Source organism: Stygiolobus sp. CP850M, assembly GCF_037389425.1.
Lineage (GTDB): Archaea > Thermoproteota > Thermoprotei_A > Sulfolobales > Sulfolobaceae > Stygiolobus.
In genome coordinates, this window is sequence record NZ_JBBHKR010000094.1 from 1 (window position 1) to 47,437 (window position 47,437).

Below are 47,437 nucleotides of genomic sequence, written 5' to 3' on the forward strand. Positions count from 1 at the left end.
CTGGTACCGTCATTGTTTTTCCTCCCAGCCCTATAGACCCTCCACAAAGTGCAGATCCAAATGATGATTGTCCGAAGAACGGAATTCCCATACTTATAATACTCTTGAAAGTAGTATATATATTTAGATTCTGTTAATATAAGGCGTTTTTTCTACTATTGTGACAGCTTAAAGAGACTAAGACTCAAGTTACATTAAATAAGACAAGAGGGTGACTTTTAATCACGAGTCGTCTAATTATAGTTTAAAAATTTTCTTTGCGTATAGACTCTTTTCCTTCTCGTCCAACCCATGTAAATTCAATAGTCCTAAGTCAATAGGTGTATAAGGGTAGTTACTGCCGTAAACTCTTTTGCCTTTAAAAACAATGCTTATCTCAGGAGGTACCATAGAGATTTCGAAAAACACTTTTTCTTCTTTCGCTAGTTCCATAGCTTCGTTGATGTAATTAGGATATCCAGAATGTATGAGAATAAGATAAGGTACTCTCGACAAATATGGTTTTAAGTGGGAGGGGTTACCGTAACCTCTCCCCGTATATACGAGAAGGGGTAGGTCTTCCTTTTCCACAATTTTGATTAATTCAAGAACTCTTTCATCTTTTAAGCTAAAGGAGTGGTTTATAGGGTTGAGTATTAAGCCTACGATCCCTTTCTCGATCTGTCTATAAACCTCGACTTGAGGAGGAATTCTGCACCTTACGTTGTAAATTCCTAGCCTAGGTTTGTCAGGATATTTCATATACTGTTGATAGAACCCGTCTACGCAACACTCGCAACCGTATTTATATGCAGGATTTAAGACGAAGTCACGTAAAGGATATTCTGCGCTAGTGGGATAAAGTTTAAGCCCTAGATGTACGTTAATGTCTATTATTTCCACGACTAATACTCTCTTCAAATAGAGTCAATAAGTATTTCAGTGGAAACTGCTCTTCAATATAATTTCATTATAAAGTTAATTTATAGTAACATTTATAAAATCATATTCATCGATATTATCGATGAATAAAAAACGTTAATTGGATTATTAGTTTTAGTAATAATAATAATAGGCGGAGTTCTCGTATTATCGCACTTCAGTAACAATATATCTTCTTCGTTAACTCCAGCGTCAAAGTCGTCTCTCTTACAAAATACTATCCCCGCGGGTACGTTTGTGAAGGTTAATGATCAGGACTATGCACCACCGGGTAAGGTAATTGTTGTTGAACAATCTTGGTATGGTTGCCCAGTAGGAGCTGCTGCATCGTGGGCGATATATAATGTTATTAAGAATTATGGTAATGTGTCGTTCCAATTTCATTATTCAGATCCCGATCATTCTCCTGCTAATATACCCGGTCTGATATTCACCGGATTCAAGTCACAAGGAGAATTAGAGTTTTACATAGCTTATGTTTACAACGAGTATCTTAATGCTTCATACAATGGCACTCCAATTCCTACTGACCAGTTAATACCTGAAGGAGAGCAAATACTGACAGAAGAGTTGGAAACTATGGGTGTTCCTAATGCGACTCAAGTAGCAAGTATTATAATACACTACGAAGTCAACATTACAGTAAGCAATTACGGTAAACCACCAGCATTGTATGTAAAACCCCCTCACCTAAATTTCGCTATCTTGATATCAGGTCCTAACGGGACTTACATCGTAGACACTCCTATAGTAAATCCTACTACTTTAGAAGGCTATTCACCTCAGTACATCTATCAGAATCTTGATAACTTCACTCAGATAATTCAAGCCTCGGACATGATTCAAAACGTAATAGCTATGGAGTATCCAACTGGTTCATGCCCTACCTGATAGCTTTACTGAGAAATTTATCCAGATTATTTTACATCTTATCGACTCAAATTGTTACGACAAAATTAAAATAAAAAGAAGGGAAACTCTTACTATGGGTAAGTTATTCGGTACCGATGGAGTCAGAGGAATAGTTAACAAGGAACTAACACCTGAATTAGTGCTTAAATTAGCTAAGGCTATAGGTACATATTTTGGTAAGGAAAGCAAAATTCTCATAGGAAGGGATGCAAGAGCTGGCGGAGACATGTTAATGAGGGTTGTGGAAGCAGGGTTACTTAGTGTAGGTGTCCAAGTTTATGATGGTGGAATGGCAGCAACTCCTGCGCTACAATACGCTGTTAAGACCTTAGGATACGACGCTGGTGTAATAGTAACTGCGAGCCATAATCCGGCTCCCTATAATGGAATAAAGGTTATAGATCGTGATGGTATTGAAGTAAGAAGAGAGAAGGAGAATGAAATCGAAGAAGTATACTTTAGCGAGAGGTTCAACACGCAAGAATGGAGCGCTTTAACTAACGAGGTTAAGAAGGAGGACAGAGTCATAGATATTTACGTAAAGGGAGTCCTTAGCCATGTTGATGTAGAAAAAGTAGCTAAAAAGCACTACACGGTTCTCATCGACTCTGCTAACAGTGTAGGAGGACTTTCTACTCCTTTAGTTGCCAGAGGATTAGGCTGTAAAATATATACTCTTAACGGTAATGTTGACCCGTTGTTTCCGGCTAGACAACCTGAGCCCACATTTGATTCATTAAAGGAGACGGCAAACGTAGCTAAAACGTTGAAGGCAGACTTAACCGTAACTCATGACGGTGATGCCGATAGGGCTATATTTATTGACTCAGAAGGTAGGATACAGTGGGGAGATAGGAGCGCGGCTCTCCTCTCGTATTGGACTCACGTTAAGAATCCTAGAGCCAGTAATAAGGTAGTTACAGCTGTTTCTAGTTCCAGCCTTGTTGAGGAATACCTATCTAAGTTCGGGATTGAAGTAATATGGACTAAGGTAGGTAGTGTAGATATTGCACATAGAGTCCAGGATGAGAAGGCTTTAGCTGGATTTGAGGAGAACGGCGGCTTTATGTATCCTCCTCATCAGTACGTTAGAGACGGTGCTATGAGTTTCGCGTTAATGCTAGAGCTGATGGCTGAGGAGAACGTTAGTTCAGCCGAACTCTTCGATAGATTGCCTAAGTACTACTTAGTGAAGACTAAAGTGGAGTTAAAGCCTGGATATGATGTTAACGTCCTCTATTCTAAGTTAATCTCGATATATCAGGGAAAAGGAAAGATGTTGACTATTGACGGTGTTAAGGTGATAACAAACGATTATTGGTTCTTAGTAAGGAAGAGCGGTACAGAGCCTATAATAAGGATTCTAGTAGAGGCTAAAGATGAGGAAAAAGCAAATAATATAGCTCAAGAGTTAAAGAGTATTGTTGAAAGCGGATGAAGTATAGGCTGTTAGACCTTTTAGCTTGTCCTATTTGTAAACATTTTCCTCTTACGTACTACGTTTTTTCTGAGAAACAAGTTGAGAGAAATTTAGGAGATGAGAAAAAGCCCTTGTGCGAAATATATTGTGCGTATAAGAAAGTCAACGTTAAGGATGCCAAGGAAGAACTTCCTTGTGAAGAGTGTTTCAAGAGAGAGATCGTTTATGGAATTCTTTATTGTTCTCAGTGTAAGAGATGGTATCCAGTTATTGACGAAATACCGAGGATGTTACCAGATAAGTTAAGAAGAGAAAGTGAAGACGTTGAATTTTTAAAGAAATATAAGGATAAAATTCCTAGAGAAATCTTGTCGGAAGGTCTACCTTATAACATTAAAGAGAGTATTTGACATATGCTTATTAATTTGTAGTAACACAAGTAATATTGGTGTAGCCGTTTGGAAAACGGATATCTCTCAAATCTTGACGAATGGATTAAGATGCAAAAGAATTTATTGAATACTGTGAGAGAAATGGAGAAAAAATATGAGTCAGGTGATATTGACAGACTTGACTTAATATTAGCCACTAGAGTAGCATTCCAGCATATAATGAGGACTATAAAAGCATTCGATCAATGGTTACAAGATCCGCAAATTATTAGGCATATGCCTAAGGAGATGTTAGAGGATGTAATGAAGACTACATGGAAGCTTTTAGAAACACTGCTTGAACTAGACATAAGACATACGAGCGAGTTTAGAGAATTGGTAATCAAGTTAAGCAAAGAAGGAAAGCTAGACCCACTGATATGGAACAGACCACTAAGTGACGAGAACCAACAGCAGACTGGCAGAAGAGGAAGCTTTATGACGATGTGAAGTATCTTTCTATTTTAATATTCTTTACTGTATTCTTTACTACACTATTATAACAACTGTACTATAACAAGATGGATTAAAATCAAAAAAATAAATAAGGTAGAACTTTAGTTTAGTATCTTCTATTATTTCTTCTATTCTTTAATCTATTTTCTTCATCTATCGCCTGAACCTTAAGTTTTACATCATTTATTAATTGGTTAAGGTTATTCTTGAAATCTTCCTCTATAGTTTGAGTGTCTAAAAACTCTAGTCCATTATTGGTGACTTTTAACTTCTTGCTGACTGGATCGTTCTCTACATATCCTAAGTATAATAAAGAAGTAATATCTTCTTTAACCATAGGACTGAAAATGTTTCCGCCAATGATGTTGAACTGATATCCTAAATCTAACCCTTTCTCCTTCATTTCATTTAATGCAGTAACTAGAGCCTTCTCCGATGCACCGCCTAAAACCTTAATTATGTATAATAGTTTGACCTTTCTTTTGTCTTCTTTAAGAACGTCAGGAGTTATTACTTGCTTCGTCACAAGCTTTACGTCCTTAGACTTTGTCTGACCGCCAGGCTGAGACATATAATTCTCCTCTTCTAATACTCTCACTTCTGCCTTATTATCTTAACTATATCTAATGTCACGTCATAAGGATTACTTGCTTTTGTTATTGCTCCGCCTACAACAAAGATGTTAATCGGTAAGTCAAGCAACTCTTGTATCCTCTCCTTATTTAAGCCTCCAGCTACTGAAACTACTACTCCCAGTTCCGATACCTCTTTGATCTCTTTTTTAAGGTCTGAAACGCTAATCCCCCTTTTCTTTTGTACGTCTAAACCAACGTGTAGTCCTATTATATCCACACCTAATTTTTTGAGTTCCTGAGCTCTGTCCCTAACGTTCTTAACGTTTATTAAGTCTGCTTGCACTAAGATACCGTATTCATGAGCTTTCTTCACTGCACTCTCTATTGTAGCATCATCCATAATTCCTAGGACAGTCATTATTTTTGCTCCTCCCAACCTAGCTATTTCAGCTTCAACATCACCAGCATCTGCCGTCTTAGTATCCGCTAGAACGATTTTCCCTTTACCGATCTCATTAAGTTTTTTAAGCGCAGTAATACCTTCAGCCTTTAGTAGTGGAGTACCACACTCTAATATATCTGTCCCCCCTTTTATCGCATCTAATGCTACTTTTAAGGCGTCATCTATTTTTAAAAAATCTAGTGCTACCTGTAAAGATCTAGAATTTTTTAGTTTTTCAAGTAATTCCATATTATTCCCCGTATAGATTACCCATTACAAATAAGACAAATGAGCTTTAAAACTGGTGTTTGTAGAATATTAGCTGTGATTTCCGTTTGACGAAGTTTATTATAGTCACCGGAGGCGTTCTGTCAAGTGTTGGTAAGGGTACGGTGTCAGCCTCTATAGGGCTTCTGCTAAAGGCCAGAGGATATAATGTCACGTTAGTAAAGGTCGATCCATATCTGAATGTAGATGCAGGGACTATGAACCCATATATGCACGGTGAAGTATTCGTAACTGATGATGGAGCAGAGACTGATCTAGATTTAGGGCATTATGAAAGGTTTGTCGGAATAAATATGAGCAAATACAACAACATAACTGCAGGCAAGGTTTATTTCGAGGTAATCAGAAAGGAAAGAGAGGGAAAATACTTAGGTCAGACAGTTCAGATAATCCCGCACGTTACGGACGAGATAAAATCAATGATAAGGAAAGCTGCTGAGAAGGCTAATGCGGAAGTCGTAATAGTTGAGATAGGAGGTACTGTAGGTGATATAGAGAGTTTGCCTTTTCTTGAGGCAGTTAGGCAGTTGAGAATTGAGGAGGCTGAACCTAACGTATTATTTGTACACGTCGCACTCGTAGAATATTTAAAAGCCACCGAGGAAATCAAAACGAAACCGCTTCAGCACAGCGTACAAGAATTACGAAGGATAGGAATACAACCAGATATTATAATTGCAAGGTCTGTAGTACCATTGGATGAAGAAACTAGGAAAAAGATCGCTCTATTTACAAATGTAAGACCAGAAAATATTTTCTCTAACTACGATGTTTCCATGACGTATGAAGTACCCCTAATACTCGAGAATCAAGGAGTACCAAGTAGAATTCTAGAGAAACTTCAGCTTAAAGATAGTCAGCCCAATCTAGAAGATTGGAAGAAGTTCATCTCAGACCTCAAAGAGGGTAAGAGAGAGGTCACAATAGCTCTTGTCGGTAAGTATACGAAATTGAAAGACAGCTACATAAGCATAAAGGAGGCAATATATCACGCTGCGGCTAAACTAAAAGTAAAGCCCGTATTATTATGGATAGAATCGACCGATATCGAAAGTTATCCACAAGAACTGGAGAAACTTAAGAAGGTTAATGGTATAATAGTATTGCCAGGCTTTGGAGCGAGGGGGGTTGAAGGTAAGATATCTGCAATAAGGATTGCAAGAGAGAATAACATTCCGTTTTTGGGAATATGTTATGGGATGCAATTAGCTGTAGTGGAGTTCGCTAGGAATATAATGGGTTTGAAAGGGGCTCACACTACAGAGGTCGATCCTAAAACACCTTATCCGGTGATAACTCTTCTAGATGAACAAAAGAAAGTAGTGCAAGTTGGTGGAACGATGAGATTAGGATTACAGAAGGTTATAATTAAGGAAGGGACGTTAGCCAACAAGATTTACGGTTCAACAGTCGCTTATGAAAGACATAGGCATAGATACGAAGTCAACCCTGAATACGTAGACGAACTCCAAAAGAACGGGATGGTTATTTCGGGAATAAGTGAAAACGGTCTGGTGGAGATGATCGAGCTTAAGGATCACAAGTTCTTCGTCGGACTACAAGGGCATCCTGAATACAGAAGTAGACCGTTAGCACCTTCACCCGTTTTCGTTAGTTTTCTCAAGGCTAGTGCTGGTATCGAGTAAAATTATAGTTATTTTTTGGTATTTAGGTTTCACGATTTTTCTTATTCCTTTAACCCCGTTTTCATATTTAACTTCCACAAGGCCGGCATTTTCTAGTTCAGCAACATGATTACTTATATTCCCCTTACTCATGTGCAGTATTTCGCTTAATTCAGTTATATCTAACGGCTTCTCGCTTGTAAGTTTCAGTATATTTATTCTTGCCATTACGCTTAATGTCTTTGATATCTTTACAATTTCTTCAGGTTCTGAGATTATTAATTCCACGTTGTTTATCTTGACATCATTTCCCTTAAAAAACGTAAGGTAAAAGAGATGAGAACCCTTTTATATTAGCTAGTAACACAATTTCAAATTGAGGAGACTTATCGTGCAAGCGAAGATGGAAAATCCGTTAAAGAGCCTAAAAACAGCTATGAATAAAGTTGTATTAGTGAAATTGAAGAATGGTTCTGAATACATCGGTAGATTGGAACAGAGTGACGGTACCATGAACCTAGTATTAAGGGACTGTATAGAGACTAAAGAAGGTACATCAGACCCTGTTGCAAAATATGGCAGAGTTTTAATCAGAGGTAGTAACATCCTCTTTATCAGTGTTGACTACGAAGTGATAATGGGAAAAGAAAAGTAAATTTATAAGCTATTTGGTGTGAGGATAAGGTATAATGAGGAACATAAACGTTCAATTAAGCCACTGGGCTGATATAGACTCTTTAGATGTAGAATTAGTAGAAAGAAAAGGAGTAGGTCATCCGGACTACATAGCGGATTCGGCATCAGAGGAAGCCAGCAGAAAACTTTCGCTTTATTATCTCAAGAACTACGGAGTAATTTTACATCACAATTTAGATAAGACTTTACTCGTAGGCGGTCAAGCAGCACCTAAGTTCAAGGGCGGAGAAGTTCTTCATCCTATATACATTGTAGTATCAGGTAGAGCAACTACTGAAGTCAAGACAGAGCACGGAACAGAGAGTATACCAGTAGGAACAATTATAATTGAAAGTGTTAAGGAATGGATTAAGGATCACTTCAGATATCTAGACCCAGAAAAACATGTAGTAGTTGATTACAAAATAGGGAAAGGTTCTACGGATCTAGTTGGAATATTTGAAGCTAGTAAGAAAGTACCTTTATCTAATGATACAAGTTTTGGAGTTGGATTTGCACCTTATTCTAAACTGGAAAATCTAGTATTTAATACAGAAAGGCTGTTGAACTCTAAGGAAATTAAAGCTAAGATCCCTGAGATAGGAGAAGACATAAAGGTGATGGGATTAAGAAAAGGCAATAGGATAGAATTAACAGTGGCTATGGCAGTTATAAGCCAGCTTGTAGAAGACGTAAATCAGTATATAAACGTTAAAGAAGAAACTAAGAATCAAATTCTAGATTTAGCAGCAAAATTAGTTCCTAATTATGATGTGAAAGTGAACATAAACACTGGTGATAAGATAGATAGGGGTATAGTATATCTCACCGTGACTGGAACTTCAGCGGAGCACGGAGATGATGGAATGACGGGGAGAGGAAACAGGGCTACCGGACTAATAACGCCCATGCGTCCTATGTCTTTGGAAGCTACTGCAGGAAAGAACCCCGTGAATCATGTAGGCAAACTTTACAACATCGTTGCGAACCTAATTGCACAAAAAGTATCTCAAGAGGTAAAAGGTGTAAAAAGCGTCCAAGTAGAAGTGTTAGGTCAAATAGGGAGACCTATAGACGACCCTCTAATAGCTAACGTTCAGGTTATGACTGAGGACGGTAAAATTAACGATAATATGAAGAGAGAGATCGAAGGGATCACTGATGAGATGCTGGGCAATATTGTCAAGATCTCTGATCTGATATTAGAGGGTAAGGTCATTTTGTTCTGAAACGATTTCTCCTATAGTCTTCAAGGATTCTCTTTAGGTCAAGTTTTTCGCTCTCTGCGAGTAACTTTTCCTTATTAAGTATTTCCAAGTCTCTTAGTGTCTCTTTTTCAACAATTACTTTATCCCTCAAAAATAACTTCACTATAGAATTATCTACTTGTTGACTATGAAAATATACTCTTTTTTCGCTAATATCTACCTTCATGTAAGGAGGTAACTGATCGGAATCTACTACCAGTAATCTTGAGTTAACCAAACCTTCTATTATCTCGAGTAAATTCTTGGTTTCTCTTTCTTTCTCTTCTATTTTATTTCTCATGATATTTATAAGTTTAATATAGTTCTCTATCTCTAACTTCAACTCGTAAATTTTTCTTTCCTTTTGAAGTTCCTTATTATACATCATTTTAATCTCATCAATTCTTCTCTGTAATAACATATTTTGAAATGTCATTTCTCTGATCTTTCTTTTAAGTCTTTCTATATCCCTCTTTAACTGTACATTCTCTTCCTCAAGAGAGTTCACTTTAGTGTAGTAGTCAGTTTGATGCGGAGTAAAATTAGGTTGAGAAATTTCATTTTTGGTGTCTTCTATCTCTTTTTCAATTTCTTTTTCTACACACTCATCCATAGTTTTACCTTCAATAACACATTCCAGTACCCGATCCTCATCTACGTCTATATCCATTCTCCTTAGTAATCCTCTAGCCTGATTAAGCTTGTGGGAGATCTCATAATATGCCTTCAAAGCAGCTGCTAAAGAATCCCTTATGTGCGGATCGTCTATTTTCAATCCGTGCTGAGTCGAGAATTTATCGACAATTAACATCTTCTCATCCATGCTGAGCCTCTTGTCTGGAACAAATAACTTAGAGTTTAGCATGGCTGAAATTTTCTTTACAGTGTCAGGCACTGGAGTTACGTCAGTTGCTATTAAAACGGGCTTTCCGTATTTTCTTATTATGTCTATTACGTCTTCCCTGTCTATATTTCTCCTAGACGTCATAAACAAGGGGTTTCCGTGCAAATCTATTACTGATATCCCTACTTCTATCCCAGGGTCTATGCCTACTATGATGGGCTTAGTTTCTTTTTTTGTATCTCCAAACTCGATTTTGGATTTATAAACTGGCTTTATCTCAACTCTTAGGTCATGGCCCTTCATTTTCCTTACGATTCCGTATAAACTCTCTCTGGGCGAATACACCGTAAATACAGCTTTTTCTATCCCGTTCTTACTTCTCTTTATCGAATAATCGTAATCAAACCCGTGTGCATCTAGTTGTTCTTTAATTCTTTTAGCTACTCTGAGAATGAGCCCCCTTAAGTTTCTTTTATATCTATTACTGCTCATCCCTCCGGGTCCTACAGCCCTGCCTCTGGAAATTATAATCTTTGTCTTATTCTCCCTAATTCTGATGGGGGTCCCTATACCCTTTAGTGCTAAAACAGCTACTAGATAAGCTGTTCTTAACGGTGTTGGTTTTCCTTGAACGTCAATTTCAGCCTCTCTTGCTACGTCTCTGATATCTTTGAACATGTCGTTGACGTAAGTAACTTGTATAACTTCTAGTTTGTCCGGTAAAAGCGATAAGATTTTGACAAGTTTTTTCTCATCGGGTGCTAACTCGTAAACGTTATCTACTGCTATTTTATCTGGTCTTAATTCCCAAGCTAACCTTAATATTTTCGTGAGAGGAGATGATTCTGCCTTGTATTCTACTTCACCTTTTTCATTTATGATAATCACAGAATATGTGGGAGGCTTCAAGGAAGACGGGCTTTGGCCTGGCTCAATATCAATTCCCATTACCTTCATGGTTTCCCCTTTATATAATCTATGACAGCATCTACATCTTTATCTATTTCATACTTCTTATAAAAATAAGCAAGAATATGATCTACATCTCTTAAGAGTAAGTCCTCGTTCTCGGGGCTTGACCATTGCGGCCAATCGATTACGTAAGCTGTTCCGTCCTTTACAAGTACATTATATTCACTTAAGTCGCCATGAATCATCTTACATTCATTATACGCTATTCTAATTGTCGACAGTATCTGATCTAGTATTTCTTCTGGGTTTGTCAATTCACTCTTGTATAACTCTCTACTTTCCACCAGTTCCATAGCCACGGCGTTATAAGCTCTTCCGTAAGGTTGTGGAACATAGCCGTAATTTTTCTTAACACACTCAAGAGCCTGGTATTCCCTTTCTGCGTTTTCCACTGAAATTACCGTCCAGTCTTTATCTTTTTGGATATTTCGGATCTTCCTGACGTTCTTGTAACTTCTCTTACCGACCCTGTGGAATTTGACTACAAGCGGTTCGTCGTTAAAGTTATAACCTACGTACACTTCGCTCTCTTTTCCGACCCCTATTACTATCCCAAGGTTCTTAAGGACTTTCTCCACGTAAAGTTTCTTTATTGCTAATATATCTAGAGCTGTAAAAGTAATTCTGTAACTGTACTCACCACTTATTATCTGTTTTGAAAGTAACCTGAGGTTATACAGTCTTAGCAAAACCGGCTGGAGTTCGTTTAACCTTAATCCTGTTTCCTCTACTAACTCTGATGTCATAATCCACTCGTGGTTCCTATGGAGAGAATAAATGGTTTTAAGAATTTTATAATCTAAGGGACCTACAAGAGAGGCTCGCTCGGCTAATGTTAAAGAAGGCATAACTGGTAACAATAAATATTATGTCTTCACGCTTTAATTTTTTTCATAAGAAGCTTTGACTTACCAGGTATTTCTCTGATAATGTCCTCTTTTAAAGCTCTAAGACCTTTAATACCGAACTTTTCATAGAAGTACTTTATTATCTTATCAGCTAGTTTAGAAGGATCGTCGTCACCTGGAGAAATTACAACGTAAGTGTCCGTCTTCGAAGATACATTATCGATGTTCCCTGTCATAACTTTTAAACCTTCTTCGCTCTTTATCAAGCCTATAGCAAGTTGCAATCTAACGTTCTTTATATAGTTCTTTTTACCGTAGATCATGAAGGATCCTTTCTTAAGGTACTCACCACTTGGCGGGGTCTTGCTAACTTGTTCCCCGTATACCCAAAAAACGTCTATGGCAGCCATACCAGCCTTCCAGGCTTTAGAGTAGCAAGCCGAAATTGTGGCAGCATCAAGTAAGTCCTCCTCTTTGGGCTCTTTACCATTCGTTTTCAGAACAGTGGCAGCAGCTCCTTGAATGTCAGAGTGGAAGAAGATATCTTTGTCCTCTAACAGTTTTCTGACTATACTTTCGTTCTGATCGATGTCTCTTCCGGCAATTACTAGAAAACCATTCCTTGTTATAGTCCAATGGTATTTTTCGTACCATTCCTTCTTTCTTGAGGCTACAATTATCTCTTCCTTCCTTTCAAGGATTTGATTTTCCAGATCTCGCATTTTTCTTTGTAAATCCTCTAAAACTTCCCTTGCTCTCTTAGCTTTTTCCACGTACTCCTTAGCCATATCGAAATATTTGGAAGAATTCTTATAGACTGAGAGACTAGGATCCAGTTCCACTTCTATTCCATTAATGGTGGTCTTGAAGGGATTTCGCTTACCCGACTGACTAAGAAGGGAGTTAACCGTCTCATAGTTAGCCACTATAATTTGTGCAATGCTTCTTAGCTCTTCAGCTTTTTTCTCATAGTCCTCTATTTGCCTTTTAGTTTCCTCTATTGTTTTTTCTAACTTTTTCCTTTCTTCCTCAAGTTTTTTGTCTATTTCACTCTTTATTAACGATCTTTCCTCTGCTGTAAAAAATTCATCCAATGCGTCATTATAACTTTCCATCTCAATACAACCTTCAATTTTTACCGGGAGTACAGTAGTGTCCTTAATTAAACACTTATCGAAATTACCGCTTGATATCTTCCTCAATAATTCCTCAATCTTTTTCTTGGCTTCCTCCAGCTCTTGTTCATTGGTTGCGTATAATTTCAGAGCTTCAGCGAGTTCTTGAGGTATTCCCAAGATCCTGCTTAGGTTACCTTTCTTAAGTAGTTTGTCTATCTCTTCCTTAGTCGGAGGATTTAAGGGTGGAGGAGGGGTATAAGTTAGACCTAATTTTATAGTTCTGTCTTTAAATTCTTTGTACTCGGTAGAGAACAATACCTTGTTATTCTCATCTGTAATCACCATGAGACCTCTCGGGAGTAATTCTAAGTAGATGATTTTCTCTGACGCAAGTATCTTTATAATCCTTTCCGTTCCTAAGATCGAGATGTCTTTTATTATTCTGTCTCGAAGAAGCTCACGTAACACCGTGACCTCGGCGGTCGAGTCTTTTTGTCTTTCATATTTCGTGAAGTGAATTCTCTTACCCGGCTCCAAGACTAAGTTCTTATATTCGCCCCTACAATATAGCTTAAGTAAGTAGGCTGAAAGCCCTTCGATTTTGAATATGTTGTCTATTCTACACCCTTCAAGTTTATTCTTGTTTTCTGTGTACCACGCCAGTAGATCAATGTAAGACATGCTCGTTTTTCTATTCAACTATTTTACCCCCTATAGTCTATTAATTACCGTGGAGAAGGAAGATAAAATCTTGGTGCTCAGAGGGATTATGGGAGTAGTGAGCGGTGCTCTTTCATTCATCTTACTGAATAACGAGGTAATAGCACTTCTGATTCCGTTAATTACATATGCGTTATCCGTTGGGATAGTCTATGGTATTATAAGGGGTTTTAACCTTACTAAGTGGGATTTACTAGGCAGAGGTGTTTCAATATTATTGGCGTCGTGGCTTTTAATATTTGTAATACTGTATAATGTTTAATGCAAACTCAGAAATTCGTAGTAGATGCAATGCTGGGCAAGCTAGCAAGGTGGCTGAGGATATTAGGTTACGACACTGCCTACAATAATAACTTTGTAGACTGGAAAATTTTGAAGATTGCTTCTGATGAGAATAGAATAATTATAACGAGAGATAGAGGGTTATGTGTAAGAGCTAGGAAGAGGGGGCTAGAGTGTTTTTATGTTATCCCTGGTCTGAAAATTGAAGAAATTTTAGCTAAATTATCTTCTAAATACTCTATAGATTTGAATATTGTAGATCCTAATTTTTCAAGGTGCTCCGTGTGTAACGGTGTGCTGAAGAAGGTTAATGACAATTTGTGGGAGTGCACTAGGTGTCATAAAAAGTATTGGAAGGGTTCTCATTGGAGAACTATAGAGAGCACTCTTATTAGGGCGAGAGCAATATTAAAGAATAATGAGTCTCGACAGCAGTCAATTAGTTACGATCAGTGATCTCACTGAAGATTTAGGCAAGAAATTAGTAAAGATTGCAAGACAGTCAATTGAAGTCGAGTTAGGGTTAAGGAGAAAGATTGATGAGTCTCTTTACGACCCCGTCCTAGATAAAAGAGGATTAGCTTTTGTTACACTTGAAAAAGAAACCGGTTCAACTACATCTCTTAGAGGGTGTATAGGTTACGTTGAGGCTGTGGCACCACTTAGCGAGATAGTAAGTAAGGCTGCAATTGGTGCTGCGTTTTCTGACCCCAGGTTTCCTCCTTTAGCTAAGCACGAGATCGATGAGATTATAATAGAGGTAACAGTTCTGACAAAACCTGAGGAGATTACAACAAGTAATAGGAAAGACCTCGTGAATCAAGTTAAAGTAGGAGAAGACGGATTGATTGTCGAGTACGGGATAATGTATAGCGGTCTATTATTGCCTCAAGTTCCTATGGAATATTGCTGGGACTCTGAGACCTTCCTAGCCGAAACTTGTATCAAAGCAGGATTAGACCCTGATTGCTGGTTAAATTCAAAAGTAAAAGTTAAGAAATTCCAAGGTATTATTTTCAGAGAGACGAGTCCTAATTCAGAAAATATCCTTGTTCTAAAGCCCAACCAAATTAAATGCAAAAAAGAGGAAATTTTGAATTTATAGTAGTTACTTTTTTATTCGGCGAAGCCAAAAAAGATTAGTAGCGTGGTTAGGATGGAGGAAGAATTTGCAGAACTTTTTACAGACGAAGTTAAACAAGCTTTACAAGACGCTTTAAAAGACATGAAAAACCCTGTTGATGTATACGTATTTATAAACTCTCTAGATGAACATTGCCACTATTGTGATGTTACGAAAAGATTTTTAGAATTCATGAGTGCCGCTGCTCCTAAAAAGGATGGTAAAAGCTTATTACAGATTCATGTGGTAGACAAAGCTAACCAGAATGACTTACAAGTTTTCAAAGAGTTTAATATCGAGAGAGTTCCAACTGTTGCCTTTGTTAAAGGTTATATAAGATGGACTGGCGCTCCCTTAGGAGAAGAGATAAGAGCACTAGTTGAGACTGCTGTAAGGCTTTCACTAAACGAAAGTGGATTAAGTCAAGAGACAATTAATGCAATAAGAGAGAAGCTGAACGGATTTGTGAAGATCGAGACGGTGGTTACTCCCTCATGTCCTTATTGTCCTTACGCTGCTTTAATGGCTCATATGGTAGCTTACGAAGCTTGTAAAGCTGGTAAGTGTAATGTACTATCAGATGTGGTAGAGGCATACGAGAACCAAGACATAGCCGAGAAATATCAAGTAATGTCAGTGCCTTCTGTAGCTATAAACGGCTCTGTTGAATTCATAGGAGTTCCCACTGAAGAGAATTTCATAGCTTCAATCCTTGAGAAGCAGAATCAGAAAGCGTAATCTCAAGTTTAAGGAAAGTAGTTTTTTAATAACGCATGACTTATTTTATTTGTGAAAATTATTTCAATTAAGCTTACTGATGAAGAGTACAAGGAATTAGAAGAAAAAGCAAGACAAGAGGGTTATGTTCTACTTTCGGAGTACGTAAGGAGTGTTTTGTTCGGAAGGCAAACCCCAATTCAAAATCAGATTAATGTTGACGTGAATAACCCCGAGATAGTGAATCAGATTGTTACAAAATTAGAGAGAAAAATAACGGATTATATAAATCCTTTTACAGCACAAATAGAGGAAATAAAGAGGAAAATTGCGGATCTTACCGAAAAAATTGAAGAGTTAGAAAGTAGTAAAAAGAGTGCTGAAAAGACTGAAAAGAGTGAAGAGAAAAAACAGATCAAGGTTGAAGCGAAGAAAGAGCAACCGCAACTTAAGAAGACAGCTATTGAAAGGTTACAAGAAGAAGGTATATTATTTGAGTCGGAACTTAAGGCATTAAGAGATCCTACAGCTTTCTTCAATAAACTTGAGAGAGAAGGAGCTAAAATAATGTACTTAGAATCCGAAAGAATAGCTATGAGTCAAGATTTTTACAACAAATTTATTGAAGATATTTCATCGATAGATACATCTGATCCTGAAGAGGCTGCAAGTAAGCTTGAACCTAAAGAGGCAAAACTATTCAGGAAATTGGCAAAAGAAGCACTGGTAATATATGACGCTAACTCTAAAGGATGGAAACTAGCAGCTCAACTGTGATTTTTGTTCGTAAACCGTGGAACTGTAACTCCTCTTTGTCCTTGATATTTTCCTTGGTATGGGTTCTCTACTGGTGTTAAAGTTTTAGCAAAAATAAGGTGAAGGAACCTCATCCCTTTTTTCAGTTTTACGGGGAATGATGAGCCTACTACTTCTATCGTAATCTGACCTTCAAACCCTGCATCTACAATCGTTGGAGGGATGAAGAGACCTAGTCTAGCAAAAGATGAACGAAGGTTTACGAATGCCATTACGTCATTGGGTAACTTAACTAATTCTTCCGTTGTGAGTAATACGTGTTCATAGGGGCGTATTATAAACTCTTCTCCTTTCTCTACATGGAAAAGAGAGTAATCGGGATTGTCCGGGTCGAATACTTTGTCTTGTGTTTCTTCAAATCTAGCTATTTCCTCACCGATACGTAGGTCTATTCCGTTTTCTCTAACACTGTCCTCTCTTAATGGATCTATTACGATCCATCCTTTTTCAAGGTAGTATTTCAAGTCACGATCTCCAAGAATCATGCTACCTTAATATTTTGTATAAAAACACTATTTAAGGAAAAGGTTACTTGAATAAGAGGTCAGGGTAACTCTGATTCGTCATATCTCGGTCTTGCCAGATTTCATCATCCTTATTACACTTTTTGATCAACATATTAAAGTGATGGAGTTTAAACTAATCGCTGAATATTTTGATAAACTCGAGAGAATATCATCAAGGATACAAATAACTTCATTGTTGACTGACTTGTTTAAGAAATCCGATAAGGATGTAATAGATAAAGTGATTTATATAATTCAGGGAAAACTATGGCCTGACTTTTTTGGTTATCCTGAAATAGGTCTCGGAGAAAAGTTAATGATAAAGGCTTTATCCATAGGGATTAACGTCAAGGAGGATACAATCGAGGCCGAACTTAAAAAGGTAGGTGACTTGGGTGAAGTAGCATATAGGCTGAAAAAGTCAGGCAGCGGAACTACAATCTTGACATTCTTAGGTGCTTCGTCATCTTCTCCCCTAACCGTTGAGGAAGTATATAACTCTCTAAGTAAGATCGCCTTGGCTGAGGGCGAAGGTAGCAGGGATGTAAAAATCCGCTCCCTAGCTGGTTTATTAAAGAAGGCCGATCCCCTAGAAGCGAAATACATTATAAGGTTTATAGATGGGAGACTGAGGGTTGGTATAGGAGACGCCACAATTATGGACGCTCTCGCTAACGCCTATGGAGGAGGTCCTCACGCGCGTCCAATAATTGAAAGGGCTTATAATCTAAGGGCAGATCTTGGTAACATAGCTAAAGTAGTGGCTTCGGAGGGTATTGAAGCGTTAAAGAATCTAAAGCCTGAAGTAGGAATACCCATAAGACCGATGTTAGCAGAAAGGCTCAACGACCCGGTTGAAATATTATCAAAAGTCGGAGGTCAAGCGTTAGTAGATTATAAATATGACGGGGAAAGGGCTCAAATTCACAAGAAAGGTAATGAGGTTTATATATTCTCAAGAAGGCTCGAAAACATTACTAAGCAGTATCCCGACGTAAGAGATTATGTTAAGGACTATATCAATGCAGATGAGGTGATAATTGAAGGCGAGATAGTGGCTATAGACAAAGAAAGTGGAGACATTTTACCTTTCCAGGAGTTAATGCATAGGAAGAGAAAAAACGATATACATGAGGCGGTTGAGGAATACCCAGTAAATGTCTACCTTTTCGACTTAATGTATTATAACGGAGAGGATTATACTTTGAAACCTTTGCCAGAGAGGAGAAAGAAGCTCGAAGAAATAATAAAGCCCAACGACAAGTTGCACATTGCTCACCATATATTTACCGATGACGTCGAAAAGCTGAAAGAGTACTTCTATCAGGCTATCTCAGAAGGCGCAGAAGGAATAATGGTGAAGGCTGTAGGTAAAGACTCAATATATCAGGCTGGAGCTAGGGGATTCTTGTGGATAAAACTCAAGAGAGACTATCAGAGTGAGATGGCTGACAGCGTTGACTTAGTAGTTGTTGGTGCTTTTTACGGGAGGGGTAAGAGGGGAGGAAAGTTAAGCTCACTATTAATGGCAGCTTACGACCCTGAGACTGACACATTTTATACAGTATGTAAAGTAGCCTCGGGTTTCAGCGATGCGGAACTGGATGAGCTACAAAAGAAACTTATGGAGATCAAAATAGACTCCAAAGACCCGAGAGTAGAGTCAGAAATGGAACCAGATATATGGGTCCAACCAAAGTATGTGGCTGAGGTGATAGGTGCAGAGATAACTCTTTCCCCGCAACATACCTGTTGTAAGGGGCAAATAAGCAAGGAAGCAGGACTCTCAATAAGATTCCCCAGGTTTATAAGGTGGAGGGATGATAAGAGCGTGGAAGAAGCTACCACACCACAAGAGATCTTAGAGATGTATAAGTTGAAGCTGAAGAAAAAAGAGGAGTCAAGCGGAGAAACGGAACCTTCCTAATCAAAATTCATATATTGTTACTTCCTTAATTTTAGTGTGTTCGATATACAAGATAGCGGTGCAATACTGGTAGGTAATAACTTTGTTATCGATGGTCATTATAAGAGGTTATTCAGGGCTGTGACACACTTTCACGCTGATCACATAGGCGAATTAAATAAGAGTATTAAGGAATGCACCAGCATAATCGCCTCACCCATTACTATTGAATCGTTACAAGTGTTAGGATATAACATACCTAAGCACAAACAATTACCGCTTAATTACGGCGTAAAGGTAGACCTTCTTGGTGAGAAAATAAAGCTTGAGAGGGCGGAGCATATCATGGGAGCATCACAAGTAATTGTTGAAACTGAAAAAGGTGTAGGGATAGCTTATACCGGTGATTTTAGGAACCCAGGGAAAGGTACGCCGATTCTCAATCCCGACGTATTAATAATGGACGTAACCTACGGCAGTCCAAACTTTGTAAGAAAATACAAGGATGATATGGAGATGTTGTTTGCAGATTATGTAGCAGATGCCCTCCTTAAAGGTCCGGTTACTATTTACGCATACTACGGAAAGTTACAAGAGGCTATGAAAGTATTGCGTAAGTATAACCTCGATGCACCGTTTCTGGTTGAAAATAAGGTGGAGAAATTAACAGCCATAGCTGAAAAATATGGAGAAATGGTGGGTAAATTTGTAAGTAAAAGTACTGAAGAGGGAAAGAAGATAATTAAAGATGGATGGTACGTGGAGTTTAAACATGCAACCGAATTTAAAAGGAGGACTAAGGCTACAACTAACTTCCTCTTAGACGGTTGGCTTGTTAAGGACTTCATAAAACCGGTAGATTCGAACTCATTTATTATAGGGTTTAGTAGCCACGGAGACTTCGAGGATAATTTGAAGTATGTAGAAATGACTACAGCCGACCTAATAATCCTAGACGGGAGTAGGAGTAAATACGCGTATGACTTTGCGGTATATGTGACAAAATATTATAGAAAGAAAGTAAAAATATTACCGTCCTCCAATGGTAGTTAAGGTTATATTACTAGACTTTCCGCTATCAACTTCTTTTCCTTAAACCTTGTCGGTAAGTACGGTCTCATTTCTGGCGGAACTTTTCCGTTCAGTATTAGTTCAGCCATAAGCTTACCGGAATACGGGGCAAACATCATCCCATGTCCGCTGTAACCGGCATCAATATAAAGTCCTTCCGGCCACTCGTTATCATAACCCATTATATGGGAACTATCAGGCGTCATTTCGTAATAACCACTCCAACCTCTTAATATTCCTATGCCTTCAATGCCCTTCACAGTCTCCCTTATTGCTCTCAAAAAGCGTGAGAGCTCTTGGAAAGAGTTAGTAAATGGTAGAAAACCGTACGGTCTAGGAGTTTCTGTACCCCCGATTATTTCACCCTTTAGTGTTTGCGAAAAATAGACCTTATTACTCGTGTCTATTACTAAGGGTCTTACCCTGAAACTTACGTCTTCCGTTATAAAGATTTCCTTTTTCTCAGGAAATATAGGTACGTTAATCCCAGAATTTGTCATTAATCTACCGCTCCAAGCACCAGCCGTCATTACTACGACGTCATCATTCAATTCTCCACCTTTTACTAGTTTTATCCCCGCTACTTTCCCCCCTTTGAAGTTTATTTTTTCTACTTCATCTATGATTAATCTTGCCTTATCCTTTATCTCCAAGTAATAACTGTAAATTACGTAGTCATGATGGAATGCACCATCTTGAGGCGCGTAGTAACACAACCCTTCGCTTTTTAGAAACTCAAATTCGCTACAATCTCTGAATTCACCTCCTATACCCTCAGCTTTCCACATGCTGTCCAACTTCTTTTGGATTGAGATTTGTTCCTCGTCCCTTAATATCCATAAGTATCCCGTGAAATAAAGTAGAGAGTTGAGCCTCAACTCTTTAACGTGCTGTATTAGGTATGGAATAGCTTTCTTGGCGTATGTTATATTCTCTTTGCTGAAGAAATGATAGCGAAACCTAGAGGCATTTCTACTGCTAGACCCAAATCCTATCCTCTTCATTTCGATTATCTTAATATCATTAAAACCCTCTCTGGTCAAGTGATAAGCTAAACTTAGACCATGAGCACCCGCACCAACAATGATCATATTCTCACCGGATAAATAGGCGTCCTGAAGGAAATTAGAATATTGCTTTTTAGGTAGTCTCCTGCAACTATTACGCATGCTTTACCTTGGCACTTTCCAGTCCCTAATCCTGTAACTCTCTTTATTTCCTCAGTATCTCTAACGCCGAGAGATTTTGCATATTCTATATCTTCTAACCAAATCTCTTCGCATTCGCAAATCAGACCGTTGCTTCCATAATAGTAAGGTGAGATGGAGAATGTAATTTCCTTTGATGAGTAGTTTTTCAGCTCATCTATTTTTTTCGGGTCGTTAAGAACCTCACCGCTGAGTAAACTTAAGTATTCGTCAACTATCCCCAACATTCCACCAGTTATTTGCACGTTATTTTCTCTTATAGGCTTGTATACGTGATTTTCATAAGTATACGAAAGCCCCATGCTACTTGTAACCTCAAGCCTTGGCTGTTTGAGAACAGAAAATACGATAAGTGAAACTTCATATTTGCCCTTTTTGGTCGTGACTACCAGTTTTTTGTCATCAGTTCTAATCACGTCTACTATGTAATCCCTTTCAAGTTCTATTCCATTTTCGTTTACAAGATCTCTGTATAATGGTGAAAAGGCAAAGTCAACATGTTGGGGAGCTAAAATTATAGTTTTTTTAGAGTTCAGAGCCGTCTTTACAGCCAAATCGTTATATCCTAATACTAGTATTTTACTCTCCTCTCCAATTTCCCCCTTTAGCTTCCTAATGTAATACTCTCTTGACACTACTCCTTGTTCCCAATTACCCTTGAATATAGGCTTTAAAGTCCTAGCTCCGGTAGAAACTACTATCTCTTCAGCCTCTACAAGAAGGAACTTATCTTCTAGCTCGAAAAGTAGTCCTTCGTCAAATTTCCCCATGTAATTACCGTAAAGAATTTTATTTTTGAATTTCTTTACTTTTTCCTTTAGTTTCTTCACTATTTCCTCCTTGGAAAGTAAGAGAGAGGGAGAGTCGTCAAATAGGATGTCCCCAAATAACTCCCTAGTTATCATAATTGAGTCCTCATTCAGAGCAGCTATGCCTGAGGTTCCTCCTCCAATGATCAGCCTTTTGAAATGGGCTTTCTCTACATCTTTGTGTTTTTTAAGAGGTGAATAATGCTTAGGTAGGTCTTGGAAGAATGGAAGAGCCGGTAGCACACTACTATTTCTAAGTAGTCGAGTCTCATGAAGAAACCTTATGTTTATTCTGAGGGGTAGAGGATGCCTCTCTTTCGGAGAGGATGTAAAGACGGAAGTTATTTCTCCTTTCTCGTTAACATATTCGGTGTAAGGCATACCGTATTCGTCATAACTTACCCCGATTTTTCTCTTTGTCCTTTTAGTATATGCGGCGGGAACTCTCATAAGGTTCTAACAATTTTAATATTGGTCTCCCTTCCATTTTAATGTTATTAATATTGAATAGTTTAAGAATTGTAGGTGCTATATCTATTATCTTAGCCTGTTGAATAGTTTCTGTCCTATTCAGCTCTAATTGTTTGTATTTTGCGATTATGACCCCGTATAGGTCATTCTTTCTAAAATACCCGTGTTCACCACTGTTCATTTTATAAGGGATAACGTCTTCAATCACTTCCATGTCTTTTTTCACGGCGCTGCTAACCCCATAATAGTCCTTAATTCCCCCTATCTTAATATCACCTTCACGGTCGGATGCTGGTGATTCATTAGCGTATATAGAAGTAAAAATCTTTTCGTTACCATCCGTAAGGTTTTCTAAATGCCTGACTATATATCTAACTAGCTTAGGGAACTCCTTCAGTGATACTATTCCCCTATTTTCCCTACCTTTTAGGTTAATTCGTATCTGTCCTCCTCCGCCGTAATATGCTTTAGTCCTAGACCAGTCGATTTCATCCTTTTCGTTCAAGGACAAGACATTAATTTTCTCCAGTAGTTTGTTAATAAACACTTTTTTCTTTACCTTTTCAATACCGTGGTCTGAGGCAACTATCACTAAATCAGCATAATCTAAGTGCATTTTTATGAATTCATCAGCCATAAGATAACTTTGTACTATATACTCCCAAGCCTTTTCGTCATCTAAACCATATAATAAATGTTGTACATTGTCAACTACTGGCAAATATGTTAAAGCAAAGTCCCATTTCACGTTATCAAGAAGATATTTAGTATAATTGTAAAAGAAGGTGAAGGTTCTCTTAACAGTTTCCATGTATTCTTCAAAGGTAATTATATCCTTATGAAGCGAAACATGGTCACCGTCCATAATCATACCATAAACAGTAGATATTTCATTCCAAATTCTTTCCATTAATTGAGGTTTATTACCCCACCTCTTATTATCGAAAGCTATAGGTGATATGTATATGTCGTTCTCCCTTGCGTGTAATATGGTTATAGCGCTAAACTCCTCTTTTCCGCACTTTCCCCTAATGGTAATTGGTAAGCTCCACTCATTCTTCTCTAACTCTATGATTTTATCCCCGTTTGGAGAGGGAATAGCTACGTAAAATTTATTCGAAGATCTTTCAACTAACCAAACTTTTCCTAGAACTTTATTTTCTCCCTCAGTTATTCTTCTTCCATCACTGCATTTCTTCATTTTACTCTTATACGGATCGAAAAGGGCAGAGTTTTCCATGTTCCATTTATCAGGTAAAGCTTGTGGTGAAGAGGTCACTAATGTATTATACCCATTTTTACTCAAGTAAACCCAGAGAGGGTCGGTCTTTAACGGATCGCTAGAGTATGCAGAGAGTTCGTTAGATAATGGTCTGTCTTTAACGAATATTTTAGGAGCCGTAACACCGTTTACTTTAGGAGTATTACCAGTCACAAGAGAAGCTAAAGCTATAGGGGTTAATGATGGGAAGACTGACTCGAGTTTTCCGAAAAAGCCCTTTGATATTAACTCGTTTATCGTAGGTAGCTTGTTCCTTATCTTCTCTACTACGTGAAAAGCCATTCCGTCAATGACTATTAATAGAAGTCTCAAAACGCCTACCCGTTAACTTTTGTTTTCTTCTCTATTTCGTCCTTGATGTCTTTAGGCATAATCATATTAACATTTTTTCTCTTAGCTTTGCCTTTTTCGTCAAAACTAAGTGCAAACTCATAAAAACCTTTTTCGTTCTCGAATTTACCGTAAATATCTACTTTGTCCTTAAATTGTTGAAAGAACTTTATTTCTAAGGTCTTTTCATCAACTTCCCCTACTATCTCTCTTAATGTTTTAAGAGTGAGCTCGCGTAAGGTAATATCATCCATTAATCATCCCTCAAAAGCCCTTTCAACAAGATAAATATTCCATTCATATCATGTTCTCTAGCTTCATATATATTATTAACCCCCTCTAAAGCTCTGGTAGTTGATGGACCTATACTAACTACTTTAGTACACTCTCTCAGAGAGTCCTTAACTAATGTGGCTATTAGAGAACTAGTAATTATTACATAGTTAAAAGTACAATCAGATAGAAGTTGTTTGGTCTTCCTTAAGTTCTCCTCATTTATTAAAAGGTCGTAATCAACTATTTGGGTTATCTGTGGGTACTTTTCCTTGTCCCTCTTATACCCGACACTACTTCTTACTAAGATTGTTTTATCTCTTGAATTTCTTAACATCTTCTGGACCATCGAGTCAACGGTGAAAGTTTCAGGAACTATCACTTGCTTAACGTTGAATATATCTTTTAACGCATTTGCCGTAGAGGGTCCTACTGCATAAACTTCATTAACTTTTTCGAAAACCTCGGCGTAATTAAAACATTTAACCGCGTTTACGCTTGTAAATCCTATCGTTTTCGGCATGAAAGGCAGCGTGTGGGGTATACAAACCGGTTTTAATACCGGTATATTAACTATCTCTATCTCGGGATCTTGGGGTACTTCACTGCCCTCAGGTCTTAATAACAATACCTTCATCCTTAATCTCCTTCAACAGTCGTTTACCTAGCTCCTCTCCTACCTCTTCCGGTTTTCCTCGGAAAATACCCTCAACTGTAATTTTCTTTCTTCCGTCAATGAACGTCATTATTCCTCGGTATTCACCCTCATCTAATTCCTCAAACAATACACCTAAGGGGGAATGACATCCTCCTCCAATAATATTTAGAGCCGTTCTCTCGGCTATTGCTTCGTGGTAGGTCTTTTCGTCATTTAGTTTTCTGAAAAGGTCTTTTAAGGGGGAGTTAGACTTTCCCACGATGGCTATTATTCCTTGGTTAGCTTCAGGAGTTAGGAGTGTAGGATCGAATTTAGAATAGTTTATTCCTTGATATTGGTGGTCATAAGTAGCGAGCCTCGTTATTGAGGCTTCAGCTACAATTATTGCATCGTATTCACCCTGAAATAACTTTCTTAATCTGGTGTCGATGTTCCCTCTAAGGTCTCTCACCAACAGATCCTTACGATAAAATACTATCGAATTTTTCCTTCTCATACTACTAGTTCCTATAACTTTACCGCTTTCCAACTCAAAGAGACCTCTGCATGACAGTGAAATTAGAACGTCAAAGGGCGGGTCTCTCTTTAGGACTGCATAGAGCTCTAAACCGGGCGGAGTCTCGCTTAACATATCTTTCATGCTGTGGACTGCAATATCAGCCTCCCCGTTGATGACAGCCTGATTCACTTCTTTCTCGAAAACCCCTTTTCCAAGCTGTGATAAGGGCGAAGCTTGAAATAGGTCAGCCTTTGTTTTAACCTCGACGAATGAGGTCTCTATTCCTAATTTATTTAATTTCTCTTCCACCATTCTTACTTGTATTCTGCTGAGCTTACTCCCTCTTGCAGCTATTCTTATTTTTTTCATAGTTCATTTATCACCTTTCTTGTTACTTCTATTGTGGTATTGACTACTGAGGGGTTGTGGGCACCAGAAGAGAATATTACTTCAAATTGACTAGGTGGAATGAAGACTCCTCCTTCTAACATTCTCTGATGCATCTTAAAATATGTGTTCTTGTCAGCTTGTTTTGCTTCGGTAGCATTAGTTACTTTCTTCACGCCAAAGAAAACTTGGAACATGCTTTCAATTCTGTTAAGGGTAAAGGTAAAGCCCTTCCTCTCTAGAAGTGTAGAGAGTTCTTCACTGAAAGCTTTAGTGGCCTCTCTAGCAGTATCATAAACTTTCTCCCTTTCTAATACTTCTATTGTCGCTAAACCGGCTGTCATGCTCAATGGGTTTGCGTTAAACGTCCCTGCGTTAAAAACCTTACCTGAAGGCGTTAGCAAATCAATTATTTCAGCTCTTCCAGCTACAGCTCCGATAGGTAGACCTCCTCCTATAATTTTTCCTAAAGTTGTCAAATCTGGGTTTATGCCGAAATAACCTTGAGCTCCGCTAAGTCCCAATCTGAACCCCGTAATGACCTCGTCGAATATTAAAAGCGAGTTATAAGACTTGGTCAGTTCCCTCAACCCCTTTAAAAAGTCCTTCTCCGGTAAGATCAACCCCATATTACCCATTACCGGCTCTACTATTACCCCTGCTACGTCTTCTTTTTTCAGCGTTTTTTCAACGCAGGAAAGGTCATTGTACTCGCATATCTCGACTGTATTTCTTATCGACAAAGGTATTCCGTTAGAAGTAGAGACGTTGAATTCAGTAGCTGCACTACCTGCCTCTACAAGACCGTAATCATGAGCCCCATGATAATTGCCGTTAAATTTGAGTATTTTCTCTTTTCCAGTATATCCTCTTGATAACCTCAATGCTAACATCGTAGCCTCAGTTCCACTGTTAACGAACCGAACCTTCTGTGCAGAAGGTAAATGGCTGATTATCTTTTCCGCAAGCTTTATCTCAACCGGACTAGGAGTACCGTAGAGCCAGCCTTTCTGAACTTGTTCTATAATCTTCTTTTCGACATAGGGGTGACGATGCCCTAAAAATAGTGGACCATATCCTAAAACGTAATCTATTAGCCTTTTTCCATCTACTGTATATAAGAAAGCGCCTTCACTCCTATCTACGTAAAACGGATAAGGCTTAACTGCAGCTCTTACTGGGCTGTTAACTCCCCCGGCAAAAAGCTTCAGGGCTTCCTTCCATAAGTTCTCGCTCAAAACGGAACACCCTCCTTGATCCATTCTGCAATCTTCGGAGCATAATACGTCAGTATTATATCAGCTCCAGCTCTCCTGATCGCTGTAGTTATTTCTAATACAGCTGTTTTTTCGTCGATCCACCCGTTTAGCGCGGCGGCTTTTATCATGCTGTATTCACCGCTGACGTGATAAGCGGCTAAGGGGTATTCAGGGAAGTTTTCCTTCACGATTCTTATTACATCGAGATATGTATGTGCCGGCTTTACCATCAATATGTCCGCTCCTTCCTCTACATCTAGATGAGCTTCCTTAATTGCCTCGTATGAGTTCCTAGGATCCATTTGATATCCTCTTCTATCTCCGAAAGCAGGTTTAGAGTAAGCAGCATCTCTAAAAGGTGAATAGAAAGTCGAGGCATATTTTACACTGTAAGACATTATACTAACGTCTTTGAACCCGTTTTCGTCAAGCGTCCTCCTTATAGCTCCTACTACTCCATCCATCATTGATGACGGAGCTATTATATCCGCCCCAGCTTCGGCTTGACTTAAGGCGATTTTAGCATGAACCTCCAAGCTTTCATCGTTATCAACCAACACTTTACTGTTTTTATTAACTACTATCCCGCAGTGACCATGACTGGTGTACTCGTCAGTACATTCATCAGCTATTAAGAGAATCTTATCTCCAAAAGTTTGTCTAAGAAGTCTTAAGCTCCTTTGAATTATCCCGTCCTTAGCATATGCTGAAGAGGCAAAGTCGTCTTTATATGAAGGAATACCAAACAGTATAAAGCTCTTTATTCCGAGACTGAAGGACTGTTCTACAAATTTGATTAGGTGATCGTTAGGCGGGTACCTGAATACGTCGGGCATACTGTCAATTTTTTCTGGCTCGTTTATGTTCTCCTTCACAAAAATAGGTAAGACTAGTTGGGAAACGTTAAGAGTTGTTTGGGCTACCAGCTCTCTTATTACTTTATTAGTTCTTAGTCTTCTCGGTCTTAGAGTCGGAAACGTTACCATTTCCTAAAACCTCTATTAGATAATTAAGGTAATCCATCCTATTAGGAGTTTTTCTAATATCCTCTAAAACCGGCGAGAGCACTTTCTTTAGCAAAGATGAACTCATCTTATCAAGTATCTCTGATATTTCATCCATTTCTGGGTGCTCCTTCTTAGCTAATACGTTCATTGCCTCCTTGATCTCTTCTCTCCTTATCTCCTCTATCTTACTCATAAATATTGAAATCAGTCTGTTGAGGTTATACGTCTCAATCTCTCTGTTGAACTTATCCAATTCCGCCTCAATTATCTTCTTAGCCTTTTCTATCTCTCCCATTTTCCTCTCCATTATTTGGGCTGAAAGAGACTTGAGGGTTTCTAAGGTCACTACATTATCACCTTCAACGATAGCTGGCAGTGATAAGTCAACTACGAGCTTTGGTCCATTTAGCTTGACCTTCTGTGGGTAGTAGATAGCCACGAATACGACGTCAAATTTACTTACATCGTCAAAGTTAAGTTCCATAGCTTTATATCCAAATTTACTTGCAACGTCATAGGCTCTGCTCAGAGTTCTGTTAAAGATCGTTACATCCGTTATACCGGAATCCCTAAGCATATGGGCTAGTTTACTTCCTATTTCCCCAGCTCCTACAATTGCAACCTTTAAGTTTTTGATATGTTTAAATTGTCTTATTACATAATCAACTGCGAGCGAATAGACACCGGTCTTACCTTTCGATATATTAGTCTCACTTCTAACCCTCCTACCGATCTTTACTGCTGAAGTAAATAATAGATCTAAAGCGTCGTCTATTAGCTTTAATTTTTTGCATTTCTCAGAAGTTTCTTTTATTTGTCCAAGAATTTCATATTCTCCAACTGCGAGTGAATCTATCCCTGAGGCGACCTCAAAGAGGTGCTTTGCCACCGCTCTACCTTGTAGGATTGTAGCATCTTTGGTTATCTTCTCCTTATGGAAAGAGTCCAGTCTTTCTAGAAAGTTTTTAAGATCTTCTGAGTTGTGTAAATAGAGATAAGCCTCGACTCTATTGCACGTTTGGAGGACACAAATCTCAATGTCGTCTGAAGTTTTTAACGCCTTAAGTTCCTCGTCTCTAATATAGTGCTCGTATAATTTATCGAGACCTACCGTTTTATAAGTGTATATTAGTGCGTAATAATTATCTAATTTAATCTGTCTTATAGCCATTGATTATCTCCTCCGCCCTCTTAATTGAGTGTTCTATGTCGTTTTTACTCACATAATCCCTAAACTTAGGATCATTGAAAATTAAGGAGTACAACGAGAATCTTCTTCTTGGGTCTTCTACTTCCGACTTCATCTTATCCTTAACTAGCCCCATGACTTCTACCAACTTTTTCACTTCGTCGTTGAGAACTCTTTCCTTAATCAGCTGTAGGATAAACTTTGAGGAAAGACTAGACTTACCGAAAGTAGTAACGGCTACGCCTATCGAGTCCTCAATAGAGTAAATGGGTACTATGAAATTGGATTCCTCAGGGTTGGTCGGATCGTTACATAGTTTTCCCAAGATTTTAGCAACTTTACATATCGAAGAATTAAGAGTCCTATCTGAGGTAGCCGTTACTATTATGTGGTATTGTGAAAGGAAGTTATCGTCGATTAGTGATTTTGCATCACCCTTAATTAATTTGATTTTCTTCTCTTCGTAAGCTCTTTGAAGATCTGTCGAAAAATCTAAACTCACTACCGTAACGTCACTCATTAGCTCCGCGAATTTTAAAGCCCTTTTAGTTCCTACCGTGCCCCCACCTATCACTAGAACTTTTAACCCTCTAAGATCAAGAAAAATAGGTAGATAAGTGTAATTTCGCGCGTTCACTATTGTTATTATAAATTCGCTTAATTTAAATTCTACTCCGTTTATTTAAATCAAATTATATTCAGATTTTGTTTTTATAATTAACTGTTAGGAGATTTTAATTAGAGAACATCTAGAACTAAACTTTAAAATTAGATGTCTCTTTTTCGCCACCTAAAAAGAATAAGCGAGTGTATGAAAATGAGACAAAAAGCACGTTAACAACACTTTGTTTCAAACAAGTTAACTTTAAAAATGACATCCTTTTCATTATATCAATACATCACTCACCACCCCTCCGAACTTTTTCACCGCCCCACCTTTATTCCCTTTAAAGATTTTTTGTTAACAGCCTAATTGTAGATATTACACTTTCTACTTTATTTACTTTACTCTCACTAGTAGTGAAATATATTTAATTAAAGGGTAACAAAGCTTAGCTTGTTTCAAATATTGTTTTATTATAAACGTTGGGTATTTAGATACTTTTTAACGGAAAATCCTAGTTATACTAAAGTATTACGGTTTTACGATAAATGATAAATAAAAATTTTCATATTTCTATGCAGTTCTATTATCTAGTGAATACGTTTAATTATAACCAACTTAGAAATTTTATATATGGATTGTATTACACTGGTTAACGTTTATAAGAGATTTGGTTCAATAGAAGCCCTTCGAGATCTCTCATTTTCTATTCCTTGCGGCGGTAGATATGCCCTTCTGGGTCCTAATGGTGCAGGTAAGTCCACTACCATGAAGATTTTAGCTGGAATGTTAAAGCCTGATCAAGGTGACGTTTTCATTAAAGGTCTGAAGCCGGGGGATAAACAAGTGAAGAGGATTATGGGATATCTGCCAGAAGACCCGATGCCATATAGAATACTCACAGTAAGGGAGAATTTAGAGTATATAGCTGCGCTGAGAGGTATACCTAACCCTAAAGAGAAGGCTAGGGAGATGATGGAGAAATTAGATTTGGTTCAATATGAAAATATACAAGCCGGTAAGCTCTCAAGGGGTAATCAGCAGAAACTCGCAATAGCGTTAGTACTTCTTCATAATCCTGAAATAGTCTTATTGGATGAGCCCCTTAACTATCTGGATATACCTACTCAGGAAAAAGTAATAGGTATGTTGAGGCAAATGAACGCTACGTTTTTAGTTTCTACTCATATTATGTCAATAGCTACCAGGTTAACTGATCACGTTATTGTGATATCTAGAGGCTCTGTAATATGGAGTGGTTCAATAGTAGATTTGAAGTCTATGGGAAGAGAGGACGAACCGATAGAAAGTGTGGTGGCAAGGTTGATGAGCAGTGTGGGGTAAACTCATAAAATTTGTTATTTTTTCCCGGATTCCTAAAAGATCTTTCATCCTCTACGTTTTTATCTCAGCAATTTTAGTAGCAATGACCTTACCGAGCTATGATTTTGAGCCACCTCATGTAATAACAGAGTTTTCGTTGTTCTCGATATTTTATTCCTCGATCTTAGTAACCACCTCAATATTTAACACTAGGTTCGGCATGGTATCTAAATCTGACAGTGATTTCCTAGCAATGCTTCCCATAGACGATAGAATGCTAGTCACTTCAGTTATTATTGGTTCCATAGTAGTTAATTTGGCTCTCTCAATCCTTTTTGTATCGTGGTTCGTACTATCTATAGGCTTATATGGTATCTTTATTCCATTTCTTCTGAGTTTGATCTCAGCTTCACTTCCCGCCATAACTTATTCACTCAGTATAAAGAGGAAAGTGCTCGTAGCTTTAGGAATTGCTGGTTGGTTCTTGTTAGCAGGTGTAGGATTTCCTTTTAGTCCTATGTCTATGTTCGTCGGATATGATACGATAGGGTTTTCGTTACTGATAACGTTGTCCTTAAGTTCATTCTTTCTAGCCATCAAGAGATTTTCCTTCACTAATTATTCTAATATCATTATAAAGTCTGAAAAAGGTGAGGTTAAGGAACAGATAAACTTTACTAAAGTAAGGTATCCTCTCTTGGTTATGTTAGTTAAAAACTTAAACGTATTGGAAGTAGGTGGGCGAGTTAATTTCATGGGTACTATAACATACGTCACTAAGAGAGTTAAGTTATGGCAAATTTTGTTAATTACCTCATTAATGGGTGCTATGATATATTTTGCTTATATTCTAAAAATAATTGGAATCTTCAATCTTAACTTTTACGTCATTATCATAACGTGGTTCTTAACTGTCTCATTATCAAGTTCTGCACTAATTAGCGAACCGATATGGTTAGACATGAACGTCATGACTCCCTTGGAGTTCTTCAGGAATTATCTCATAAGTAAGGCTATAGCCCTAGCCGTAGTCCTTTTACCAATAGGTCTTTTTGAAGTATTGAGCAGTCAGGTTGTTCTCGGCTTAACCGTTATGGTAGATTTACCTTTAAGTTCGATTTTCGTTATGTCCCTAAACTCGAGGTTCTACCGTGCGTCATTCCAAAATATTCAGACAATAACTGCGGGCAGGTTCTTGGTTTCATTCTTATCTATTATCCCTTTCGTCGTCCTAGAGGTTATAGCGCTCTTACCCTACCTTTCCGTATTTATTATTGGCACAGTCGTTCTATTAGTTCTCGACCTTCCGTTCTTCTTATCGAGCTCATACTGGCAGAGTACCGTAGAGAAAATAATGACTTCAGTAACTTAGTTATAATTTCTCTTAGGTCTATAAATATCTCTTTACTCGAAATAGAGAATTTACTAATACTTAAAATTAGTAAAATTATTAGCGTTAAGCTAAATATTCATCTAATTTCGTAAAAGTTTAAAGGGGTAAGAGCTGATTATATCGCGTATTGATAGTTAGCAATTTACTGATAATATTTCCAATACTGATTTTATCTGCAGAACTCATTGCTAGAGGTGCAGAGAAACTTGAAGAATTCATGGGACAAGGTATGGCCGGCGGAATAGTAATGGGTCTACTTACAGCACTACCCGAAACTATCTTTGTAATTATTGCTTCCATAAGGGGTGAACCCTATATAGCTTTAGGCTCTGCGATAGGCGGAAATGTCATGCTATTTACATTTGGAGTAGGCTTACTCGGGATTTACAATTTCTTGAGGTGGAAGAAAAATCTCGTAATCGCTGAGGACTATTCGGTGGAGCATAGATTTCTGATCGCTTCAACCATGTTACTGCTAATTGTTTTGATATACGGTTCTCTAGACATTTATACGTCAATCCCCCTCCTCAGTTTGTACGGATACTACACTTATTATAGAGTGAAGAAATTCGTAAAAGAGGACAGAGAGGAAGCAGAGACGGAGGAAATAATAAAGGCTGCTCTGTACTTAGTTATGGGTGCATTTCTGCTCATCCTTTTTTCAGGACCTTTCATTGGTGATGTGGCTGAACTTTCTAGCTATTTCCATATACCCTCAATCTGGTTAGCATTAATATTGACCCCGTTAGCAGGTGAATTAGAAGAAACGATAACCGCAATACGACTTACGACCACATCTGAACGCGGAGGGTCTTTAGCGATATTCGACTTCGTAGGTAGCAAGATACAGAACGCCACCGTGCTCTTAGCGATAGTAGGCTTGTTTAACGACGTTAGACTTCAACCTGGGATGAGTGAAATAGTTGCGACATTGATAGCTAATACTTTTGCGATCTTCATACTTATGGACAAGAACTTAGGGTTAAAGGAGTCAATAATGCTCTTGTTTGTATATTTCTTAGTAGCGTATTTTACACTAGTCTTTTAAATCTGGCTTTTCTTACTCACTTATGCTAAGAGGTTCAATAACGACCGTGCTGGCTTCAAATGAGGAGTTGATAAAACAGACTGCAGAAAAGCTGGGCAAGAAAACGGAGAACAACATTTACTACAAAAAGATAGGCGAGCTTATCAGGTCAGTTTTAACTCCTACTAAGCTACTAGACCAAGCTGAAGCTCTCTCAATATCGTCGTCCTTTTATCTGGTCATGAATCAACTTACCGCGATAGAGGGCGAACTCGCGTTATTAGCTGAAGCTTCGGGGTTAAAAGGAGTTGTTATTCCGCCTCCTGATAAAGAGACCTTCAGCAAGGTCTTTAAAGAGCTCTCAATTAGTAACATGATCTCAGAGTTCGTGGAACTAGACGAGCCGGTGAGCGATCTTGGTTACGTATATATCGATAGGGCTTTCAATGTAAAAGGTGTAGGAGTAGTAGTTCTGGGTTTTGCACTGACTGAAGTAAAGGCTCACGATAAGCTCGTTGCATTACCGATGAAAAAAGAAGTGGAAGTAAAAAGCATACAAGTACTTGACGAAGACCAGCAAGCTGTTCAACCTGGGACTAGGATAGGTTTTGCATTACGTAATGTGAAGCTCGAAGAAATAGAAGGTGTAACTGCTCTAATTAAACCTGGCATTAACCTTACTAACGTAATCAGGGATGTAAATAAGTTCAAATGGGCTTCAGAAGCTAGTAACGTTCACGTAGTTGCTGGCGGTTTTAAAGTATTGGGAAGTATCAATGGAAATGAAATAAAACTAAACGGAGAGATTCCAACAACCATCAAGAGGGCAATAATTTTGAATATGAACGCTAAACCTAAGACCCCAAGAGTCTACGGGTATGCACTGATGTAAAGGCTCACCACTAGAGCCACCGCCAATAATGTTAATAATCCAGTATAAATCCACATAGGAGTTAATTTAACCTCAAACTTGTTTTCTTTTATCCGCTTCTCGTCCTGCAAATACTCGTAGAAACCGTAAAGGAGCGTAGCTATTCCCATGATTATCATTATAACACCTCCGAGAAGGGAAGATGACGTCAGAGGTTCGTGGGCTAAAACGTGTAGAAAAATTTGAAACTTGGCTATAACGAATCCGAATCCCATTAAAGCTATGGATGTTCTCACCCAAGCTAAGAATGTCCTCTTAGCGGCTAGATGATCTCTCGCACTAATTTCGACACACCTATAAGCTTATTAATTGCGGGGACTACTTAGCGTTTATGTTCAGTGAAGAAGTAGATAAAGCTTTGAAAGAAATGGGCTTCAGCGAACTTACTGAAGTCCAAAGAAAGACAATCCCGCTGATGTTGAGCGGGAAAAACGTAATAGTAAGGGCTAAAACCGGTAGCGGAAAGACAGCTGCCTTCGGAATTCCCATTGTAGAGCTTGGGTATAAATCACTTGTGATTACCCCTACCAGGGAACTCACCAGGCAGGTTTCATCTCACATTAAATCTATCGGTAAATACAAGGGGATAAAAGTGGCTGAAATATACGGAGGTATGCCTTACAACAGACAACTTAGAGAGTTAGAAGGTGCCGACGTTGTAATTGCCACCCCGGGAAGATTATTAGACCTATGGGGAAAAGGAGAAATAAATCTAGAGGAGTTTGAGGTAGTCGTAGTAGACGAGGCAGATTTGATGTTGGACATGGGTTTTATAGAGGACGTTGAGATGATTTTATCGCATACGACCAGTAGGAAGATAACGGGACTCTTTTCAGCTACTATACCCAAAGAGATAGAAGCCTTAGCATCTAAGTTCGTGGACAACCCCGAAAGGGTTTATGTGTGTGAGGGACTAGCTAACGTTGAACACAAATTTCTTGAAGTAGAAGATGATTGGAGGTCAAAAGTTAGGAGTTTAAGGGAGGAAGAAGACAGCGGAATTATCGTATTTATGAGGACTAGAAGTAGGGTAGCTAAATTAGTGCACTTACTAGATAACGCTGTAGAACTCAGGGGTGATTTACCTCAAAGGGTGAGAAACGAAAACATAGATGCGTTTAGAAGAGGGGAATATGATATCCTCGTAACAACGGATGTTGCGTCCAGAGGTATTGACATACCGTTAGTCCACAAGGTTATCAACTTTGACGCTCCTCAGGACTTGAAGACGTATATACACAGAATTGGTAGGACTGGAAGAATGGGGAAAAAGGGGGTTGCGATAACTTTCTTAACTCCAAGAGATTTTTGGTTAGAAAGAGAAGTAAAGAAGTTATTAGCAAAGGAGACTAAAGTAGGAGTTTAAAAACAATAGAAAAAGCCTTTATTTTAAGTCCTTGAAAGCGCAAAGTAAAGTAAAGAAAAAAAGATGTTTCTTAAACCCGAATTCAAATTCCTGCTTCCGCCTCGTTCACTTTCTCCAAGCTTTGTCCTATAGTGTTTGGTAAAACGAATATTAGCACTATTCCCATTACGACCATCGGTACTTGGAACAGTACCCAAGTCCCAAGAGATCCTAAAGTCGGTATAAAGTCTAAGATAATTGCAGTAGAGATAGCAGCTCCTAGATGTGCAAATCCGTCCGAAAATGCGAAGGATGTAGCTCTTGCATAAGTAGGGACATTTTCAGTACCGTTAAGGTAGTTCATTTGATTACTCCAACCTACTCCTATGAAGTTCGTTAAGAACATTGCCACAAAAGCTAGAGTAGTATTGTTTTGAAGCACGAAATACACTGACAACAAAACTCCTAGTAACATACCAACAGCATAAGCTATAGTAGTCAGAATTGACCTCCTAATTCTCTCGACTATGAACCTAAGGGCTATCGCTCCCAGAAAAGTTCCTATACCAGCAGTTCCGAACAACACAGTGTATTCGTTAATTAAGGCTTTGTCGTTACCATAAACACTATTAACCCAAAGCAGGAATTCGGTCAAGTACGGGTACTCGCCGAAGTAGAAGAAGAAAATAGATAACATGACGGAGATTATCCTTATAGCATATTTCTTGTTGAGGAACACTGTAAGAGGATTCTTCTCTTCTACTTTGTACTGCAGAGGGTTATAAGGCGGGAGTTCAGCTACTTTAGCCTTTACCTTTGCTTCTTCCTCCATCTTTCTAACTAACGCTTCAGCTTAGTCTATTTTTCCTTTCAAGGCTAGCATTCTAACTGTCTCGTCTGCGTGAGACCTTATAACGAGTACTATAAAAGCTAAAGTAGCACCTATTAGGAATATTACTCTCCAACCTATTGCTGGGTTTAGAATGTCTATTATAGATGCTAAGAAGGGACCCAGTCCTAGCCCTGCCCATCCGGCGATGTATACCAAGTTGAAGTATTGACCCCTCTTAACAGCAGGTACCATTTCTACCAGATAAGTAGGTACGAGAATTAAGTCTCCACCTATACCCATTCCAGTAATGAACCTAAAAACAAGAAACATAGGATAGTTTACTGATAGAGCGTTACCAAGACTACCAATTGCAGTTAAAAGTGCCGTAAACATTAGCATCGGTTTCCTTCCTACCTTGTCAGCCAGATATCCCAAGATTAAGGCACCTGGTATATAACCGAATAATCCCATTGACACTACGGTAGTTGCCTCTGTCGTCGTTAACCCAGTATAAGGAAGTGATGTACCGGAGAATGCTACACCAATATCAATGACGTCATAAAGTGCGATGAAATAACCGAAGGCTAAAGCAAGAATAACTGAGATGGGTAAGACCATTGTAGGGAGTCTGTCTATTCTAGCTGTCAATTCCGCTACTTTTGAGTATACATCGGGACTTTTTTTAGTTGGACTTCCTTGAGGATTTGTCATTGCAAATGAAATTTTATCAGTTGTTAGTATTTAAGTTTTTTATACAAATCAAAAATAGTAAGTCCAGTTTTAGCAAATAAGGTATTTATAACCAAAAAGAAGTAGCAAGAACGGGAAAGGGCACTCTACTAATATTAAGAAAAGGCAAAAGTATCACTACCTCTTAAAATGCTAAAAAATCGTTATAAGGACAATTTCTGAGGCTTAAACAGAGAGCTCCCGGTTAATTATGAGAGACACTTCTTAATTCTCTCTTCACTTATATTACCTTGTCTAAGAGCTAATTCGAATTTGATTAGATCCGATGCGGAAATTTGAAGGTTATTATCAACCGTGCTTTCCAAGTCCTTTGTGATAACTCCTTTCAATTCATCATAATTAGCGTTGGGGGTTTTAGGGGGATGTCCCCCACAGACGATTATGAGATAGTCGGTTGGGTTTGGCTAACGAATTACGGTGAGTTAAAGTCGAACGACGTGAACGTAAAACTCAGTGATGATAAGAAGTATTTCATTTATAATAATAAGAAATATTTGCCGGGCGTCTACTACCTGGTTCGAAAAAACGGTCTTGAGGGTTTAGTCAGCTAAAAATTCCTCAAGTCTATTTGAATTTTTCGCACAAATGAGTAATCTTTATCGTCTCCTTCCAACTCCACACTGGTCGTTCTATTAGAATGAGTATTTAAACCCGCGTTACTTAACATTCTTAAAGTGCCTAGTTTCTACGTTAATTCTAAATTCTATGTGAAAGATATTAAAGGAAAGTATTATGTTTACTCCATAGAGAAGGATGAAGGCGGTAAGCAGGGGCATCATTACATAGCACCTTTAGATAAGATAATTGAGACATACGTTAGCATTGGGGGTGGGATCCCCCCTACACAACGCCGCGGCCGGGATTTGAACCCGGGTCAGGGGCTCGACAGGCCCCCATCCTAGACCGCTAGACTACCGCGGCATGCTTCATTTCTTATTCATATTTTGTTCGTATTTAAAATTTACTTGGTAAAGGTCGAACTATCATAAGGCGTTACGTTCTTAACCGGTAAGCGAAAGGGTGTCTCGTAAGTAATAAGAGGTTACGACGAAGATTCGTTTGAAACTTGACCTCCAGTAACTTCTACTCTAGTGATGAGTAACGTGCTCTAATACGTAAATTTTATAAACGTAAACTTTTAATCCAGTCTCAGCCGCGATTCACGTTGAATAAATTACTCTTAATGTACTTAATACCTTACGTCATAATAGGCACATTTCTTTATTCCTTCACTAAGGAAGGGTTGGAATATTCTTCTCCCCCCGTGTTCATGGAAATGAGGTACCTAATATCTGGGATTATACTGTTCTCTATAACACGCAAAGTGTTGATCAATAAGGACATACTTCTACTCAGCTTATTCACGACCACTAGCACAGCCTTGTGGAGTTACGGGTTACTATACGTCCCCCCTTCGGAGTCTGCAGTACTCAGCTATACAATGCCTTTGTTTGCTATTCCTATATCCTATTTCATTTTGAACGAAAGACCTTCAATTAATGAGGTAACCGGAATTATTATAGGCTTTTTCGGGCTCATGGTATACGCCAGTTCTCTGGACGTTTCATTGATAGGAGCAGTCCTGACGATTACTAACGCTATATTTTGGGCGATGTTTACGGTTTATTACAGAAAGTTGAGGGGCTTGAACCCGTTAATGGTTAACGCATCCCAATTTCTCTTGGGTTCTTTATTCTTTCTAATCATAATACCTTTTGACTATAAGTTCGACCCTTCGCCGTCGTATTTAGTCTCGTTCTCTTACAGTACTTTTTTAGGTGGACTGTTAATGTTCTTGCTATGGAATATGATGCTTAAGGTGGAAAAGGTTAGTAAGATAGTAGTCTTAATATTTTCGATACCTATATTCAGCACGTTAGTTGACTATATTAGGGGTGTAATTGAGGTCAACTTTCTGGTGATTCTAGGGATAGGGATCATGTTTAGTGGTTTGGTGATCTCGCAACTTGGTAGTAACGAGAGGAAAGGGATTCGTATAGGCGGGAATAGACTGAGGAGATAAGTACTAGAAGTTTTTTAGTCTTGAAAAGGAACATTTCTGGAGATGTGCGAATTGGTCTTTACTGATAAATGATGAATGCACGTCAAGGCGAAGCAGTAAATAAATCTCAATGACAAATATAAAAGTTATCTTTAGAGTTTATAAACAGCATATTTAAGACGTGAAATAAAGATATTTTTGCTGACCCGTGAGGTGGGGTATGGCGTCACCCCGTGGGTGAATGCCCCGAACCGCCTCTTTTAATGGAGGCTGATGACGCCTACTTCTCTAAAAGGTGGGAAGTATGGCGTCAGATGTGGCATTAGTAATAGAAACTATAATCCAGGTATTTACAGTAATTTTAATTTCTCCTTTATATCAAGGAATTTATGAAAAATTTAAGGCTTTTGTAGAAGGAAGACTAGGTCCTAGTTTCCTTCAACCTTATTATGACATATTTAAACTTATAAAAAAAGAGGTAGTAGTAACTGAGAATTCTTCATTTTTATTCATTTACTCACCTTATGTAATTTTTGGAATCTATTTACTAATTTCATTTGTAATCCCCGTAGTATATCCAAGTCCAATTTATCTTACTCCTACTGTGGATTTCTTAGGAGGTGCTTTATTATTTTCCTTGGCCTCTTTCCTAAAACTAATAGGCTCCGTTGAAAGCGGAAGTAATTTTGTTGCATTAGGAGTAAGTCGTGTTCTATCTTTTACCTTTCTATCAGAAGCTACACTTATAACGGTATTTTTTGGAGTAGCTTTGATAACGGGTACAAATAACCCATACATTACATTAAAATACGTCTCACAAGATATATCACATTATCTTCAATTGGATCACCTCTTTATAACAATATCATTTTTTATGTTATGGTTATTTGAAACTGGGAAATTACCCGTAGAAAGTTCGGGATTAAGTGAATTGGGCATGATAGATGACGCTTTTCTTTATGAATATAGTGGTAAGCTTTTAGGTATATTAAAGTGGAGTTCATATATTAAACAGTATCTATTAGGTTCCGTACTTCTTAATGTATTCCTTTTTCCCTGGCTATTGCAAACTGGTCCTTTAGGAGCTTTACTTGATATCTTTATAATGTTCTTAAAGTGGATTTTTCTAATTTCAATATCTGTAATAATAAATACTACATTAGCTAAATTGAGGCTCTTCAAAGTGCAGGACTTCTTGGCAGTGTCTTTTCTTCTTTCCATTCTTTCTATAATTATAGTAATTTTAACAGGGTGATGAAGTGTGATTAACACGCAGTTGTTAGAGTTAATATCTACATCAATTATAATATCTGCATTATACATTCAAGGTCAGGCGTATTTTAAGCCTATTATTTACGTTCAGGCAATACAGTCTGCGTTAATATCTATCCTAACGTTTTATTTAGGTTTCGCGTTAAAGCTAATTGACTATATAATTCTAGGTATTACAATAATCATTCTGAGATCATTCCTCATTACGTTTTTCTTGATCAGAGGTTTGAAAGCTAAACCTGGAATTAGAGAAAACACTCGGGGAGTAGCGTCGGAATTAGTTGTAAACCTAGCGTTCTTCTTCCTTGCAGTGTTTATAATTTATTACTTTGTTTTAGGAAATATAGGCATAACAACTGAAGCGGGAACAAACACGTTAATAATCTTTTCTTTCATACTGTTTTTCCAAGGTCTTTTCTTGATCGCTTCAAGAAGAAGTACGATAGCGCAAATTATCGGATTCATTGAAGAAGAGAACTCGATCGTACTGTTTGGTATTTTAATTATACCTATACCGTTTTTAATAGAGGTAAGCATTTTCTTGGACGTCTTAGGTCTAGTCATAATAACCTCTTTGTTAACCTTAGAAAAGTTAGAGCATATTAAATTGGAAGAGTTGAGAGGGTGAGGAAAATGTTCCTAGAGCTCCTCTTATTGTCAAGCCCAATTATTGCGAACATCGGTTTCTTTAATACTAGGTTACTTAAGACACTCTCTCTGGCATCCTCGTCCTTAGATCTCATAATATCGCTGCTGCTCTACTTTAAAATCCCCGTTGAAAGCACCTTTTTCATAGATAAGGTAACAATATATTTCTTATTCATTGTGTGCTCAATATATTTGTTATCTGTGTTGTATTCACTCAAATATATAGAAGTCAAGGAAAGTAGAGGTATCGTAAGCGAAAAATTGTATTATATCCTATTGAATTTCTTTGTAGCTTCAATGATATTTTCCACAATAATAAACAATTACGGTCTTATGTGGGTAGGAGTTGAGCTTACTACTGTTACCTCGGTACTTTTGATAACTACTGAGTATTCAGATATATCGTTAGAAGCAGCATGGAGATATATAATTATAGTATCTGCTGGGGTTACTATAGCATTATTCTCAGTAATATTGATTTATTATGAATATCACACACTAACAGTCACTTCAATTCTTAGCTCACAACCTAAAGACAATTTGATAATAAAGCTAGCAGTAGCATTTGCCCTAATCGGGTTCGGCACAAAGGTGGGGGTTTTCCCAATGTATACATGGCTCCCAGACGCGCATAGTGAATCACCTTCGCCGATAAGCGCCCTATTTTCGGCTTCACTCTTGCCAGTCGCAATGTATGTGTTATATAGAATTTACCAGATCTATCCTCTTACTAATCTATATGTACTGCTTCCTACTTTGTCAATTATTACAGCGTCTATAATATTGTTCAAACAATGGCATATAAAAAGAATGTTCGCGTATTCTACTATAGAAAATATGAACTTAGCACTGATAGGGTTAGTAACAGGCCAAGTATTCGGGGCTATAATACTCCTATTAGCACATGCATTTGGTAAAGCGGCTGCTTTTTACTCCTCTGGCGTAATAATTAAAACGTTTAATGAAAAGAAAATAGACGAGATAAATGGATTATATAAAATGAAAATAACTTCTAGCTCACTGCTTTTATCGTCAATGGCTGTTACTGGGGCACCTCCATTTGGGACATTTATAGGAGAGTTTTTAATACTGAAAACCCTATTTCAATCCGGATACATAATAGAATTTTCATTTATTTTAATATTCTTAGCATTAATTTTCATTTCTATAAATTATAACGTAAGCAGGATGATTTTCTCTAAACCAAAATATAATAGATCACTCAAGGAACCACAATTAATGTCGCTTGTCTCCCTCATTTCATCAATTATTTCATTAGGAATAGGAATAATTTTAATTATATTGGGTGTTATAGAATGAAATATTATAAATGGTCTGATAAGGGAGAGGGAAGAAAAATAGGGAAAATAGGAAATTATTGCCTTTATGATAAAGTCATTACGGAAGAGACTTGTGAAGAGATAAACATAAGCCCAGATGTTAAAAATTATGGGACATTCAAATTCGTATATGGTCCTTCAGCTGGAGGGTTATTAGAATCGATTAAATTTGATATAACTACAGATGGCGAAAGAATACTAAATATAAACAGCATCCCCTATAAAATTAGGAAAATAAAAGTTACTGGATTATCGTGGGAAGATGCACTACTTAAAATAGAGAGAATAAACGCTCCATTTAGCGTCTCACACACAATAGCGTTCTTGCTTGCCTTAGAAGACGCAATGGATATAGAGCAAGATTATCAAACCCAATTGAAAAGAATAGCTTTACTTGAACTAGAGAGAATAAGAAACCATTTATTTGTCATTGCTAGACTAACAGAAACTGCGTCCTTGAATGTTCCCACATTTCACTTACTTTATTTAATAGAGGAAACTAATAGATTAATAGGAAAGCTATGTGGGCATAGATATTTCTTTGGAGCTAACTATATTAATAAAGTAAATTGTAATTTTGAAAAATTATTTAAGATATTAGACATAGTTAAGGAGTTTAGATTAATATTTGAAGGACTCCTGGAAAGTAGAATATTTATCGATAGATTGCAACAAAATGGTATATTAAGAGATAGGGATAGCATAGGTCCAGCAGCTAGGGCTGCGGGATTAGGATATGACGCAAGGTTAGAGTTAAATATACTTCCATATAAAGAAATTGGGTTTAAAATAGTTAGAGCAGAAGATGCAGATGCCTTTGGAAGATTTCTAGTTAGAGGTTATGAAATTATAGAGTCTTCAAAAATGTTAATGGAACTAACTGATATTATAAAAGACAATACTAGTACAAAAGAATATAAAGCAATAAACGATGAAGAAGAGGGATTAGCCAGAGTTGAAAGCCCTTCAGGTGATTTAGCATATTACGTAAAAATTAAGGAGGGAAGAGTAACATCTGCCCAGCTTCTATCACCATCCTATGTTAACCTTAAATCTTTTATGAAAAGTGTAAAAGGGACGATTTTTACAGATTTTCAATTTAATTGGGAAAGTTTTGGAATTTGGATAAGTGAAATAGGGGTGAATTTAGAATGAAAAACTGGTGGTTTTTACGGGGAGTAAGAAAAGGGATTCTTACAGAAAAGACTCCTAAGGATATTGCTGAATGGAGCACTAAAATAGAAGGGAAAGGAGTAGCTAATTGCCCAACCAAAGCAATAGAAAATGGAAAATGGATAGCTGAACGGTGCATATTCTGCAGGAGATGTTATCCTAATTATAAACCAAACTTAAATTATGAAATCTCAATTATAAAAGGTACACAAAAACTATTCAAGAAATCATTTTTTATTTATCCCATTGACGCTGGTTCTTGTGGAGGATGTAATATGGAACTAAAATTAATTTCGTCACCGCAATATGATATGACTAGATTTAGAATATTCTTTACTAATACACCGAGACATGCAGACGCTATTATAGCAATGGGCACTCTAACAGAGAAAATGAAAGAAGTAATAAAAGAAGCATATAACGCTATGCCAGAACCAAAGCTAGTAGTGTTATTAGGAACGTGTGCCATATCTGGAGGAATTCTAGGAGAAGCTATACCATTAGAAGCACAAGTCTTAATTCCAGGTTGTCCGCCTAATCCTTACACAATACTAGATGCCTTAATAAAGGTGAAAGGTGGGAAAAAATGAACATAATATATTTAATAGCCCCATTTTTGATATCTCCTGTAATATCAATTTTAAATAGAAAGTTAGGTTATCTATCAATAATATTGGCTTCCCTATATCTTCTGATATTTTCTTTGTACAAATACCCTTATGAGTTAAATACACTATTTATTACTATATCAACAACAGTCTGGATTTTAATATCTATATTTTCTATAAAATATGACAATTATGGAAGTTGGCTATCTCCCTTATATGGTGTAACAATTTTAGGAATTGTGATAATATTAGAATCTAGTAACTATATTGAATTTTTATCAGGATGGGAGATAATGTCAATTCCAGCTTATGTTGCAATTGGACTCACAAGAAAGGAATTTAGACCAGCATATATATTCATGGCTTTTGGAGAGCTGAGTACAGCTTTACTGCTTGCTTCTTTTATAATAGCTTCAGCCGATACTAATACTATATCGTTTACTCAGCTAATATCCCCATTACCGTTAATTTTAGCCACATTTGGATTCTTAACAAAAATGGGAATAACACCATTTATGGTATCAGAGTGGTTGCCGATAGCTCATGGCACGGCACCCTCCAACCTCTCTTCAGTATTAAGCTCTACCATGACGTTAATGGGAATATATGGTATTCTGAAAATGTCCGATTTAACTCAAAACATACCTATAGCGTTTTCATTACTTGTATCTATTATAGGTGCATTCAGCGTATTCTTTGGGTCATTATACGCTTATGTAAATGAGAACACAAAGGGGATATTAGCATTTAGTACAATAGAAAATAATGGTGCAATGTTAGTTTCAATAGGTCTCTTTATGTTTGCAAAACAACTAGGAATTACTTCTACAGAGAATATAGCATTTTATACTATTATAATATACTCATTTGCACATTCGATAGCCAAAGGTGGATTATTCATGAGTACTGGAGTAGAGGAAGCACAAGCCATATCATTCTCTAAAAAAGTAAGAGATAAGTATTATGTTTTAGGATTAGTTCTCTTAACATCCTCAATGTCTGGTCTTTTACCGAATTTAGGAGGAATAGCAGCGTGGTTAACCCTAGAAAACTTATTCATAATTTCATATATATTACATAGTTTAATTTCTGTTATATTTATTGTTATCGGGTCTATAATGGCAATGGGAGACGGTTTTGCCACAGCTTTATTAGTCAGATATATTACATACTTATCACTCTTTAGAGTTGATCGTAAGAAAATAGATAAATTGCTAGTAATACCAGTATTAATTTCTGGAACGTTAGTATTGGTTTTTGGCAATATTTTGCCCTATCTACTATATCCCTATAAAACTTCATTACCTCAATTAGGAATTCTAGGTAATTTGCTTATTGTAAATGAATACAGTAACAAAATCTTTGGTGCAATATCCCCCTTATACATTACCCTTCTTATAAGTATGTTTTCTTTAGTAACTTATCTAGTTTTTGGAAAGCCTAAAATAAGAAGAGTTAAGATTTGGAATAATGGTGTTAACGATCAAGAGGAATATACTGCATTCGCCATGTCCAATAATATAAGGCTTATGTTAAGGAAGATTCTAAAACCAGAGGAAAGCGGATATCTCCCTAGTTATGGGATTGACATATTCTGGGAATATATTTATAAATTTTCCAGAGAAGCTAGAAACTTTGGAGAAAAATTTGGACGTGCTTTAATAAATAGTTCAATCTCATGGTATATTGTATATATTATAATTGTATTAATAATAATTTCATTAATAATTGCAATATGATATGGGGTAAGACTATTCCATGTTCAAAAGAAGAAGAAATAAAGAAACAAATAGAAGAAACGAAAAAGAAAATAGAAGAACTGAGAAGGAAAATAGAAGAAACGAAAGAAGATTTGAAAAAGATTTACGAACTCCAACAGATAGCCATAACGTGTACGAAGAAGAATGCACAGAATTACTGAAAGAACTGCTGGAATTGTCATCTAAAGAAGCCTCATTAATATTTGAGTTATCTCAATTACTAGAAGAGGCTAAAATAGAGACAATAAGACTGTCTGGACTAATAGCATCATGCAAATTAGAGGATAAAGAATTAGCGAGCGAATTATATAAAGAATTTGAGAAAATGTTTTCTAAATATGTAAAGAAGGGAGAGTAAAAATGACATGTGAGGGTATATATACTATTACTATCATTTTATGAAGGATTAAAACAAAATGGTTGTCCAATCTGTAGATTACTTGATAATTTCGGAGTGTGGACAACAATTTCATTCATTTGAAATATTTACATTTATTATCACCCCCTTATCTAACAAGTACGTTGGGGTGTAAAGGATGTTATATATTATGAAGAATGTTGATAACCACCTAGTTATTGTGATTGTCAGTATTCCAAGGGAAGTGGAAGTCCATTGATGCAAGTGTCTTAAGCTTCTGAACCCTTGTTCTGCGTAATCCCTCTCGTTGAACGTTACCTTCTCGTGTTCTACGTTTAACCATGTGAAGGCGTTGTATGCTGTTGCCCCATCGTGCAAGTAAATTACCTTATCAATCCTTCTCCTAAATACCCTCATTGCTATTTCCTCAGCCCTACTCATGTTCACAAGAACTACCAAGACATGTACCCCGCTCCTAACACTATTATGAAGAAGGGTATTCCCTTAGTTTTTACATCCCTAACGATCCACACGTAGTAATACCTCCCCCTCACAAGCCTCACCTTAGTCTCATCAATAGCGTAAACACCACTCAATGGTACAGCATACCTCACGTAACTCAACCTCCTATGATAATAAAGCAGAGTGGAATGGGGTAAAACTGCCCTCCAAGAGGATAATCTGGAATAACGGAAAGTGTGAGAAAAGATTCAGTTCGTTAATATTCGTTCCGGGGTTAACGGTTTTACTGCTCGGAATTATAATGCCTCATCTTATTTACCCT

The 47,437-nt window shown here is 37.5% G+C and carries 49 protein-coding genes, 1 tRNA gene, 2 pseudogenes and 1 riboswitch; of the genes and pseudogenes, 29 read left to right on the top strand and 23 right to left on the bottom strand.

The features are described from left to right. Positions 1-237: 237 nt before the first annotated feature. Entirely contained in the window at positions 238-882 is a 645-nt protein-coding gene (locus WIW89_RS11905; RefSeq protein ID WP_337720938.1) for an amidohydrolase family protein, read from the bottom strand. 276 nt (positions 883-1,158) lie between these two features. Between WIW89_RS11905 and WIW89_RS11910 the strand changes: the two genes are divergently transcribed. From WIW89_RS11910 to WIW89_RS11925, 4 genes are all read left to right on the top strand, one after another. Further along, positions 1,159-1,812, top strand: a complete 654-nt coding sequence (locus WIW89_RS11910) for a DUF929 domain-containing protein (protein WP_337720939.1) — start codon at positions 1,159-1,161, stop codon at positions 1,810-1,812. 94 nt (positions 1,813-1,906) lie between these two features. After that, entirely contained in the window at positions 1,907-3,271 is a 1,365-nt protein-coding gene (glmM, locus tag WIW89_RS11915; protein WP_337720940.1) for a phosphoglucosamine mutase, read from the top strand. Next, the gene (locus WIW89_RS11920) at positions 3,268-3,663 is read left to right on the top strand and encodes a Trm112 family protein (RefSeq protein ID WP_337720941.1); all 396 of its coding nucleotides are present in this window, start codon (positions 3,268-3,270) and stop codon (positions 3,661-3,663) included. The genes glmM and WIW89_RS11920 overlap by 4 nt, the downstream gene beginning before the upstream one ends. A 48-nt stretch (positions 3,664-3,711) precedes the next feature. Beyond that, on the top strand, positions 3,712-4,134 hold the full coding sequence (locus WIW89_RS11925; RefSeq protein WP_337699778.1) for a DUF2153 domain-containing protein: 423 nt from the start codon (positions 3,712-3,714) through the stop codon (positions 4,132-4,134). 112 nt (positions 4,135-4,246) lie between these two features. Here WIW89_RS11925 and WIW89_RS11930 read toward each other — a convergent pair whose 3' ends face one another. Together WIW89_RS11930 and WIW89_RS11935 are read right to left on the bottom strand one after the other, a co-directional pair. Beyond that, entirely contained in the window at positions 4,247-4,711 is a 465-nt protein-coding gene (locus tag WIW89_RS11930; RefSeq protein ID WP_337710232.1) for a hypothetical protein, read from the bottom strand. 23 nt (positions 4,712-4,734) lie between these two features. Continuing rightward, the gene (locus WIW89_RS11935; protein ID WP_337699781.1) at positions 4,735-5,406 is read right to left on the bottom strand and encodes an orotidine 5'-phosphate decarboxylase / HUMPS family protein; all 672 of its coding nucleotides are present in this window, start codon (positions 5,404-5,406) and stop codon (positions 4,735-4,737) included. Positions 5,407-5,492: 86 nt separating this feature from the next. Here WIW89_RS11935 and WIW89_RS11940 point away from each other — a divergent pair, with 86 nt between their 5' ends. Next, positions 5,493-7,091, top strand: coding sequence for a CTP synthase (locus tag WIW89_RS11940; protein WP_337720942.1), 1,599 nt, complete (start codon positions 5,493-5,495; stop codon positions 7,089-7,091). On the opposite strand, the gene WIW89_RS11945 is transcribed toward WIW89_RS11940, so the two are convergent. After that, positions 7,044-7,358 (bottom strand): ArsR/SmtB family transcription factor, encoded by a 315-nt coding sequence (locus tag WIW89_RS11945; protein ID WP_337710133.1) that lies wholly within the window; start codon positions 7,356-7,358, stop codon positions 7,044-7,046. The genes WIW89_RS11940 and WIW89_RS11945 overlap by 48 nt on opposite strands. A gap of 103 nt (positions 7,359-7,461) precedes the next feature. Between WIW89_RS11945 and WIW89_RS11950 the strand changes: the two genes are divergently transcribed. Together WIW89_RS11950 and WIW89_RS11955 are read left to right on the top strand one after the other, a co-directional pair. Next, positions 7,462-7,725, top strand: coding sequence for a U6 snRNA-associated Sm-like protein LSm6 (locus WIW89_RS11950; protein WP_156004928.1), 264 nt, complete (start codon positions 7,462-7,464; stop codon positions 7,723-7,725). A 31-nt stretch (positions 7,726-7,756) separates the two neighbouring features. After that, complete coding sequence (locus WIW89_RS11955; protein ID WP_337700062.1) at positions 7,757-8,974, top strand: methionine adenosyltransferase; 1,218 nt, start codon at positions 7,757-7,759, stop codon at positions 8,972-8,974. Here the strand turns inward: WIW89_RS11955 and WIW89_RS11960 are convergent. From WIW89_RS11960 to WIW89_RS11970, 3 genes are read right to left on the bottom strand one after another with little or no spacing between them, the layout of a single operon-like run. After that, a complete protein-coding gene (locus tag WIW89_RS11960; RefSeq protein WP_337720943.1) occupies positions 8,961-10,793 on the bottom strand; it encodes a DUF460 domain-containing protein in 1,833 nt (610 codons plus the stop codon). The two genes, WIW89_RS11955 and WIW89_RS11960, sit on opposite strands and share 14 nt — an antisense overlap. After that, on the bottom strand, positions 10,790-11,656 hold the full coding sequence (locus WIW89_RS11965) for an RIO1 family regulatory kinase/ATPase domain-containing protein (protein WP_337720944.1): 867 nt from the start codon (positions 11,654-11,656) through the stop codon (positions 10,790-10,792). Before WIW89_RS11965 ends, WIW89_RS11960 begins: the two co-directional genes overlap by 4 nt. 26 nt (positions 11,657-11,682) lie before the next feature. After that, the gene (locus WIW89_RS11970) at positions 11,683-13,473 is read right to left on the bottom strand and encodes an NFACT family protein (protein WP_337720945.1); all 1,791 of its coding nucleotides are present in this window, start codon (positions 13,471-13,473) and stop codon (positions 11,683-11,685) included. Between the two features lie 31 nt (positions 13,474-13,504). Here WIW89_RS11970 and WIW89_RS11975 point away from each other — a divergent pair, with 31 nt between their 5' ends. From WIW89_RS11975 to WIW89_RS11995, 5 genes are read left to right on the top strand one after another with little or no spacing between them, the layout of a single operon-like run. Next, positions 13,505-13,756, top strand: a complete 252-nt coding sequence (locus WIW89_RS11975) for a hypothetical protein (protein WP_337699793.1) — start codon at positions 13,505-13,507, stop codon at positions 13,754-13,756. Further along, complete coding sequence (locus tag WIW89_RS11980; protein ID WP_337720946.1) at positions 13,756-14,232, top strand: Mut7-C RNAse domain-containing protein; 477 nt, start codon at positions 13,756-13,758, stop codon at positions 14,230-14,232. The genes WIW89_RS11975 and WIW89_RS11980 overlap by 1 nt, the downstream gene beginning before the upstream one ends. Beyond that, complete coding sequence (locus WIW89_RS11985) at positions 14,195-14,881, top strand: TIGR00296 family protein (protein WP_337699797.1); 687 nt, start codon at positions 14,195-14,197, stop codon at positions 14,879-14,881. Before WIW89_RS11980 ends, WIW89_RS11985 begins: the two co-directional genes overlap by 38 nt. A 51-nt stretch (positions 14,882-14,932) precedes the next feature. Next, positions 14,933-15,637: a protein disulfide oxidoreductase gene (gene pdo, locus WIW89_RS11990; RefSeq protein ID WP_337700064.1), complete on the top strand. Its 705-nt coding sequence runs from the start codon at positions 14,933-14,935 to the stop codon at positions 15,635-15,637. Between the two features lie 51 nt (positions 15,638-15,688). After that, positions 15,689-16,393, top strand: coding sequence for a plasmid mobilization protein (locus tag WIW89_RS11995; protein WP_337699800.1), 705 nt, complete (start codon positions 15,689-15,691; stop codon positions 16,391-16,393). Here WIW89_RS11995 and dcd read toward each other — a convergent pair. Beyond that, positions 16,384-16,917 (bottom strand): dCTP deaminase, encoded by a 534-nt coding sequence (dcd, locus tag WIW89_RS12000; RefSeq protein ID WP_337699801.1) that lies wholly within the window; start codon positions 16,915-16,917, stop codon positions 16,384-16,386. The genes WIW89_RS11995 and dcd overlap by 10 nt on opposite strands. A gap of 142 nt (positions 16,918-17,059) precedes the next feature. Between dcd and WIW89_RS12005 the strand changes: the two genes are divergently transcribed. After that, positions 17,060-18,865, top strand: a complete 1,806-nt coding sequence (locus WIW89_RS12005) for an ATP-dependent DNA ligase (RefSeq protein ID WP_337720947.1) — start codon at positions 17,060-17,062, stop codon at positions 18,863-18,865. A gap of 36 nt (positions 18,866-18,901) precedes the next feature. Next, positions 18,902-19,897, top strand: a complete 996-nt coding sequence (locus WIW89_RS12010; protein ID WP_337720948.1) for an MBL fold metallo-hydrolase — start codon at positions 18,902-18,904, stop codon at positions 19,895-19,897. A gap of 2 nt (positions 19,898-19,899) precedes the next feature. On the opposite strand, the gene WIW89_RS12015 is transcribed toward WIW89_RS12010, so the two are convergent. Genes WIW89_RS12015 through WIW89_RS12060 form a run of 10 tightly spaced genes read right to left on the bottom strand, consistent with a single transcriptional unit; the run spans position 19,900 to position 29,924 of the window. Next, entirely contained in the window at positions 19,900-21,006 is a 1,107-nt protein-coding gene (locus tag WIW89_RS12015) for an NAD(P)/FAD-dependent oxidoreductase (protein ID WP_337720949.1), read from the bottom strand. Beyond that, positions 21,003-22,382 carry a (2Fe-2S)-binding protein gene (locus WIW89_RS12020; RefSeq protein ID WP_337699810.1) on the bottom strand — a complete coding sequence of 460 codons (1,380 nt, stop codon included), beginning with the start codon at positions 22,380-22,382 and terminating at the stop codon, positions 21,003-21,005. The genes WIW89_RS12015 and WIW89_RS12020 overlap by 4 nt, the downstream gene beginning before the upstream one ends. Then, positions 22,357-23,997, bottom strand: a complete 1,641-nt coding sequence (locus tag WIW89_RS12025) for an alkaline phosphatase family protein (RefSeq protein WP_337720950.1) — start codon at positions 23,995-23,997, stop codon at positions 22,357-22,359. The genes WIW89_RS12020 and WIW89_RS12025 overlap by 26 nt, the downstream gene beginning before the upstream one ends. Positions 23,998-24,002: 5 nt before the next feature. Further along, positions 24,003-24,269, bottom strand: coding sequence for a hypothetical protein (locus WIW89_RS12030; RefSeq protein WP_337720951.1), 267 nt, complete (start codon positions 24,267-24,269; stop codon positions 24,003-24,005). Beyond that, entirely contained in the window at positions 24,269-24,925 is a 657-nt protein-coding gene (locus tag WIW89_RS12035; RefSeq protein ID WP_337720952.1) for a uroporphyrinogen-III synthase, read from the bottom strand. The genes WIW89_RS12030 and WIW89_RS12035 overlap by 1 nt, the downstream gene beginning before the upstream one ends. Further along, positions 24,900-25,814 carry a hydroxymethylbilane synthase gene (hemC, locus tag WIW89_RS12040; RefSeq protein WP_337720953.1) on the bottom strand — a complete coding sequence of 305 codons (915 nt, stop codon included), beginning with the start codon at positions 25,812-25,814 and terminating at the stop codon, positions 24,900-24,902. The genes WIW89_RS12035 and hemC overlap by 26 nt, the downstream gene beginning before the upstream one ends. Continuing rightward, complete coding sequence (hemL, locus tag WIW89_RS12045; protein ID WP_337710119.1) at positions 25,811-27,094, bottom strand: glutamate-1-semialdehyde 2,1-aminomutase; 1,284 nt, start codon at positions 27,092-27,094, stop codon at positions 25,811-25,813. The genes hemC and hemL overlap by 4 nt, the downstream gene beginning before the upstream one ends. Beyond that, complete coding sequence (gene hemB, locus WIW89_RS12050; RefSeq protein WP_337699822.1) at positions 27,067-28,077, bottom strand: porphobilinogen synthase; 1,011 nt, start codon at positions 28,075-28,077, stop codon at positions 27,067-27,069. The genes hemL and hemB overlap by 28 nt, the downstream gene beginning before the upstream one ends. Then, positions 28,034-29,269 carry a glutamyl-tRNA reductase gene (locus WIW89_RS12055; RefSeq protein WP_337720954.1) on the bottom strand — a complete coding sequence of 412 codons (1,236 nt, stop codon included), beginning with the start codon at positions 29,267-29,269 and terminating at the stop codon, positions 28,034-28,036. Before WIW89_RS12055 ends, hemB begins: the two co-directional genes overlap by 44 nt. Next, entirely contained in the window at positions 29,250-29,924 is a 675-nt protein-coding gene (locus tag WIW89_RS12060) for a precorrin-2 dehydrogenase/sirohydrochlorin ferrochelatase family protein (protein WP_337720955.1), read from the bottom strand. The genes WIW89_RS12055 and WIW89_RS12060 overlap by 20 nt, the downstream gene beginning before the upstream one ends. Positions 29,925-30,524: 600 nt before the next feature. Between WIW89_RS12060 and WIW89_RS12065 the strand changes: the two genes are divergently transcribed. The 4 genes from WIW89_RS12065 to WIW89_RS12080 all read left to right on the top strand — a co-directional run bounded on the left by WIW89_RS12065 (position 30,525) and on the right by WIW89_RS12080 (position 34,526). Next, complete coding sequence (locus WIW89_RS12065) at positions 30,525-31,235, top strand: ABC transporter ATP-binding protein (protein ID WP_337720956.1); 711 nt, start codon at positions 30,525-30,527, stop codon at positions 31,233-31,235. After that, positions 31,225-32,586, top strand: coding sequence for a hypothetical protein (locus WIW89_RS12070; RefSeq protein WP_337720957.1), 1,362 nt, complete (start codon positions 31,225-31,227; stop codon positions 32,584-32,586). The genes WIW89_RS12065 and WIW89_RS12070 overlap by 11 nt, the downstream gene beginning before the upstream one ends. Before the next feature lie 148 nt (positions 32,587-32,734). Then, positions 32,735-33,655 (top strand): sodium:calcium antiporter, encoded by a 921-nt coding sequence (locus WIW89_RS12075; protein WP_337720958.1) that lies wholly within the window; start codon positions 32,735-32,737, stop codon positions 33,653-33,655. A 22-nt stretch (positions 33,656-33,677) separates the two neighbouring features. Continuing rightward, the gene (locus WIW89_RS12080; protein ID WP_337720959.1) at positions 33,678-34,526 is read left to right on the top strand and encodes a translation elongation factor; all 849 of its coding nucleotides are present in this window, start codon (positions 33,678-33,680) and stop codon (positions 34,524-34,526) included. Here WIW89_RS12080 and WIW89_RS12085 read toward each other — a convergent pair. Beyond that, a complete protein-coding gene (locus WIW89_RS12085; protein WP_443296619.1) occupies positions 34,505-34,801 on the bottom strand; it encodes a YidH family protein in 297 nt (98 codons plus the stop codon). The genes WIW89_RS12080 and WIW89_RS12085 overlap by 22 nt on opposite strands. A gap of 95 nt (positions 34,802-34,896) precedes the next feature. Between WIW89_RS12085 and WIW89_RS12090 the strand changes: the two genes are divergently transcribed. Beyond that, positions 34,897-35,931, top strand: a complete 1,035-nt coding sequence (locus WIW89_RS12090) for a DEAD/DEAH box helicase (protein ID WP_337720960.1) — start codon at positions 34,897-34,899, stop codon at positions 35,929-35,931. 82 nt (positions 35,932-36,013) lie between these two features. On the opposite strand, the gene WIW89_RS12095 is transcribed toward WIW89_RS12090, so the two are convergent. Further along, positions 36,014-36,742 (bottom strand): MFS transporter, encoded by a 729-nt coding sequence (locus WIW89_RS12095; protein WP_337720961.1) that lies wholly within the window; start codon positions 36,740-36,742, stop codon positions 36,014-36,016. 21 nt (positions 36,743-36,763) lie between these two features. Beyond that, positions 36,764-37,453 carry an MFS transporter gene (locus WIW89_RS12100; protein ID WP_337720962.1) on the bottom strand — a complete coding sequence of 230 codons (690 nt, stop codon included), beginning with the start codon at positions 37,451-37,453 and terminating at the stop codon, positions 36,764-36,766. 401 nt (positions 37,454-37,854) lie between these two features. Here WIW89_RS12100 and WIW89_RS12105 point away from each other — a divergent pair, with 401 nt between their 5' ends. Further along, a complete protein-coding gene (locus WIW89_RS12105; RefSeq protein ID WP_337699839.1) occupies positions 37,855-38,043 on the top strand; it encodes a hypothetical protein in 189 nt (62 codons plus the stop codon). A 156-nt stretch (positions 38,044-38,199) separates the two neighbouring features. Then, positions 38,200-38,307 (top strand): annotated as a pseudogene (locus WIW89_RS12110) (putative integrase); the annotation flags it as partial. Between the two features lie 33 nt (positions 38,308-38,340). Here the strand turns inward: WIW89_RS12110 and WIW89_RS12115 are convergent. Next, positions 38,341-38,413 (bottom strand) — tRNA-Asp (locus tag WIW89_RS12115). Between the two features lie 244 nt (positions 38,414-38,657). Here WIW89_RS12115 and WIW89_RS12120 point away from each other — a divergent pair. The 8 genes from WIW89_RS12120 to WIW89_RS12155 all read left to right on the top strand — a co-directional run bounded on the left by WIW89_RS12120 (position 38,658) and on the right by WIW89_RS12155 (position 46,653). Beyond that, entirely contained in the window at positions 38,658-39,515 is an 858-nt protein-coding gene (locus WIW89_RS12120; RefSeq protein WP_337720964.1) for a DMT family transporter, read from the top strand. Positions 39,516-39,701: 186 nt separating this feature from the next. Further along, a riboswitch (Fluoride riboswitch) is annotated at positions 39,702-39,784 on the top strand. A gap of 14 nt (positions 39,785-39,798) precedes the next feature. Beyond that, positions 39,799-40,749 (top strand): respiratory chain complex I subunit 1 family protein, encoded by a 951-nt coding sequence (locus WIW89_RS12125; RefSeq protein WP_337720965.1) that lies wholly within the window; start codon positions 39,799-39,801, stop codon positions 40,747-40,749. Positions 40,750-40,755: 6 nt separating this feature from the next. Then, on the top strand, positions 40,756-41,394 hold the full coding sequence (locus tag WIW89_RS12130) for a hydrogenase (RefSeq protein ID WP_337720966.1): 639 nt from the start codon (positions 40,756-40,758) through the stop codon (positions 41,392-41,394). 5 nt (positions 41,395-41,399) lie between these two features. Next, on the top strand, positions 41,400-42,734 hold the full coding sequence (locus tag WIW89_RS12135; RefSeq protein ID WP_337720967.1) for a proton-conducting transporter transmembrane domain-containing protein: 1,335 nt from the start codon (positions 41,400-41,402) through the stop codon (positions 42,732-42,734). Next, positions 42,731-43,909, top strand: coding sequence for a formate hydrogenlyase (locus tag WIW89_RS12140; protein WP_337720968.1), 1,179 nt, complete (start codon positions 42,731-42,733; stop codon positions 43,907-43,909). Before WIW89_RS12135 ends, WIW89_RS12140 begins: the two co-directional genes overlap by 4 nt. Beyond that, positions 43,906-44,517, top strand: coding sequence for an NADH-quinone oxidoreductase subunit B family protein (locus tag WIW89_RS12145; protein ID WP_337699851.1), 612 nt, complete (start codon positions 43,906-43,908; stop codon positions 44,515-44,517). The genes WIW89_RS12140 and WIW89_RS12145 overlap by 4 nt, the downstream gene beginning before the upstream one ends. Next, on the top strand, positions 44,514-46,274 hold the full coding sequence (locus WIW89_RS12150) for a proton-conducting transporter transmembrane domain-containing protein (protein WP_337720969.1): 1,761 nt from the start codon (positions 44,514-44,516) through the stop codon (positions 46,272-46,274). The genes WIW89_RS12145 and WIW89_RS12150 overlap by 4 nt, the downstream gene beginning before the upstream one ends. Positions 46,275-46,293: 19 nt before the next feature. Then, a complete protein-coding gene (locus WIW89_RS12155; RefSeq protein WP_337707995.1) occupies positions 46,294-46,653 on the top strand; it encodes a hypothetical protein in 360 nt (119 codons plus the stop codon). A gap of 111 nt (positions 46,654-46,764) precedes the next feature. Here WIW89_RS12155 and WIW89_RS12160 read toward each other — a convergent pair. Beyond that, a pseudogene (locus WIW89_RS12160) lies at positions 46,765-47,339 on the bottom strand (IS6 family transposase); the annotation flags it as partial. Between the last annotated feature and the right edge of the window lie 98 nt (positions 47,340-47,437).

Coding starts and splice junctions, on each gene's coding strand:
- glmM (WP_337720940.1), top strand. CDS start 1,907: ATGGGTAAGTTATTCGGTACCGATGGAGTCAGAGGAATAGTTAACAAG.
- WIW89_RS11920 (WP_337720941.1), top strand. CDS start 3,268: ATGAAGTATAGGCTGTTAGACCTTTTAGCTTGTCCTATTTGTAAACAT.
- WIW89_RS11930 (WP_337710232.1), bottom strand. CDS start 4,711: ATGTCTCAGCCTGGCGGTCAGACAAAGTCTAAGGACGTAAAGCTTGTG.
- WIW89_RS11935 (WP_337699781.1), bottom strand. CDS start 5,406: ATGGAATTACTTGAAAAACTAAAAAATTCTAGATCTTTACAGGTAGCA.
- WIW89_RS11960 (WP_337720943.1), bottom strand. CDS start 10,793: ATGAAGGTAATGGGAATTGATATTGAGCCAGGCCAAAGCCCGTCTTCC.
- WIW89_RS11965 (WP_337720944.1), bottom strand. CDS start 11,656: ATGCCTTCTTTAACATTAGCCGAGCGAGCCTCTCTTGTAGGTCCCTTA.
- WIW89_RS11980 (WP_337720946.1), top strand. CDS start 13,756: ATGCAAACTCAGAAATTCGTAGTAGATGCAATGCTGGGCAAGCTAGCA.
- WIW89_RS11985 (WP_337699797.1), top strand. CDS start 14,195: ATGAGTCTCGACAGCAGTCAATTAGTTACGATCAGTGATCTCACTGAA.
- pdo (WP_337700064.1), top strand. CDS start 14,933: ATGGAGGAAGAATTTGCAGAACTTTTTACAGACGAAGTTAAACAAGCT.
- dcd (WP_337699801.1), bottom strand. CDS start 16,917: ATGATTCTTGGAGATCGTGACTTGAAATACTACCTTGAAAAAGGATGG.
- WIW89_RS12005 (WP_337720947.1), top strand. CDS start 17,060: ATGGAGTTTAAACTAATCGCTGAATATTTTGATAAACTCGAGAGAATA.
- WIW89_RS12015 (WP_337720949.1), bottom strand. CDS start 21,006: ATGATCATTGTTGGTGCGGGTGCTCATGGTCTAAGTTTAGCTTATCAC.
- WIW89_RS12020 (WP_337699810.1), bottom strand. CDS start 22,382: ATGAGAGTTCCCGCCGCATATACTAAAAGGACAAAGAGAAAAATCGGG.
- WIW89_RS12030 (WP_337720951.1), bottom strand. CDS start 24,269: ATGGATGATATTACCTTACGCGAGCTCACTCTTAAAACATTAAGAGAG.
- WIW89_RS12035 (WP_337720952.1), bottom strand. CDS start 24,925: ATGAAGGTATTGTTATTAAGACCTGAGGGCAGTGAAGTACCCCAAGAT.
- hemC (WP_337720953.1), bottom strand. CDS start 25,814: ATGAAAAAAATAAGAATAGCTGCAAGAGGGAGTAAGCTCAGCAGAATA.
- hemL (WP_337710119.1), bottom strand. CDS start 27,094: ATGGATCAAGGAGGGTGTTCCGTTTTGAGCGAGAACTTATGGAAGGAA.
- hemB (WP_337699822.1), bottom strand. CDS start 28,077: ATGGTAACGTTTCCGACTCTAAGACCGAGAAGACTAAGAACTAATAAA.
- WIW89_RS12055 (WP_337720954.1), bottom strand. CDS start 29,269: ATGGCTATAAGACAGATTAAATTAGATAATTATTACGCACTAATATAC.
- WIW89_RS12065 (WP_337720956.1), top strand. CDS start 30,525: ATGGATTGTATTACACTGGTTAACGTTTATAAGAGATTTGGTTCAATA.
- WIW89_RS12080 (WP_337720959.1), top strand. CDS start 33,678: ATGCTAAGAGGTTCAATAACGACCGTGCTGGCTTCAAATGAGGAGTTG.
- WIW89_RS12090 (WP_337720960.1), top strand. CDS start 34,897: ATGTTCAGTGAAGAAGTAGATAAAGCTTTGAAAGAAATGGGCTTCAGC.
- WIW89_RS12095 (WP_337720961.1), bottom strand. CDS start 36,742: ATGGAGGAAGAAGCAAAGGTAAAGGCTAAAGTAGCTGAACTCCCGCCT.
- WIW89_RS12100 (WP_337720962.1), bottom strand. CDS start 37,453: ATGACAAATCCTCAAGGAAGTCCAACTAAAAAAAGTCCCGATGTATAC.
- WIW89_RS12105 (WP_337699839.1), top strand. CDS start 37,855: ATGTCCCCCACAGACGATTATGAGATAGTCGGTTGGGTTTGGCTAACG.
- WIW89_RS12125 (WP_337720965.1), top strand. CDS start 39,799: ATGGCGTCAGATGTGGCATTAGTAATAGAAACTATAATCCAGGTATTT.
- WIW89_RS12135 (WP_337720967.1), top strand. CDS start 41,400: ATGTTCCTAGAGCTCCTCTTATTGTCAAGCCCAATTATTGCGAACATC.
- WIW89_RS12140 (WP_337720968.1), top strand. CDS start 42,731: ATGAAATATTATAAATGGTCTGATAAGGGAGAGGGAAGAAAAATAGGG.
- WIW89_RS12145 (WP_337699851.1), top strand. CDS start 43,906: ATGAAAAACTGGTGGTTTTTACGGGGAGTAAGAAAAGGGATTCTTACA.
- WIW89_RS12150 (WP_337720969.1), top strand. CDS start 44,514: ATGAACATAATATATTTAATAGCCCCATTTTTGATATCTCCTGTAATA.
- WIW89_RS12155 (WP_337707995.1), top strand. CDS start 46,294: ATGTTCAAAAGAAGAAGAAATAAAGAAACAAATAGAAGAAACGAAAAA.